Source organism: Glycomyces sp. YM15 (genome assembly GCF_016918015.1).
GTDB lineage: Bacteria > Actinomycetota > Actinomycetes > Mycobacteriales > Micromonosporaceae > Glycomyces.
Window position 1 is genome coordinate 133,465 of the sequence record NZ_JAERMK010000003.1, and the last position, 55,244, is coordinate 188,708.

General features: G+C 69.7%; 54 protein-coding genes, 2 pseudogenes and 1 riboswitch (1 of these 57 running past the window's edge). Of the genes and pseudogenes, 35 read left to right on the top strand and 21 right to left on the bottom strand.

The window, feature by feature from the left end:
* The first annotated feature begins 87 nt into the window (after positions 1-87).
* The 3 genes and pseudogenes from JHY01_RS04960 to JHY01_RS28005 form a co-directional block, all read left to right on the top strand.
* Positions 88-636: a GNAT family N-acetyltransferase gene (locus JHY01_RS04960; RefSeq protein WP_205324499.1), complete on the top strand. Its 549-nt coding sequence runs from the start codon at positions 88-90 to the stop codon at positions 634-636.
* Between the two features lie 138 nt (positions 637-774).
* On the top strand, positions 775-2,070 hold the full coding sequence (locus JHY01_RS04965; protein ID WP_205324500.1) for a DUF418 domain-containing protein: 1,296 nt from the start codon (positions 775-777) through the stop codon (positions 2,068-2,070).
* Between the two features lie 142 nt (positions 2,071-2,212).
* Positions 2,213-2,422: pseudogene (locus JHY01_RS28005) on the top strand (hypothetical protein); the annotation flags it as partial.
* 63 nt (positions 2,423-2,485) lie between these two features.
* Here the strand turns inward: JHY01_RS28005 and JHY01_RS26375 are convergent.
* The gene (locus tag JHY01_RS26375) at positions 2,486-4,468 is read right to left on the bottom strand and encodes a sialidase family protein (RefSeq protein WP_240192410.1); all 1,983 of its coding nucleotides are present in this window, start codon (positions 4,466-4,468) and stop codon (positions 2,486-2,488) included.
* Between the two features lie 239 nt (positions 4,469-4,707).
* Complete coding sequence (locus tag JHY01_RS04975) at positions 4,708-5,277, bottom strand: TetR/AcrR family transcriptional regulator (protein ID WP_205324501.1); 570 nt, start codon at positions 5,275-5,277, stop codon at positions 4,708-4,710.
* Positions 5,278-5,405: 128 nt separating this feature from the next.
* Here JHY01_RS04975 and JHY01_RS04980 point away from each other — a divergent pair, with 128 nt between their 5' ends.
* Entirely contained in the window at positions 5,406-6,293 is an 888-nt protein-coding gene (locus JHY01_RS04980) for an alpha/beta fold hydrolase (RefSeq protein ID WP_205324502.1), read from the top strand.
* A 309-nt stretch (positions 6,294-6,602) separates the two neighbouring features.
* Positions 6,603-6,893: a hypothetical protein gene (locus JHY01_RS04985; RefSeq protein ID WP_205324503.1), complete on the top strand. Its 291-nt coding sequence runs from the start codon at positions 6,603-6,605 to the stop codon at positions 6,891-6,893.
* Between the two features lie 47 nt (positions 6,894-6,940).
* On the opposite strand, the gene JHY01_RS04990 is transcribed toward JHY01_RS04985, so the two are convergent.
* Entirely contained in the window at positions 6,941-7,324 is a 384-nt protein-coding gene (locus tag JHY01_RS04990; RefSeq protein WP_205324504.1) for a DoxX family protein, read from the bottom strand.
* 147 nt (positions 7,325-7,471) lie between these two features.
* Here JHY01_RS04990 and JHY01_RS04995 point away from each other — a divergent pair, with 147 nt between their 5' ends.
* The 3 genes from JHY01_RS04995 (at position 7,472) to JHY01_RS05005 (ending at position 10,367) form a co-directional block, all read left to right on the top strand.
* Complete coding sequence (locus JHY01_RS04995) at positions 7,472-8,341, top strand: sigma-70 family RNA polymerase sigma factor (RefSeq protein WP_205324505.1); 870 nt, start codon at positions 7,472-7,474, stop codon at positions 8,339-8,341.
* A 260-nt stretch (positions 8,342-8,601) separates the two neighbouring features.
* Positions 8,602-9,759 carry a serine protease gene (locus tag JHY01_RS05000; protein WP_205324506.1) on the top strand — a complete coding sequence of 386 codons (1,158 nt, stop codon included), beginning with the start codon at positions 8,602-8,604 and terminating at the stop codon, positions 9,757-9,759.
* Between the two features lie 203 nt (positions 9,760-9,962).
* Complete coding sequence (locus JHY01_RS05005) at positions 9,963-10,367, top strand: helix-turn-helix domain-containing protein (RefSeq protein ID WP_205324507.1); 405 nt, start codon at positions 9,963-9,965, stop codon at positions 10,365-10,367.
* Here the strand turns inward: JHY01_RS05005 and JHY01_RS05010 are convergent.
* Both JHY01_RS05010 and JHY01_RS05015 read right to left on the bottom strand, forming a co-directional pair.
* Positions 10,364-10,951: a ClpP family protease gene (locus JHY01_RS05010; protein ID WP_205324508.1), complete on the bottom strand. Its 588-nt coding sequence runs from the start codon at positions 10,949-10,951 to the stop codon at positions 10,364-10,366. The two genes, JHY01_RS05005 and JHY01_RS05010, sit on opposite strands and share 4 nt — an antisense overlap.
* Positions 10,948-11,577 carry a ClpP family protease gene (locus tag JHY01_RS05015; RefSeq protein ID WP_205324509.1) on the bottom strand — a complete coding sequence of 210 codons (630 nt, stop codon included), beginning with the start codon at positions 11,575-11,577 and terminating at the stop codon, positions 10,948-10,950. The genes JHY01_RS05010 and JHY01_RS05015 overlap by 4 nt, the downstream gene beginning before the upstream one ends.
* 116 nt (positions 11,578-11,693) lie before the next feature.
* On the opposite strand from JHY01_RS05015, the gene JHY01_RS05020 reads away from it, so the two are divergent.
* Entirely contained in the window at positions 11,694-12,221 is a 528-nt protein-coding gene (locus tag JHY01_RS05020; RefSeq protein WP_205324510.1) for a hypothetical protein, read from the top strand.
* Here the strand turns inward: JHY01_RS05020 and JHY01_RS05025 are convergent.
* Both JHY01_RS05025 and JHY01_RS05030 read right to left on the bottom strand, forming a co-directional pair.
* Positions 12,218-12,907, bottom strand: a complete 690-nt coding sequence (locus tag JHY01_RS05025; RefSeq protein WP_205324511.1) for a response regulator — start codon at positions 12,905-12,907, stop codon at positions 12,218-12,220. The genes JHY01_RS05020 and JHY01_RS05025 overlap by 4 nt on opposite strands.
* On the bottom strand, positions 12,904-14,592 hold the full coding sequence (locus JHY01_RS05030) for a sensor histidine kinase (RefSeq protein WP_205324512.1): 1,689 nt from the start codon (positions 14,590-14,592) through the stop codon (positions 12,904-12,906). Before JHY01_RS05030 ends, JHY01_RS05025 begins: the two co-directional genes overlap by 4 nt.
* A 100-nt stretch (positions 14,593-14,692) precedes the next feature.
* Here JHY01_RS05030 and JHY01_RS05035 point away from each other — a divergent pair, with 100 nt between their 5' ends.
* The 3 genes from JHY01_RS05035 to JHY01_RS05045 are packed head-to-tail and all read left to right on the top strand — an operon-like array spanning position 14,693 to position 17,744.
* Positions 14,693-15,694 carry a tripartite tricarboxylate transporter substrate binding protein gene (locus JHY01_RS05035; RefSeq protein ID WP_205324652.1) on the top strand — a complete coding sequence of 334 codons (1,002 nt, stop codon included), beginning with the start codon at positions 14,693-14,695 and terminating at the stop codon, positions 15,692-15,694.
* Entirely contained in the window at positions 15,691-16,236 is a 546-nt protein-coding gene (locus JHY01_RS05040; protein WP_205324513.1) for a tripartite tricarboxylate transporter TctB family protein, read from the top strand. Before JHY01_RS05035 ends, JHY01_RS05040 begins: the two co-directional genes overlap by 4 nt.
* Positions 16,236-17,744 (top strand): tripartite tricarboxylate transporter permease, encoded by a 1,509-nt coding sequence (locus JHY01_RS05045; RefSeq protein ID WP_205324514.1) that lies wholly within the window; start codon positions 16,236-16,238, stop codon positions 17,742-17,744. The genes JHY01_RS05040 and JHY01_RS05045 overlap by 1 nt, the downstream gene beginning before the upstream one ends.
* Before the next feature lie 63 nt (positions 17,745-17,807).
* Here the strand turns inward: JHY01_RS05045 and JHY01_RS05050 are convergent, their stop codons facing one another.
* Positions 17,808-18,965, bottom strand: coding sequence for a DUF418 domain-containing protein (locus tag JHY01_RS05050; protein ID WP_205324515.1), 1,158 nt, complete (start codon positions 18,963-18,965; stop codon positions 17,808-17,810).
* Between the two features lie 111 nt (positions 18,966-19,076).
* A complete protein-coding gene (locus JHY01_RS05055) occupies positions 19,077-19,817 on the bottom strand; it encodes a DUF2306 domain-containing protein (protein ID WP_205324516.1) in 741 nt (246 codons plus the stop codon).
* 144 nt (positions 19,818-19,961) lie between these two features.
* Between JHY01_RS05055 and JHY01_RS05060 the strand changes: the two genes are divergently transcribed.
* Positions 19,962-20,651 (top strand): TetR/AcrR family transcriptional regulator, encoded by a 690-nt coding sequence (locus JHY01_RS05060; protein ID WP_205324517.1) that lies wholly within the window; start codon positions 19,962-19,964, stop codon positions 20,649-20,651.
* 7 nt (positions 20,652-20,658) lie between these two features.
* Here JHY01_RS05060 and JHY01_RS05065 read toward each other — a convergent pair whose 3' ends face one another.
* Together JHY01_RS05065 and JHY01_RS05070 are read right to left on the bottom strand one after the other, a co-directional pair.
* Positions 20,659-21,480 carry a hypothetical protein gene (locus JHY01_RS05065; protein ID WP_205324518.1) on the bottom strand — a complete coding sequence of 274 codons (822 nt, stop codon included), beginning with the start codon at positions 21,478-21,480 and terminating at the stop codon, positions 20,659-20,661.
* 750 nt (positions 21,481-22,230) lie between these two features.
* Positions 22,231-23,592, bottom strand: coding sequence for a dicarboxylate/amino acid:cation symporter (locus tag JHY01_RS05070; RefSeq protein ID WP_205324519.1), 1,362 nt, complete (start codon positions 23,590-23,592; stop codon positions 22,231-22,233).
* A 474-nt stretch (positions 23,593-24,066) separates the two neighbouring features.
* Here JHY01_RS05070 and JHY01_RS05075 point away from each other — a divergent pair, with 474 nt between their 5' ends.
* The 3 genes from JHY01_RS05075 (at position 24,067) to JHY01_RS05085 (ending at position 27,551) form a co-directional block, all read left to right on the top strand.
* Positions 24,067-24,507, top strand: a complete 441-nt coding sequence (locus JHY01_RS05075) for a CrcB family protein (protein WP_307814250.1) — start codon at positions 24,067-24,069, stop codon at positions 24,505-24,507.
* The gene (locus JHY01_RS05080) at positions 24,504-24,866 is read left to right on the top strand and encodes a CrcB family protein (protein ID WP_205324520.1); all 363 of its coding nucleotides are present in this window, start codon (positions 24,504-24,506) and stop codon (positions 24,864-24,866) included. The genes JHY01_RS05075 and JHY01_RS05080 overlap by 4 nt, the downstream gene beginning before the upstream one ends.
* A gap of 201 nt (positions 24,867-25,067) precedes the next feature.
* The gene (locus JHY01_RS05085) at positions 25,068-27,551 is read left to right on the top strand and encodes a S8 family serine peptidase (RefSeq protein WP_205324521.1); all 2,484 of its coding nucleotides are present in this window, start codon (positions 25,068-25,070) and stop codon (positions 27,549-27,551) included.
* A 66-nt stretch (positions 27,552-27,617) separates the two neighbouring features.
* On the opposite strand, the gene JHY01_RS05090 is transcribed toward JHY01_RS05085, so the two are convergent.
* From JHY01_RS05090 to JHY01_RS05105, 4 genes are all read right to left on the bottom strand, one after another.
* Positions 27,618-28,172 (bottom strand): hypothetical protein, encoded by a 555-nt coding sequence (locus tag JHY01_RS05090; RefSeq protein ID WP_205324522.1) that lies wholly within the window; start codon positions 28,170-28,172, stop codon positions 27,618-27,620.
* Positions 28,173-29,177: 1,005 nt separating this feature from the next.
* The gene (locus JHY01_RS28010) at positions 29,178-29,642 is read right to left on the bottom strand and encodes an alpha/beta hydrolase (RefSeq protein WP_374199492.1); all 465 of its coding nucleotides are present in this window, start codon (positions 29,640-29,642) and stop codon (positions 29,178-29,180) included.
* A complete protein-coding gene (locus tag JHY01_RS05100) occupies positions 29,524-29,898 on the bottom strand; it encodes a hypothetical protein (protein WP_205324524.1) in 375 nt (124 codons plus the stop codon). The genes JHY01_RS28010 and JHY01_RS05100 overlap by 119 nt, the downstream gene beginning before the upstream one ends.
* A gap of 2,237 nt (positions 29,899-32,135) precedes the next feature.
* Positions 32,136-32,873 (bottom strand): SDR family NAD(P)-dependent oxidoreductase, encoded by a 738-nt coding sequence (locus JHY01_RS05105; RefSeq protein WP_205324525.1) that lies wholly within the window; start codon positions 32,871-32,873, stop codon positions 32,136-32,138.
* Between the two features lie 91 nt (positions 32,874-32,964).
* A riboswitch (cobalamin riboswitch) is annotated at positions 32,965-33,172 on the top strand.
* A 40-nt stretch (positions 33,173-33,212) separates the two neighbouring features.
* Here JHY01_RS05105 and metE point away from each other — a divergent pair.
* The 9 genes from metE (at position 33,213) to JHY01_RS05150 (ending at position 41,879) form a co-directional block, all read left to right on the top strand.
* Positions 33,213-35,468 carry a 5-methyltetrahydropteroyltriglutamate--homocysteine S-methyltransferase gene (gene metE / locus JHY01_RS05110; protein WP_205324526.1) on the top strand — a complete coding sequence of 752 codons (2,256 nt, stop codon included), beginning with the start codon at positions 33,213-33,215 and terminating at the stop codon, positions 35,466-35,468.
* A 76-nt stretch (positions 35,469-35,544) separates the two neighbouring features.
* The gene (gene alr / locus JHY01_RS05115) at positions 35,545-36,732 is read left to right on the top strand and encodes an alanine racemase (RefSeq protein ID WP_205324527.1); all 1,188 of its coding nucleotides are present in this window, start codon (positions 35,545-35,547) and stop codon (positions 36,730-36,732) included.
* Between the two features lie 76 nt (positions 36,733-36,808).
* Entirely contained in the window at positions 36,809-38,044 is a 1,236-nt protein-coding gene (locus JHY01_RS05120) for an alpha/beta fold hydrolase (protein ID WP_205324528.1), read from the top strand.
* A 92-nt stretch (positions 38,045-38,136) separates the two neighbouring features.
* Positions 38,137-38,613, top strand: coding sequence for a tRNA (adenosine(37)-N6)-threonylcarbamoyltransferase complex ATPase subunit type 1 TsaE (gene tsaE, locus JHY01_RS05125; protein ID WP_307814251.1), 477 nt, complete (start codon positions 38,137-38,139; stop codon positions 38,611-38,613).
* Complete coding sequence (gene tsaB / locus JHY01_RS05130) at positions 38,610-39,281, top strand: tRNA (adenosine(37)-N6)-threonylcarbamoyltransferase complex dimerization subunit type 1 TsaB (protein ID WP_205324529.1); 672 nt, start codon at positions 38,610-38,612, stop codon at positions 39,279-39,281. The genes tsaE and tsaB overlap by 4 nt, the downstream gene beginning before the upstream one ends.
* 26 nt (positions 39,282-39,307) lie before the next feature.
* Positions 39,308-39,754, top strand: a complete 447-nt coding sequence (gene rimI, locus JHY01_RS05135) for a ribosomal protein S18-alanine N-acetyltransferase (protein WP_205324530.1) — start codon at positions 39,308-39,310, stop codon at positions 39,752-39,754.
* Positions 39,751-40,809, top strand: coding sequence for a tRNA (adenosine(37)-N6)-threonylcarbamoyltransferase complex transferase subunit TsaD (tsaD, locus tag JHY01_RS05140; RefSeq protein ID WP_307814254.1), 1,059 nt, complete (start codon positions 39,751-39,753; stop codon positions 40,807-40,809). The genes rimI and tsaD overlap by 4 nt, the downstream gene beginning before the upstream one ends.
* 109 nt (positions 40,810-40,918) lie before the next feature.
* Positions 40,919-41,134, top strand: coding sequence for a hypothetical protein (locus JHY01_RS05145; protein WP_205324531.1), 216 nt, complete (start codon positions 40,919-40,921; stop codon positions 41,132-41,134).
* Positions 41,135-41,273: 139 nt separating this feature from the next.
* Positions 41,274-41,879, top strand: a complete 606-nt coding sequence (locus tag JHY01_RS05150; protein WP_205324532.1) for a TetR/AcrR family transcriptional regulator — start codon at positions 41,274-41,276, stop codon at positions 41,877-41,879.
* Here the strand turns inward: JHY01_RS05150 and JHY01_RS05155 are convergent.
* Positions 41,872-42,681 (bottom strand): annotated as a pseudogene (locus JHY01_RS05155) (MFS transporter); the annotation flags it as partial. The gene JHY01_RS05150 and the pseudogene JHY01_RS05155 sit on opposite strands and share 8 nt — an antisense overlap.
* Positions 42,682-42,886: 205 nt before the next feature.
* On the opposite strand from JHY01_RS05155, the gene JHY01_RS05160 reads away from it, so the two are divergent.
* From JHY01_RS05160 to JHY01_RS05195, 8 genes are all read left to right on the top strand, one after another.
* Entirely contained in the window at positions 42,887-43,465 is a 579-nt protein-coding gene (locus tag JHY01_RS05160) for a DUF664 domain-containing protein (RefSeq protein ID WP_205324534.1), read from the top strand.
* A gap of 71 nt (positions 43,466-43,536) precedes the next feature.
* Positions 43,537-44,484: a phosphotransferase gene (locus JHY01_RS05165; protein WP_205324535.1), complete on the top strand. Its 948-nt coding sequence runs from the start codon at positions 43,537-43,539 to the stop codon at positions 44,482-44,484.
* Positions 44,485-44,562: 78 nt separating this feature from the next.
* Positions 44,563-46,026, top strand: a complete 1,464-nt coding sequence (locus JHY01_RS05170; RefSeq protein ID WP_205324536.1) for a serine hydrolase — start codon at positions 44,563-44,565, stop codon at positions 46,024-46,026.
* Positions 46,023-47,009 (top strand): sensor histidine kinase, encoded by a 987-nt coding sequence (locus JHY01_RS05175; RefSeq protein ID WP_205324537.1) that lies wholly within the window; start codon positions 46,023-46,025, stop codon positions 47,007-47,009. The genes JHY01_RS05170 and JHY01_RS05175 overlap by 4 nt, the downstream gene beginning before the upstream one ends.
* The gene (locus JHY01_RS05180) at positions 47,006-47,659 is read left to right on the top strand and encodes a response regulator transcription factor (protein ID WP_205324656.1); all 654 of its coding nucleotides are present in this window, start codon (positions 47,006-47,008) and stop codon (positions 47,657-47,659) included. The genes JHY01_RS05175 and JHY01_RS05180 overlap by 4 nt, the downstream gene beginning before the upstream one ends.
* A 56-nt stretch (positions 47,660-47,715) precedes the next feature.
* The gene (locus JHY01_RS05185; RefSeq protein ID WP_205324538.1) at positions 47,716-48,024 is read left to right on the top strand and encodes a hypothetical protein; all 309 of its coding nucleotides are present in this window, start codon (positions 47,716-47,718) and stop codon (positions 48,022-48,024) included.
* A gap of 133 nt (positions 48,025-48,157) precedes the next feature.
* Entirely contained in the window at positions 48,158-48,841 is a 684-nt protein-coding gene (locus JHY01_RS05190) for a hypothetical protein (RefSeq protein WP_205324539.1), read from the top strand.
* Positions 48,838-49,008: a hypothetical protein gene (locus tag JHY01_RS05195; protein WP_205324540.1), complete on the top strand. Its 171-nt coding sequence runs from the start codon at positions 48,838-48,840 to the stop codon at positions 49,006-49,008. Before JHY01_RS05190 ends, JHY01_RS05195 begins: the two co-directional genes overlap by 4 nt.
* Here the strand turns inward: JHY01_RS05195 and JHY01_RS05200 are convergent.
* From JHY01_RS05200 to JHY01_RS05220, 5 genes are all read right to left on the bottom strand, one after another.
* Positions 49,005-49,358, bottom strand: a complete 354-nt coding sequence (locus tag JHY01_RS05200) for a hypothetical protein (protein ID WP_205324541.1) — start codon at positions 49,356-49,358, stop codon at positions 49,005-49,007. The genes JHY01_RS05195 and JHY01_RS05200 overlap by 4 nt on opposite strands.
* A 46-nt stretch (positions 49,359-49,404) precedes the next feature.
* Positions 49,405-50,142, bottom strand: coding sequence for a class I SAM-dependent methyltransferase (locus JHY01_RS05205; protein ID WP_205324542.1), 738 nt, complete (start codon positions 50,140-50,142; stop codon positions 49,405-49,407).
* 55 nt (positions 50,143-50,197) lie between these two features.
* Entirely contained in the window at positions 50,198-50,857 is a 660-nt protein-coding gene (locus tag JHY01_RS05210) for a DUF402 domain-containing protein (protein WP_205324543.1), read from the bottom strand.
* A gap of 129 nt (positions 50,858-50,986) precedes the next feature.
* Positions 50,987-51,778 (bottom strand): phosphotransferase, encoded by a 792-nt coding sequence (locus tag JHY01_RS05215; RefSeq protein WP_205324544.1) that lies wholly within the window; start codon positions 51,776-51,778, stop codon positions 50,987-50,989.
* Complete coding sequence (locus tag JHY01_RS05220; RefSeq protein ID WP_205324545.1) at positions 51,771-52,259, bottom strand: 8-oxo-dGTP diphosphatase; 489 nt, start codon at positions 52,257-52,259, stop codon at positions 51,771-51,773. Before JHY01_RS05220 ends, JHY01_RS05215 begins: the two co-directional genes overlap by 8 nt.
* Positions 52,260-52,325: 66 nt before the next feature.
* Between JHY01_RS05220 and JHY01_RS05225 the strand changes: the two genes are divergently transcribed.
* Both JHY01_RS05225 and JHY01_RS05230 read left to right on the top strand, forming a co-directional pair.
* Complete coding sequence (locus tag JHY01_RS05225; RefSeq protein ID WP_205324546.1) at positions 52,326-53,252, top strand: aminoglycoside phosphotransferase family protein; 927 nt, start codon at positions 52,326-52,328, stop codon at positions 53,250-53,252.
* A 1,879-nt stretch (positions 53,253-55,131) separates the two neighbouring features.
* On the top strand, positions 55,132-55,244 hold the start of the coding sequence (locus JHY01_RS05230) for an endonuclease/exonuclease/phosphatase family protein (RefSeq protein ID WP_205324547.1). The gene runs 919 nt beyond the window's last position; only the first 113 of its 1,032 coding nucleotides appear in the window; the start codon lies at positions 55,132-55,134; the stop codon falls past the right edge of the window.

Sequence of the window (55,244 nt, forward strand, 5' to 3'; positions counted from 1 at the left end):
CGGGGGGTGCGGTCTGGGGGGGGCGGGGCGGGGGGCCCCCCCCCCCGCCCCCCCCCCCCTCCCGCCACTTGACACAAGGAGAACGACATGACCGCTCACGGCGTGACGCTCGAGCGTGCGGCCGACACCGACCTCCCCCTCTTCCGGAGGGAACTGCAGCGGGCGTTCACCGAAGCGGCCGCCGCATACGGCATCGGCGGCGCAGAGGTCCCGATCCCTCCCGACGAGGACGTCCGAGCCTCATGCCGTGCGCCCGGAGCGGCCGTGTACCACGTGCTGCTCGAGGGAGCGAAGATCGGCGGCGCGGTGCTGAGGATCGATGACCGGACGCGCCGCAACTCGCTGGATTTCTTCTACATCGCCCCGGAGCATCACGGCCGCGGGATCGGCCTGGCGGCGTGGAGGGCGATCGAAGCCGCGTACCCGCAGACCGAGGTGTGGGAGACCGGGACGCCCTCCTTCGAGCAGCGCAACATCCACTTCTACGTCAACAAATGCGGATTCCACATCGTCGAGTTCTTCAACGAACACCATCCCGACCCCCACGACCCGCATGGAGAGGAAGCGGACGAGGACCATGCCGAACCTCCGGACGGCGAGGGGTTCTTCAGGTTCGAAAAGATCATGCGGCCGTAGGACCGCGGGGAAGCCGGGCCCGACCCGGTCGACTGCCGGCTTCCCCGCCGATCGGGGTCCCGGTTCCCGCCGATCGGCGAGCCGGAAACCGCGTACTGCCGGGTGGTTCACGCCTTCCCGTCACCACAGAGTGAAGACATGACGCATTCGCAACCACCGCAAGAGAAAGCGGCTCCGCATGAGCACGCATCTCCCTCGCTTCGAACTCCGGGCGAGCCCGACGACTCCGCCTTGACCGCTCCCCCTTCGAAGGGCGAGGCGTCGATGGGACGCCTCGTCGGCGTGGACCTGGCCCGCGCGCTGGCCGTGTTCGGCATGTATATCGTGCACGTCGGCCCGATGCTCTCGACCACGAGCGGTGTCGGCAGCTGGGTCCGCTACATGGCCGACGGGCACTCGTCGGTCCTGTTCGCCACCCTCGCCGGCTTCTCGCTGATGCTCATCGCCGGACGCAAGGAGCCCAAGACCGGCCTCGCCGGACGAAAAGCGAAGGCGCGCATCGCGATCCGTGCGGTCGTCCTGCTCGCCTTCGGCACCCTGCTCGCGAAGTTCTACGGCGACGTGATCATCATCGGCTTCTACGGGGTCTACTTCCTCGTCGCCATGATGTTCCTCAAGCTGAGCGCGAAGACACTGGCGATCACCGCGGCGGCGCTCGCGGTCGTCGGGCCGCAGTCGGCGTTCCTCATGCGCCCGCTGCTGAGCGGCTCCTTCCAGCAGGCCGTCGACGCGTACGACCCGTTGGAGAAGCTCAGCGGCGTCGGCGTGATCGATCTGCTGTTCACCGGCTTCTACCCGACGATCCCCTGGATCGCGTTCGTGGTGGCGGGCATGGCCCTGGGACGAGTCGACCTGTCCGCCCCCGCCAACCAGCGCCGCCTCGCCGTCCTCGGCGCCGGACTCACGGCGACGGCCTACGGCCTGTCGCTGCTGCTGGCCGGCAAGGGCGCTCTGCGGAGCATGGCCGAGGACGGGTCCTCCGGCTCCTGGTCGGGTTCGGGTTCCGGCTCGTGGTCGGGTTCTTCGAAGCCGCCGATGGACAGCGGGTCGCTCGACTACCAGCCCTCGGTCAGGGAGCTGTTCGTCGCCGGGCCGCACAGCGGCACCACGTTCGACATCGTCGGCAGCGTCGGCATCGCGATCCTGGTGATCGTGGGCGCGACCTTCCTGATGGACCGCCTGCCGCGCCTTCGCCGCCTGATGACGCCGATCGTCGCGGTGGGCACGATGTCCCTGACGGCCTATGTCGGGCATTTCGTCGTCATGTCCTCGCTGTCCCTGCCGGGCGGCGGTGTCCGCGGATCCTGGATCCCGGTCCTCACCCTCATCCTCGGAGCGATCGTCTTCGCCGCCATATGGTCCCGGTTCTTCAAGCGCGGGCCGCTCGAGTACCTGCTCAATCTCACCACCAAGCCGGCGAACCACCTTAAGTGAAGCCAGGGCCGGGGCGCGGCGATCGCACCCCGGCCCCTGCGGGCCTCGCACCACCGCTTGCCCGAACGGCCTGGGGCGCCGAACCTGTACGGTTCGGCGCCCCTTGCCGCTTGCCGCAGGCTAGCGGAGGCTCCAGGACTGGTTGGCGCGCCCGATCGGCTCCTACGTCACCGACGTCAACCTCGGCGGCCAGAACTGGGCCCTCTACCAGGGCACCAACGGCGCGAACGCCGTCTACAGCTTCCTGGCCCGCAACCACACCACCGACACATGGGTGGACATCACCGCGCACGCCCAGTGGCTGGTGGCCAACGGCCGCATGCCGCGGGTTCGCATCGACGAGATCGCGTTCGGCTTCGAGATCACCTCGTCCGCCGGAGGCCGCAACTTCACCTGCAAACTACTCACTGTGGACCTAGCGAGCGATTCGCCGCCGCCGTCCAACCGCGCATGCGCTCGGCGCATCACAGCTAGAAATTCGATCGTGGCGCTTTTCCTGCCGTTGATCCGGCACCGGAAAAGCGCCACCGGCCTGATGCGCGAGCCGGAGTCCCTCGACGGGAGTCCAGGTCTGGCCGAGGTCGGTGCTGCACACCGGCGTGGTCGTCCCGTCCCCTGGAGACCAGACGATCACCGCCCCGTCGGCGCTTACCGCGACGGTGCCCGCGTTGCCCCCGCCCGCGACGCCGTCCAGTCGCTTCGTGGTCAACCAGGTCGCACCGCGATCGAGGGAAACCCCCACGTGCCCGTCGACCTCGCCTTCCACATCGCCGGTGCCGACGACGACGTCGGGGTTCAGACCGGCGAAGTCGAGGCTGCGGCCGGACGTCCAGTTCGGGCGGCGGATCATGGCACCGGGCTGATCGAGGTCGGTCTGGACGAATCCGCCGAGGTCGCCCATAGCCGAGACGAGGGTCCCGCCGAGCGCGGCGATGTCCTGTACCGCGGTCTCCTCGATGCCTTGGACGCGGATGCCCACTTCGAACGGCTCGACCGGCAGCGGCACCTGGTGCCCGGCCGCGTCGTCCCAGCCGACCAGCGGGCCCTGCGCGTCCCAGGCCGTCAACTGCTCGGTGCCCCAGACGGTCCCGCCGATCCACATGATCCGGTCGGAGTCGTGCGGGTCGATCGAGAGGGCGTCGATCATCCAGCCGTGCTTGATCGCATAGGCCGGGCCGTCGTCGACCTTGCCGAAGGTCAGCCACTCGTTTCCGGTGGGGTCCAGGGTGAACCGGTCGGTGCGCTCCGGAGGCCACGACCAGTTCGCGTCCCACGCGTAGTCCCAGCTGGTCTGCCAGGTGGCGCCGGAGTCCGTGGAACGGAACAGGATCTCGTCGGGGTACCAGTGGTTCTCGGTCGCGGCCATCAGTGTCCCGGGGCGCTGCCGGTCGACGGTGATGCCGCCGAATCCGGGGATGGTGCCGAGGGGGTCGTACGCGGGGGTGATGTCGGTCCACTCGCCGGTGGCCAGCGCTAGACGCTGGATCGAGCCGCCTCGGCCGGTGGCGGGCGGGCCGTTGTAGGGTCCGGGGTTCCAGCTGGTGACGATGAACAGGTGGCCGTTCTCGTGGTCGATTGCGGCCTGCTTGGGGATGGTGCGGTTGCCGTCGGCGGTGCCGAGGGCTTCGGCCGCGCCAGGGACGGGCTGCCAGGTCCGGCCGCGGTCGGCGGAGACGTACAGCGGGTCGGCCGGGTCGGCGACGCCGACGAGGATCCGGCCGTCATCGGCGAACTCGACCCAGATGACGCCCTGGTTGTCGCCGGAGTAGGGGTCGCCGGGGGTGACGACGAAGTTCCCGGGGTTCGGAAAGTCGGTGACCTCGGCCCAGCTGCGGCCATGGTCGTGGGAGCGCCACAGGCCGTTGCCGTTCGGGGCTCCCAAGTAGACGACCGCGTTGTCGTGCGGGTCGACGGCCAGACGCTCGCCCATGCCGCGGCCGGGCATGTTGCCGCCCTGCTTGAACGGCAACTCGGCCGCTCCCCAGGTCTCCCCGTAGTCGTCGGAGTAGAGGACCGCGCCGGAGGTCGGGTCCCAGTCGTTCGTGTAAGTCCCGACCGCCGCGTACACGCGGCCCGGCTCCACGGGGTCGGTGGCGACCGAGACGACGCCGGTCCAGCCCCAGTGGTCCCACCCGATCCAGTCCAGCAGCGGCTTCCAGGTCTGGGTCGGTTCCTGCCAGCGGTAGAGGCCGCCGATATCGGTGCGGGCGTATATGAGGTCGGCTTCGGTCTCGTTGAAGACGATGCCGGGGACCCAGCCCCCGCCGTTCACGATCGCGTTGCGCCAGGTGTAGACGTCCTCGCAGCGGCCGGAGGCTTTGGCTTGGACGGCGGTGGGAACGGCGGCGGCTGCGAGCGCGGCGGTGCCGAGCGAAGCGGCGAGAGTGCGTCGTCGCACGAGTGCTCCAAAGGGGAGGGGGTGGTCGGGTTGGTAGGGAAACGTAAGCGTTTGGTTAGTTTTGAGCCTCAACATAACAAGCCGGTCCCTTTTGGGCAAGGGACTGGGCGAGGTTTTGTTCAGCGGGTTGACAATTGGAGCCGACGCCTCGCAACGTGCCGAGTCGTGTTCGGTGCGTCGCGGAGCCGGGAGACGACGACGGCGATGCGGACCGTGGTCGGGGAGCGGACCGGTCGGGGTCAGCGCACGCCGGCCGCGTCGAGCAGGACGGCCACGGTGGGGGTGAGGAAGCCGTCAAGGTGCTCGGCGCCGATCCCGGCGCGCGCGCTGGCGCCGTCGAAGACCAGGGTGAGCTGCCGGGCGAGGAAGTCCGGATCAGCCGCCCCGCCCTGCTCGGCCTCGGCCCGGAAGAATGAGGTCAGGTCCGCTTTGACCTGCCGTGCCACCCGGCTCGCGGGGTGGTCGGGGTCCTTGAGTTCGATCTCCGCCGACAGGTAGGGGCAGCCGCGGAACTCCGGGTCGGCCGACTGGGATGCCACCTGCTCGAAGACGTGGAGGATCCGATCGCGGGCCGTTCGGCCGTCGTCCGCGGTGGGCAGGAGCCCCGCGACGTACGCCGAGGCGCGCCGGTCCAGACTGGCGGCCAGGAGCTCGTCCTTGCCGGCGAACAGCTGGTACATGGAGCGCTTGGACACACCGGCCGCCTTGCACAGCGCCTCGATGCCGATGTTGACGCCTTCGCGGTAGGTGAGCGCAGCCGCCGCCTCCAGCAGCCGCTCTCGGGAACTGGGCTTCACGTCCGTGGTCATCGTGCCAGGCTAGCGCGATTCCGGCCAAACGAAAACTGATCGGTGTACCTCACTTGCATCGCGAAAACCGATCGGTTTACAATTGCTGAAACCGATCGGTTTACAATCGAGCCTGAGGAGCACCGACAATGTCGAACGAAGCCCCGCGTCCCACCATCCGCATCCCCGGGACGACCAGCCACACCGTCCCCCCGCGCCACGCCCGCGAGGGGGCGCTGCGCTACCTCAAGGCGGGCCGCGGCGCTCCCTTGGTCCTGCTGCACACCGTGCGCACCCAGGCCGAGCACTTCCGCGCCCTCATCCCACTGGTCGCGGACCGGTACACGGTGTACGCCCTCGACCTGCCCGGCATGGGCTACTCCGAGATCGTGCCCGGCGCCTCCTACGAAGAGCCCGCGATGCGCGCCGGAGTCGAACGGCTCCTGGCCGAGCTCGACCTCCACGACGTGACACTGCTCGGCGAGTCCATGGGCGCCACGCTCGCCCTGACCGCCGCCGCCGACCTGCCCGAGCGGGTCCGCCGCGTCATCGCGGTCAACACCTACGACTTCCGCGGCGGCATCGCCCGCTCAAGCCTCCTCGCCCGCGCCGTGATCAGCGGCGTCCGCGCCCCGCTGGTCGGCCCGGTAGTCGCCGGAGTCGAGCCCAAACCGGCCCTCCGCGCCATCCTCCAGGGCGGGCTCGGCGACAAGACCGCCCTCCACGAGGACTACGTGGACGAACTCCTCCACGTCGGCACCCGCCCGGGCTACCCGACCGTCGCCCGCGGCGTCTACCTCAACCTCCCGAGCCTCATCGCGGCCCGCTCCCGCTACCGCGAGGTCAAAGCGCCCGTCCACTTCGTCTACGGCGAGCAGGACTGGTCCCGACCCTCGGACCGGGAGGCCAACCGGGCGCTGCTGCCCGACGCCGAGTTCACACAGGTCCCGGGCGTCGGCCACTTCATCGCTCTGGAACGGCCCGACCTGCTGGCCGAACTCTTGAACGCCCACGAAGGGACCGCGTCCGCGAACTGACGAACGAGGGTTGCGTGCGACACAAATCCTTCGAAGAAAAACCGGTCACGAACCCCGGCGCCGTCCCGCTCGCGCTCGAGGTCACCGACCCGGCGTCGATAGCGGCCGCGGCCGAGCAGGCCCAGGACGTCACCATATCCGCAGGCTCAAGGACGTCCGCTCGGCCACCTCGCCGATCTGCATGAACCCGCCGTCGTCCATCGTCACCCCACCGTGGACTGCGGGCAGTGGCTCCCCTGGCGCGGGCGGCGCAACGCGAGCGGAACGAAGCTGATGCGATGCCGCTGCGGATGGTCGCGCCGCCTCGACATGACGATCCTGCCCAACGGGGCGCTGGACCGGGGCCAGGAGCCGCGCACCGGTTTGCCGCTGTGGTTGCAGACCGAGTTCCGCGGGCGTCTCCTGTGGGCGGTGAACGAGCCCGATCTCGACTTCCTGGAGCGATTCGTGGCCGCCGGTGTGCGCGAGCAGAGCCGGGGCAACTCGACCTTGGCGAGCCGGCTCCCCGCCTGGATCAAGTCGGCCAAGCACCACCCCGCATTGGTCAAGGCGCTGGCCGGGATGCGGGCGACACTCCCGGAGTCGTTCAGCGCGACGTGAACGAGCCGGCCGGTCGGCGGATCGGGCGGGCCGAAGCGGCCCTGCCGTCAGCTCGCGAACGCCCACGGGCCGAAGCGTCCGATGGCGATGACGACGGCGATCATCAGGTAGACGAGATCGGCGATGGCCGTCTTCCGCTCGCCGCGGCGCAAGCGCATGGTCGTCGCCCCCACGAACAGGAAGGCCACGCAGGTGGCGGTCACGGGGACCAGGATCGGGGCGATGTCGAGCGCGGCGGGGAGGATCAGGCCGATCGCGGCCAGGAATTCGAGGGCCGCGATGATCCGCAGCGAGGTCGGGCTGAAGTCGAGGACCCATTCGGCGGCAGGGCTGGTCGCGGCCATCCTCTCCCGCGGCACGAACGCCTTGGAGGTGCTGACGAGCAGGGCCGCGGCGAGCAGTCCCGTGAGGATCCAGAGGAAGAGGTTCATGATCGGTTCCTTTGCGGTGTAGGCGGCCCGTTCGGGCCGTGGGCGGGGGAACGGGGCCCGTCGCGTGAGGCGGTCGTCGCAACGCTCGCCCGGCGTAGGATTTCGTTCCTTACTGCTCTGACGAACGGCGATGGGAAAACCAGACCGATGGACGAATCAAGCTTGTCGGCCGAGCGTTTCGAGGAGCACCGAGGCCATCTGCGTGCGGTGGCGTACCGGATGCTCGGTTCGCTGAGCGAGGCCGACGATGCCGTGCAGGAGACCTGGATCAAGGCCGCTCGCGCCGATGTCGGCGAGGTCGAGAACCTCGCGGGCTGGCTGACGAGGGTGGTCAGCCGGGTGTGCCTGGACCAGTTGCGTTCGCGCAAGTCTCGGCGTGAGGATTCGCTCGACGAGCGGCCCGCCGAGCCCGCGGTGCGGTTGTTCCGGCGGACCGATCCCGAGGCGGAGCTGGTGATGGCCGATTCGGTCGGGTTGGCGCTCTTGGTGGTCATGGAGGCGCTGTCCCCGGTCGAGCGGTTGGCGTTCGTACTGCACGACCTGTTCTCGGTGCCGTTCGCGGAGATCGCGCCGATCGTGGACCGGAGCCCGGAGACGACGCAGCGGATCGCGAGTCGCGCGCGGCGGCGCGTGCGGGACCAGGGTGGGGCCGCCACCGGCGACCGGTTGCGGCGCTTCCGCGCGGTCGAGGCGTTCATGCGGGCCGCTCGGGACGGGGAGTTCGAGTCCCTGCTGTCGATGCTGGACCCGGAGGCCACCTACCGTCCGGACGAGGCCGCGCGGCGACTCGGCGCCGGCACCGAGATGTTCGGTGCCCGGACCATCGCGGAGCAGTTCGCCGGTGCGGGCCATTGGACGCGGGCGGTGCTGCTGGACGGCGAGGTCGGCGTGGTCCTGGCGCCGAAGGGAAGGCTGAAGCTGGTGCTGACGGTGTCGTTCAAGGACGACCGGATCGCCGCGATCGAGGCGATCGCCGAACCGGAACGCCTGGAGGCGGTGGAGTTGCGCGTCCCCTGAGTTCGCTCAGACGGCGAGATGTCGCCAGGAATCGGTCGCCGCGCAGGAACTTCTCGAGCGTCCACGGGCGATGCCCGGTGACGTGCTCGACGATGTGGCCGGTCACCGCGGCCTAGACGGTTTTGCAAGGACCGCAACCAATTCCGCCAACCTCCGGAATTGCGCCCCGGGCTCATTTACATTCAGGGCCGCATGTCCACCTGCCCCGCGGCCCGGAAACCCCGGGCCGCGGTCGGTATGCACCGAGAGGAACCGGGAACTTGCACACGAGTCGAATCCTGGTCGCGGCGGCCTTCGGGGCCGTCGCGACCGTGACCTGGGCGCCCGCCGCCATCGCCGAACCCGACACCGAGCCGCGGTACGCGGCCGACCAGATCGCGCAGGTCGAGCCCGCCGACGTGTACCTGGAGGCGGGCGAGGCCCACCTCGTGCGCCACGAGGACGCGGCGTTCATCAAGGCCCGCTTCGACGAAGTGGTGCTCGGCTCCGGCGACACGCTCACCGTCGCGAGCCCCGACGGGGCCGAGTCCTACGTGTACGGAGCCGCCGATGTGGAGGACGGGGAGCTGCGGGCCCTCTCGATCGAGGGCGACACCGCGGAGGTCCTGCTCCGCGACGTCGAGGACGGCGTCCCCGCGAAGGCCCGCCTCGTCGCGTACTCGCGCGGGCTCAACGAGACCGAGCTGGCCTCGCGGCCCTCCGAATGGGAGGCCGGGCCCGAGAGCATCTGCGGGAACGACGACACGCAGAACGCCGCCTGCTACAGGGGGAACGACGTCGAGGCGTGGGAGGCCAGCCGCTCGGTGGCGCGGCTCATCATCGACGACCGGTCGTACTGCACCGCCTGGCTCGCCGACCACGGGAACCGGCTCCTGACCAACAACCACTGCTTCACCACCAGCCGGGAAGCGCGGGTCACCGAGGTCCAGTTCAAGTACAAGTGCCGCAAGTGCGCGGGCGGGGCGATCAGCACGCCGCTCAAGGTGCGGGGTGCCAAGGTGCTGACCACGAACGCCAGGTACGACTTCACGCTGTTCACCGTGGACGACTACGCCAAGATCGACCACCTGCCTCACCTGGAGCTCGACTCCGGGCACGCCGACAAGGGCGAGGAGGTCTTCATCCCCGAGCACCCGGGCGGCAGGCCGCTGCGGATCGCCTCGGCCAGCGACGAGGGCAAGCCCTCGCAGGGCATCGAGACCTGCCGGATCCTCGACAACCGGGCCGTCGGCTACGTCAGGGGCTCTGACCTCTCCTATTACTGCGACACCGAGGGCGGCTCCTCCGGATCGCCCGTGATCAGCCGCTCGTCCGGAGCGGTCGTGGGCCTGCACCACCTGGGCGGCTGCCCGAACAGCGCGGTGCGGATGGACCTGATCTACCCGATGATCAAGCCGTACTTGAAGTACGACTTCTAGTCGGGGCGAACGGCACGGGCGGCCGGATGACCCGCCGCCCGTGCGCTCTTGCCCGAGGGGGCGCAGTTCCCGGGCCACCCCGACCTCGACCTCGGGGAAGCAGTGCTGCTCGCGGGAGCGGCGAGCGCAAGGGTTCGCGGTTCCCGATCTGCTCACAGCGAAACGTCCTGGTCCGCGGGCCGCCTCCGGACCTACGATGAGGCATGGCCGAGACTGCACCCGCGTTGCCGGAGCACATCGATCCGAAGCCGGACCGCGCGCCCCGCGACCACGCCTCCCACGACGACACCGCTCACGAGGGCGCCGCTCACGACAGTGAGCCGCTGTGGCGCGACGCCCTCGGCGAATGCCTCCGCGACCTGCGCCACGACCGCGGCGAGAAACTCACCGACACCGCCGGTCGCGCCGGGATCTCCCCGCAGTACCTCTCCGAGATCGAACGCGGCATGAAGGACCCCTCCAGCGAGATGATCGCCGCCGTCGCCGGGGCCCTCGAACTCACCCTCACCGATCTCACCGTGGCCGTCGCCGAACGCCTGCAGTCGTTCCAGTTCTCGGCCTCCGTCGCCGCCTACGTCCACAATTCGGCGTACGCGCTGGCGGCCTAACGTTCCTGCATGACGACGTCGATGAGGCCGTATTCCTTCGCGGCCTCGGCGGTGAACACGCGGTCCCGGTCGGTGTCGGCACGCAGCGTCTCGGCCGTCTGACCGGTGTGGCGCGAGAGGATCGACTCGATGTCGGCCCGCACCCGCACGAGCTCGTCGGCGGCGAGGATCAGGTCCGGGATCGTCCCGCGCCCCTGCGCGGCGGGCTGGTGGAGCACCATGCGGGCGTGCGGCAGGGCCGCCCGCATCCCCTCGGCCCCGGCCGCGAGCAGCACCGCGCCGACCGCGACGGCCTGGCCGACGCACGTGGTCGCCACCTTCGCCTTGATGTACCGCATCGTGTCGTAGATGCCGAGCATCGCGCTCGGGTCGCCGCCCTCGCAGTTGATGAACAGGTTGATGGTGCGCTCGGAGTTCTCCGCGTCCAGATGGAGCAGCTGCGCGACGAGCGCGTTCGCGACCCCGGCGTCGATGCCGGTGCCCAGGTAGATGATGCGCTCCGAGAGCAGGTACGAGTAGACGTCCATGATCCGCTCGCCGCGGTCGTTCTTGGTGATGACGTTGGGGATCGAGTAGGTGCTCATGCGGAGGCTCCTTCGCGGGTGAGGCCGAGCCCGACGCTGCGGCGCGTTTGCGGGGCGATCTCGTCGAACGCGGCCACCACGCCGTCGACGAAGCCGTAATCGAGGGCTTCGGCGGCGGTGTACCAGCGGTCGTGGAGGGAGTCCTCGAAGATCCGCTCGATGGGCTGGCCGGTGTCCTCGGCGATGAGGCCGAGCACCGTGTCGCGGGTGTGGCGCAGGTCGTTGGCCTGCAGTTCGATGTCGACGGCGGCACCGGCGATCCCGGCCGAGCCCTGGTGCATCAGGACGCGGGCATGCGGCAGCGCGCGGCGCTTGCCCTTCGTGCCGGCCGAGAGCAGGAACTGGCCCGCGCTGCACGCCAAGCCGAGCACCAATGTGGAGACATCACAGGGGATGAGCCGCATGACGTCGCGGATCGCGAGCATCGAGGGGACCGATCCGCCCGGGGAGTGGATCCACAGTGCGATGTCGGCGGAGGCGTTCTCGCCCGCGAGGGAGAGCATCTGCGTGGCCAGCAGCGTCCCGTTGTCGTCGTCCAGCGCGCCGTCGAGGACGAGCACGCGCTGCTGGTACAGCTCGCGCCTGGCCCGGTCGTCGAACAGCGGCGGTTTCCCGTTTTCACTCATGCCTCCACGATGCGGCCCCGCGAGCCGCGGCGGCAACCGGTTCCGCCTGCAGCGGATCTGCTCTGAGCAGCGCGAAACTCCCGCGAGCCGGCCCCTTCGCTGCTTAGGCTCCACGCATGACCAGATGGATACGACACCAGCGCGCCTGCGCGCTCGCCGCTGCCGCGTTCGCCCTGTTCGGAGCCGCCGCGTGCGGTGACTCCGATTCGGACGACGGAGGCTCGCCCTACGGCGCGCCCACCACGACCGCATCGCCCACCGACGAGGGCACCGCCGAGGTCGCGGCCTCGCTCGCCACGGACACCGACGATGAGCTCGGGGAGTTCCTGGTCGACAACGACGGGATGGCGCTCTACCTGTTCACGCCCGACACGACCAGCGAGTCGACCTGCTACGACGAGTGCGCGACGAAGTGGCCGCCGCTGCTGACCGACACCGAGGACGTCACCGTCGGCGACGGTGTGGACGCGGGGCTCATCGGCACGACCGAGCGTACGGACGGGACGATGCAGGTCACCTACAACGACCACCCGCTGTACTACTACGCGGACGACAAGGAGCCGGGTGATACGGAGGGGCAGGGTGTGCAGGACATCTGGTGGGTGGTGAACCCGGCCGGCGAGGGCGTCACCACCAAGAACTAGGGATGGGGGCCGTCCGCGCGGCGCCAGCGGTAGCGGCGCTCCGGGCGGCCCCGCCCCGCGTACTTCAGCGCCACCTCGGCGCGGCCGGTGTCGGCCAGCTGCTCCAGGTAGCGGCGGGCGCTCACCCGTGAGACGCCGATCTGCTCGGCGCATTCGGCGGCCGACAGGGTCCCTTCGGCCTCGCGCAGCGCCGTCTCCACGAGTTTCGCGGTCTCGCTGCTGAGCCCCTTGGGCAGCATCGCGATCGGCCCGGTGGCGGGCCGGTCGAAGGCCCGGTCCACGTCGGCCTGGTCGCGCACGGCGGCCGCGGCGAGGCCGGCCCGCCGGTTGGCGTACTGCTCGAGGCGTTCGGTGAAGTCGTCGAAGCTGAAGGGCTTGAGCAGGTAGGAGACGACGCCGAGGCGCACGGCCGCGCGCACCGCCTCCGCTTCGCGGGCCGCCGAGATCACCAGGACGTCGCATTCGTGGCCTTCGGCCCGCATCCGCCTCAGCAGGTCGAGACCGAACGCGTCGGGCAGGTACAGGTCGAGGAGCACCAGGTCGGGCTTGTGCTCGGCGAGGGCCGCGAGGGTCTCCTCGCCCGTGCGGGCGCAGGCGACGACCCGGAAGCCGGGAGTGCGTTCGACGAAGCCCCGGTGGATGTTGACCAGCCGGAAGTCGTCGTCGACGACCAGCACATCGATCATGTCGGTTCCTTCACCGGGCGGGCGGATTCGAGCGGGGCGGCGTCGTTCCTCAGGGCGGAGTCGTGGAGGAGCGGCAGGACCGCGGTGAAGCGGGCGCCCTGTTCGGTGTGCTCCAGGGTCACGGAGCCGCCGTGATGCTCGCACACGAGCCTGGTCAGCGCAAGTCCGATGCCGTGCTCCCCGGCCGCGGCCTTGGTGGTGTAGCCGTGCGCGAAGACCTCCTCGGCGGTCTCGGGCGGCACGCCGGGACCGGAGTCGTCGACGGTGATGTGCACGGTCCCTTCGTGTTCGCGGATCGAGACGGCCACCCACGCGTCCGTGTCGCTGCGGCGCGGGAGGGGCGCGTCGCGCGCGTGGGAGGCGGCGGCCTCGACGGCGTTGTCGACGAGGTTGCCGAGGACGGTGCCGACGTCGGCCGAGTCCTCGTGTGCCAGCGGCGCGAGCGCGCTCTCCGCGACGATGTCGAGACGCACCCGCCGCTCGGAGGCCTGCGCGGACTTCGCCATGAGCAGCGCGGCGATCGCCTTGTCGCGGATGGGTTCGGCGATGTGCAGGTCGAGGGACTGGCGGTGCCGGTTGAGGGCGTCGATATAGGCCACGACCTCCTCCTGCTCGCCGATCTGGATGAGCCCGGAGATGGTGTGGAGCTTGTTGTCGAACTCGTGCGCCTGGGCCCGCAACGCCTCGGCGGTCGAGCGGAAGGACCCGAGGTCGCGTTCGAGCTGGACGAGCTCGGTGCGGTCGCGGAGGGTGGCGACCGAGCCGAGCGGGCGGCCGTCCTTCGCGACGGGCATCCGGTTGACGACCAGCACCCGATTGCCCTGCAGCACGACCTGGTCGGGGCCTTCGGCCGCGCCGGTGAGGACGTCGCGCAGGCGCGCGGTGAGGTCGAGCTCGTCGACCGTGGCGCCGACGGCGGTGTCGGGCAGGTCGAGGAGGCGGCGGGCCACGGCGTTGACGAGGGTGACGCGGTGCTGCTCGTCGAGGGCGACGACGCCTTCGGCGATCCCGTAGAGCATCGCCTCGCGGTGCTCGGCGAGCCCGGCGATCTCGCGCGGCTCCATGCCGAAGGTCTGGCGTTTGATGCGGCGGGCCAGCAGCCAGGACCCGGCGACGCCGAGCGCCGAGGCGATCCCCAGGTAGAGCAGCAGGTTCGGGCTGTCCCCGGCGAGCAGCGCGGCCGCCGAGGGCACTTCCTGGCCGACGACGGCGACGCCGAGGAGGTCGTAGTCCGCGTCGTCGATCACCGGCGCCTGCCCGACGAGTTCGGTGCGGCCGCCCAGCTCGATCTCGCCCCGCCAGCCGCGACCGTCGAGCACGCCCGGACCGAGCGGCAGTTCGGTGCCGATGAGCAGCGGGTTCGTGGACGCGACGACCTCGCCGTCGGCGTCGGCGATCGTCACCGAGGACACCTGCCAGCGCTCGAGGCTCGACTGGATCTCGGGCGCGAGGGTCTGCGCGGGTACCGGCTCGGGCAGGCGGCCGCGCACGAGGTCCGCAGCGGCGAGGCTCTCGGCGAGCTGGGTGACGCGGCGGCCCTGCTCGATGGTGAACAGCGCCTGCGATTGCGCGATCGAGACGCCGGCGACGGCGGCGAGCACGAGGAGGATCACCGTCAGCTGGAAGACGAGGAGCTGACCGGCGAGGGTCGGGCGGCGCGAGAGGCGCAGTCGGGGCCTGAACACAATGAACTCAATGATCGTTACGGACACAAGGCTGACGTCGGGGCCGCGCCAGGGTGACCATCGTCTCTCACACCACCCTCGAAATGAAAGAGCAATGACGATGAAATTTCACCGGAGGGCCTTCCTCAGCGCTGCGGCGGCCGTCCCCGCCCTTGCGGCGGCCTCGGCCTGCGGCGTCACCGCCGACGACGCCGGCGGCGACGGCGGCGGCCCGCTCACGGGCCTGCGCATCATGGTTCCCAACAGCCCCGGCGGCGGCTACGACACGACCGCCCGCTCGATCGCGCGGATCATGGAGGACGAAGCGATCGCCAAGGGCATCGAGGTGTTCAACCTCGAAGGCGCCGGCGGGACCGTCGGCCTCCAGCGCACCGTGAGCGAGTCCGGCAACGGCGAGCTCGCCATGCAGATGGGTCTGGGCGTCGTGGGCGCCTCCTACACGCAGAACTCCGAGGCGAAGCTGACCGGGACCACCCCGCTCGCCAAGCTCGTGGAGGAGTCCGGCGCCATCGTCGTGCCCGTCAATTCCCCGTACCAGTCGATCGACGACCTGGTCGCGGCCTGGTCGGCGGACCTCGCCGGCGTCACCGTCGGCGGCGGCTCCTCTCCCGGCGGGCCCGACCACCTGCTGCCGATGCAGCTCGCGGGGGCCGTCGGCATCGACCCGACCAAGGTCAACTACGTGTCCTACGACGGCGGCGGCGAGCTGCTGCCCGCGCTGCTGGGCGAGAAGATCAGCTTCGGCGCGAGCGGCGTGGGCGAGTTCATCGACCAGATCGACGCCGGGCAGCTGCGGGTCCTCGCCGTCTCCGGGGCCGAGCGGGTGTCGCTCGTGCCCGACGCGCCGACGCTCGTCGAGTCCGGCATCGACCTGGAGTTCACGAACTGGCGCGGCTGGGTCGCGCCTCCGGAGATCGAGGACGCCGACCGCGACAAGTGGATCGACGCGCTCACCGCCATGCACGACTCCGCCGCGTGGCAGGAGGAGCTCGAGAAGCAGGGCTGGACCGACGCGTTCGTCACCGGCGACGACTTCGCCCAGTTCCTGGAGGAGCAGGACCAGCGCGTCGCCGACGTCCTCACCGAACTGGGCCTGGCATGACCGTGCCCGACGAGGCCGCCGCGCCCTCTGAACGGGAGGGCGCGGTGGCGACCGCCGAACCGCCGCCGCGGCGCGACCTCGCGCAGCTGTGGGTGTGCGGCTTCCTCGCCGTGCTCGGCGTCCTCGTGATCGTCGACGCCTCCCGCCTGGCCGGCTTCACCGCCTCGAACGACCCGATCGGTCCCAAGCCGGTCCCGGTCATCCTCGGGATCCTGCTGTTCGCCGTGGCCGCGTTCTACACGCTCGACGTGCTGCGCGGCGGCCGGGGCGAGGCCGAGAACGGCGAGGACGACGGGAACTTCGACTGGCGGACGATCGGCCTGCTGTGCGCCGTGTTCATCGCGAACGCGCTGCTCATCGACTGGCTGGGCTGGGTGATCTCCGGGTCGCTCCTGTTCTGGGGCGCAGGCGTAGTGCTCGGCTCGCGCCGGTACCTCCTGACACTGGCCGCGGCCGTGGCGCTCGGCCTGGCGACGTTCTACGGCTTCGCGATCGGGCTCGGCGTGGGCCTGCCCGCGGGCATCCTGCAGGGGATTCTCTGATGGACAACCTCAATGCGCTGATGGACGGCTTCGCCGCCATCCTCACCCCGGGCAATCTGCTCATCGCGCTCATCGGCGTCACGATCGGCACGGCCGTCGGGGTCCTCCCCGGCCTGGGCACCGCGATGGCGGTGGCGCTGCTGCTGCCGGTCACGTACGGGATGGAGCCGACGCAGGCGTTCATCATGTTCGGCGGGATCTTCTACGGCGGCATGTACGGCGGCTCGACCACGTCGATCCTGCTCAACACGCCCGGCCAGTCGTCCTCGGTGGTCACTGTCCTCGAGGGCTTCAAGATGGCGAAGAACGGCCGCGGCGGGCAGGCGCTCGCGACGGCTGCGATCGGCAGTTTCGTGGCCGGGACCATCGCGACCCTGGCGCTCGTGTTCGTCACGCCGGTCACGGTGCAGTTCGCGATCACGCTCGGTGCGCCCGACTACTTCGCGATCATGGTGCTCGCGCTCGTCGCCACCGCCTCGGTGCTCGGCTCCTCGCGGGTGCGGGGCTTCGCGTCACTCCTCGTCGGCCTCGTCATCGGGACGATCGGCATCGACGCGGTGACGGGCCAGCAGCGGCTCACGTACGGCGTGGCCGAGCTCGCCAGCGGCGTCGACGTCATCATCGTGGCCGTCGGCATCTTCGCCGTGGGCGAGGCGCTGTGGACGGCCGCGCGGCTGAAGACCGACGCGGGGAGCGTCATCCCGGTCGGCAAGGTGTGGATGGGCAAGTCGGACTGGAAGCGGTCGTGGGGGCCGTGGCTGCGCGGTTCGGCGCTCGGGTTCCCGTTCGGGGCGGTGCCGGCCGGGGGCGCGGAGCTGCCGACGTTCCTGTCGTACATCACCGAGCGGCGCTTCTCGAAGCACAAGGAGGAGTTCGGGAACGGCGCGATCGAGGGCGTCGCGGGCCCGGAGGCGGCGAACAACGCGTCGGCGGCGGGCACGATGGTGCCGATGCTGGCGCTGGGTCTGCCGGTGAACGCGACGGCCGCGGTGATGCTCGCGGCGTTCCAGAACTACGGGATCCAGCCGGGCCCGCTGCTGTTCGAGAAGCAGTCGGCGCTGGTGTGGACGCTCATCGCGAGCCTGTTCGTGGGCAACCTGCTGCTGCTGGTGCTGAACCTGCCGCTGATCCCGGTGTGGGTGAAGCTGCTGCGGATCCCCAAGCCGTACCTGTACGCGGGGATCCTGTTCTTCGCCTCGATGGGCGCCTACGCGGTGAACGCGCAGCCGTTCGACCTGTTCCTGCTGCTCACGCTCGGTCTCGTGGGTCTGGCGATGCGGCGGTTCGGTCTGCCGGTGCTGCCGTTGATCGTGGGGCTGATCCTCGGGCCGATGGCCGAGCGGCAGGGGCGGATGTCGCTGCAGCTCTCGGGCGGGGACCTGACGGGCCTGATCGGCGGCCCGACCTCGTGGACGATCTACGCGATCATCGCCCTGATCGCCTTGTGGCCCTTGGTGGGGCTCATCAAACGTCGCGCTGCTCGCGACAGGGTCGCGGTCGCCGCATAGCGGCCGGGACCCGAGAGGGGGAGGTGCGGGCCGGAGGGGGCTTCCCGGCCCGCACCTTTATGTCTAGCGGAGTACTGCCTTCTGCAGCATCTCGGCGGGCCCGGTGGTGAAGCGCCGCAGCCACAGGCTCGATCCGACGAGCAGCACGGCGCTGATCGCGGCCCAGAGGCCGAGGACGAACCACGGGTTAGCGCCGAACCTCGCGGCGAGACCGAGGCCCCAGCCGTAGCAGACCGCCGAGGCGAGCAGGTTCTGCAGGATGTAGCCGCTGAGGGCGGTGCGGCCGAGGCTTTCGAAGGCGGCCATGGCGGTCCCGCGCCGCGCGTGCTCGACGACCAGGCCGACGAGTCCGATGTAGCCGAACATGACCACCGGTGCGGCCACGTACCGTTCCAGGAAGAACAGCCCGTCCGGCCCGGCCATCATCGCGAGGTTCAGCGGCACGCCGATGCCCAGGCCCCACACGAGGAACCGCCTCCGGATCCGGCTGCCGGTCTCGCCGCCTCCGAACGCGCCTGCGCGGAAAAGCTTGACGCCCAGCATGAACAGGAACACCAGGAGCGGGAAGGTGACGACGGGTTCGATGCGGAAGACGAGCGCGTTGTCGAGCCGGAACTGGACCTGGTCGATCCAGGAGCCGGAGGCGTAGAGGGCCTCGATCTCCGGGTCGCGCTGCTGCTCCACGCCCGGGCCGCCGAGCATCGCCGCGGTGATGAGGCCCATGAGCGCGAGGTGCAGGCTGAGCGCGGTCCACATGACCGCGTTTTGCGCGCGCTGCGAGCGCCGCAGCATCCAGGCCACGACGATCGCGGTGACGGCATAGCCCATGAGCACGTCCCACGCGAACACGAGGACGAAGTGGACGGTTCCTTCGGCGAAGAGGAACAGCGCCCGCCAGTGGTAGCGGCCGGGCCAGCGGCGGCCGCGCTTCTCGGCGGAGCGGAACTGGATCGCCAGGCCCACCCCGAAGAGGACGGTGAGCATCGAGAGGAACTTGCCGTTGGTGAGCAGTTCGAAGAGGGCACCGAGCAACGAGTCGTCGTTGGTGGCGCCGGAACTGCCCAGCAGCGGCCCGGCCTCCCCGGCGGGGGAGGCGAAGATCCAGATGTTGGTGCCGAGCGTGCCGAGGATCGCGACGCCGCGGAGCACGTCGAGCAGCGGCAGGCGCTTCGACGCTGGCGTGGCTTCGGCGGCCGGTGCCGCCGCGGTAGAGGTGTGCATGTACTCAGGTTCGCGCGCCGCGGGCCCGAAGGAATCCTTCCGCGGCATGGACTTTCGCCTGCGCCGGGGCGACCGGGGGTGGAGGCCCGGCCGCCCCTAAGGTCGCAGGGCTCAGGCCCCGACTGCGACTTTGGTGGCAGGCGCCCGTCGGCGGGGCTTCCGGTCCAGCCACCACTGGGCGATCATGAGGTTCACGATCCAGCTGGTCCAGATCGAGGCGACGGCCGCGTCCTCGATGAGGGCGTCCATGTCGCCGCCGTAGTAGCCGTCGCGGAACGGGATGAGCGCGACCAGGAACAGCACCAGCCACACTCGGTTGACCACAATGGACGTGCAGAGCGCGAAGCTGCGGATCATCCAGCGCCGGTGCTCCTGGAAGCGGCGGCGCCTGGCGGCGACGAGCCCGGCGAAGGTGACGGCGAACCACAGGAGCGCGAGGAACACGTTCCCGACCTTCCCGGCCGGGCCGATCACCGACGCGATGCTCACGACCAGGGCGAACAGGCCCGAAGGCACGACGCCCGCGAACACGTAGACCCGGCCGGAGATCCGGTGGACCTTCGGGTGGTGCCGGCGCAGCCACGGCCAGACCTGCATCGAGCAGGTGATGATCGCGATCGAGCCGAACAGGATGTGCCCCGAGAGCATCAGGTAGTGCGTCTCGGGGAAGGCCTCCTGCAGCTCGACGAGCGAGTCGCCGGTGTCGAAGCTGAGGTAGGAGGGCAGCCGCGCGGCCACGAACAGGCCCACGATCACGAACAGCGGGACGATCCATGGGCGGCGGTACCACTTCGGTTTCGCCTGTGCGGGAGGGGTTTCGGGGGCTTCGGCGAGGAGTGTCGGCTCGGCCATGGGGGTGCTCCGATCACGGGGTCAGAACGATGCGTATGAGGTACGCTAATTAGCGTACCTCATACGCCAAATTGACGGGTGCCGCGAACATCCGGCCGGGACGTAGGCTGCGGGTCTCGGGACGCGAGCGGAAGGAACGCACCAGTGGGGAAAGTCGACTACAACCTGCTCTGGGGCGAGGCGGCCCGCGCCGGCCGCGGACGCCCCCCAGGTCTCAGCCGCGAACGCATCGTCGCCGAAGCCGTCGCCATAGCCGATGCCGAAGGCCTGCAGAAGGTCTCGATGAAGCACCTCGCCGAACGCCTGGGCAGCGGCGTCATGTCCCTCTACCGCCACGTCCCCGGCAAGGACGAACTCGTCGTCCTCATGTACGACTCCCTCATGGCCGGGCCCTTGCCCCTCCCGGAGGCCGACCACTGGCGGGACGTCCTGCGCCACTGGGGACTCGGCGTGCGCGACCTCTTCATCGCCCACCCGTGGGCGCTCACCGTGGCCACCTCCGAGCGGACCATGGGGCCGGGCGAGGCCGGATGGGTGGACGCCGTGCTCGGCCGCCTCAGCGCCGTCGGCCTGCCCGCCGAACTCGGGCTCATCGCCGTCCTCACCGTCGACTGCTTCGCGCTCGGCGCGGTCCGCCCCGAGATCGGCAGCGCCGGAGGCGACACCGACTTCTTCCAGTTCCTCGCCGACCCGGCCGCACGCGCACGCTTCCCCGACCTCGCCCGCCTCGTCGCACCCGGCTCCGCGTCCGGCGCCTCCATGGAGGACTACTTCGAATTCGGCCTCGACCGCGTCCTCGACGGCCTCGAACGGTTCATCGAGTCGCGGCACTGACCCGGGGTCAGTAGGTCTCGGTCCCGATGCCCTTGCGCATCGTGGCGACGTTGAACGCCTGCCAATGGGACTTCGACGTTCCCAGGTAGCCGCCCTTGCCGATCCGCTCCAGGACCTCGTGCGAGTGCCGCTTGGCCTGGTCGCTCCATACGCCGTCGATGGCGGTCCCCTTGCCCCAGATATAGCGGCAGCTGGCCTGAACATGCAGGATCTGCGACTTGGTCCTGGTGAAGGAAGTGGTGCCGGTGCCGGACGTCATGTTGTCGACGTAGAGGCTGACTCTGCTGCCGTTGAGATAGGTCCGCACCGTTCCGAAGTGGTAGTGGAGGGTCGCCGCAGTCGCCCAGTAGTTATTGCGGGCGTAGGTGAGGCCCGAACCGCTCCCTCTCCCCCAGATCTCGTAGTTGGCCTGGAAGGCGCCCTGCGCGTTGGGGCCGCCGTGATTGACGTAGATGTGGTCGAGGAGGAGCGCCCTGCCCTGCTGCTGCGCCGCATTGCCGCTGTCCTTGTGGACTCCTGAGATCCACACTCTGAGCGGTTTTTCGTACGGCGTGTTCTCGAACCAGAGCTGCAGCCAGGCGTTCAGCTTGTCGTGGAACGCCGGTCGGTACCTGTATGACTTGAGTTGAGCGTTGGACGCGTTGACCGTCTTCTGAGCCCAGATGCCGGAGTAGTACCGGAGTTCGCCGTGCGCCTGCGCCGCGGTCGCGGGGAGGAGGATGCCCGAGGCGGCAGCGGCCCCTCCCGCCGCGAGCGTGAAGAGCCGTCGGCGGTCGAAGCCGCCGACGGAAACGGTAGAACCTTCGGTGGTGTTGCCGTTGTCGACCATGAGGTGATACGCCTTATCTCTGGTGGGAATGTGGTGCCCTGGCTGCTGAATGCCGCCATTTTTCGCGATGCTCGCACGAATGTCGCACGGCTTCCGCACGGCCGAGCCGTGCATCGAACTCCTGGCGCCGTGGCGGGCGAGCTGATGGCGCAGGGCCGTGCAGCTCGCCTGGCTGCCGACCGGTGGCAGGAGCGGGGCGTTGCCCGTTGAAGGGTTGCGCTGCGCTCATCGATGCAGCCGGCTCGCTCAACGCCGAGGGCCGGGACGAACGTGTCAATCGCGGCTCGTCTTTCCCTGCCACTCATGATGGTTCTGCGCACCCTTCAGGTCGGGCGACTTCGATTCTCTCGCCGGAACCGGCTGGGATCAAGGCGGGCCAGCGGCGGGAGACCGGCAGAAATCAGTCCCATACCAGCTGCCTCCTGCCACATGGGCGGGCAGAACTGAGCACCATGGCTGAACCCATCCGTCCCCGATGAAGCACCCTTCTCGTCGCCAACCGAGGATCATGCCTACGCGCGAGGACCGGTCCCGAGGACAACCGTCCAGCTTGAGCTGCATCGGTACCGGTCGGCATCTTGCGTGGACGAATCCGCTCGATGCCTGGCGCCAGACCGGCGGTGGGGCACCACTCATCAAGCGGCCGTCCGTATATGGCGAACAGCGAAACGGGGGCCGGTCCGCATCGGACCGGCCCCCGATCTTTCAGGAGAGAGGGTAAAGCTCAGGGAATCCTATAGGATATATGGTCTAAGCAGGTTGTAGCGCGGGCTCGCCCTTGCGAGGCGGCTCCTCCGAGCCGGCCTCTGCGGCACCGCCGAAGGCGGCCTCGGCGTCCAGCGGCACCGGCTTGGCGTCGTACACCTCGAGGTCGAGGTTCTTCTCCGACCTCGCCACGATCACCGGCACCACCATCTGCCCGGTCACGTTCGTGGCCGTGCGGATCATGTCCATGATCGGGTCGATCGCCAGCAGCAGGCCCACACCCTCCAAGGGCAGGCCCAGCGTCGAGAGCGTCAGGGTCAGCATCACCGTCGCACCGGTCAGGCCCGCCGTCGCCGCCGAGCCGATCACCGACACGAACGCGATGAGCAGGTAGTCCTGCACGCCCAACGGCACCCCGTACACCTGCGCCACGAAGATCGCGGCGATCGCCGGGTAGATCGCGGCGCAACCGTCCATCTTCGTCGTCGCACCGAACGGCGACGCGAACGACGCGTAGTCGCGCGCCACCCCGAGCCGATCCGTCACGATCCGCTGCGCCAGCGGCAGCGTGCCGACCGACGAGCGCGACACGAACGCGAACTGGATCGCCGGCCACGCCTTGCGGAAGAACTGGACCGGCGAGACCTTCGCGACCAGGCGCAGCAGCACCGGGTAGACCACGAGCATCACGATCAGCGCGCCCGCGTAGATGTCGATGCTGAACACCGCGAGCGGCTCCAGCAGGTCCCAGCCGTACGCGAACACCGACTTGCCGATGAGCGCCGCGGTACCGATGGGCGCCAGACGGATCACCCACCACAGAGCCTTCTGGACCAGCGCCAGCGCCGACTCGTTGAACTTCAGGAACGGCTCGGCCCTGTCGCCGAGCTTCGCGGCGGCCGCGCCGACCACGATCGCGAGGAACACGATCTGCAGCACGTTCACGTTCACGAACGCGTCGACCACGTTGGTGGGGATGATGCCGGTGAGGAAGTCGGTCCACGAACCGGTCGTCTCCGGTGCCGCGGCCGAACTGGTCAGGGTCACGCCCTCGCCCGGGTTTGTGGCGAGGCCGATCGCGAGGCCGATCGCCACGGCGATGGCCGAGGTGAGCGCGAACCAGCCGAGGGTCTTGGCGACCAGGCGGCCCGCGTTTGCGAGATTGCGCAGGTTCGCGATCGAGGCGACGATCGCGGTGAACACCAGGAACGGGACGATCAGGAACAGCAGCTGCACGAACAGCGTGCCGACCGTCTCGAGGGTCGTGCCGAGCCAGGCCACGGACCATTCGCGGGCCGCGAACCCGAGCACGAGGCCGAGGACGAGGCCGATCAGGAGCTGCCAGGCGAACGGGATCTTGAAGCGCTTGCGCCGCTTCGCGTCGTTTGACGCCGCGGTTGCGGACATGGTGAACCTCTTGGATTCTGGGCGGACAGCAGGGCACGGCCCGGCTGCGGGATTTCAGGGAGACGCTGGGGTGGGCTCGAGGCCAGCGGAAAGGGGAGTCATCGGCGAGCCCGCCGGTGAAGAGGTTCGGGCTAACGACAGAGCACGGCGGACACGCGGCAGAGGTCGAGGTGACGCCTGCGTGTCAGGTGCTGGTCAGTGATCGTGTAGCGCATCGCGAGCCAACGGTAGCGGCACTCGCATAACAGGCGCAAGCGTCAGTGAGGGACCGCATACGGGGCCGCGAGAGGGAATAACGGCGGCCCCGCCGCTCGGGCCCGGCCGCCCAACCGTTCAGTTGGGGCGGTGGTCGGGTGGTCATGGCCGGTACCGGGTTCGCTCGGCCCCGATCCGACACCCCGACCACCGACCCGGCCGAGACACCGCGGCCAGGGGCCGCTCCCGGTTCGGCCGGACAGGCCCTAGATTCAAGACGTGCCCGAATCCCCGCGCCCGCCGCTGCGCCACATGCTCCGCGCCGTGTCCCGACCCGCGCTCGCCGCGGTCGCGGCCGGCGGCGCGATCGGCGCCCTCGCCCGTTACGGCCTCGGCGTCGCCTTCCCCGCCTCCCCCGGCTCGTTCGACCTGGGCACGTTCATCGCGAACACCGTGGGCGGCCTGCTCATCGGGATCCTCATGATCACGGTCACCGAGGTCGCGCCGGGCCTCAGCATGATCCGCCCGTTCGTCGGCGTCGGCATCCTCGGCGGCTTCACCACCTTCTCCACCTACATCGTCGACATCGGCCGGGCCGCGAACGCCGGGGCCACCGCGCTCGCCGTCGTGTACGCGTTCGCGACCATGGCCGCGGCCCTGCTCGCCGCCGCCGCCGGCATGTACGCGACCCGCCGACTCCTGGTGCGGGGCCGCGCATGACGCTCCTCCTGATCGCGGCCGGCGCCGCCGTCGGCGCGCCCGCGCGCTTCCTCACCGACCTCGTCGTCGCCCACTACGCGGGCCGGTTCCTGCCCTGGGGCACGTTGGTGGTCAACGTCTTCGGCTCAGGCCTCGCCGTGTTCCTCGCGGTCGCCGTCGCCGCCCCCGGCTGGTCGGCGCTGCTCGTCACCGGTTTCTGCGGGGCGCTCACCACGTACTCGACGCTCTCGTACGAGACGCTGCGGCTCGTCGAGGACGGGCGCTGGCACCACGCCCTGTGGAACGTGGCCGCGAACCTCGCGGGTGGCCTCGGCGCCGGCCTGCTCGGGTTCGGCCTCGCGCACCTGCTGACCGCCTGACCAGCTCGCCGATCCCGACACGCGACACGGCCGCGCGGCAAATGCGCGCTTCGCACGCCGCCATGCCCGACGATCGAGGTCCTGCCATAGCTGCCGGTCGGGGCCCGGGCGCCTCCGGTGCGCCCGACCGGCACGACTCGAAGGGGACCCCTGATGCCGGGCTTGCGCCGAAACACACCAGACCTCCGCGGTCGGCCGACCGTGCTCCGCGGTACTTCCCGCACGACCGCATTCGTCGCCGCCGCGGTCGCCCTGCCGCTGCTCGCCGCCTCGGCCCCTGCGGCCCAAGCGAATCCGGACGGCGCGGCCCAGGTCTGGCTGGTCGAACTCGCGCCCGGCGCGGGCGCCTCGATGCTCGAGGCCGCCGCCCACGGCCTCGACTACACGATCCGGCACGACTTCGAACGCGTCTGGAACGGCGTCTCCGTCGCGACCGACCCCGCCACCGCCCGCCGCCTGGAGCGCCTCGACCTCGTCGAAGAGGTCTGGTCCGACGTCCTCTTCATGGGCCCCGCCCGCGTCGGCGACCGGCCCGAGGAGGCGCAACCCGAACTCGCCCAGGCAATCCAGACCACGCATGCGGCGAACGCGCACGATCGTGGCATCACCGGCGAGGGCGTCAAGGTCGGCATCATCGACACCGGCATCGACTACACCCACCCCGACCTCGGCGGCTGCTTCGGCCCCGACTGCCGGGTCGCGTACGGCACCGACTTCGTCGGGGACGAGTTCGACTCCGACGACCCCGAGCACGCCGAGCCCGTCCCCGACGAGGACCCGGCCGACTGCGGCGGACACGGCACGCACGTGGCGGGCATCGTGGGCGCGGACGGGAACGTCACCGGCGTCGCCCCCGACGTCGAGTTCGGGGCCTACAAAGTGTTCGGCTGCGACGGTTCCACCAGCTCCGAGGTCATCTTGCAGGCCTTCGAGGCGGCGCTCGACGACGGCATGGACGTCGTGAACCTCTCGCTCGGCCTGTCCTTCCAGTGGCCGGGCTACCCGACCGCCGAGGCCGCCGGCCGGCTCACGGAGGAGGGCGTCACCGTCGTCGCCTCCATGGGCAACGACGGCGAGACCGGGGTCTACTCCGGTTCGGCGCCGGCCGTCGGCTCCGACGTGATCGCCGTGGCCTCCACCGACAATCCGAAGCAGCGCATGGACGCCGCATTCGTCCCGGCCCTGGACCGCACCATCGGCTACCGCGGCATCGACGACACGCCCGCGCCCGAGCCGGGCGCCGCGACCGACCCGCTCGTGTGGTTCGGCCGCGCCTGCCCCGACGACGAGTCCGAAGGGGACGTCAACGGCAAGGCCGCGCTCATCGTGCGCGGTACCTGCACCTTCAAGGCCAAGTACGAGCGCGCCGTCGCCGAGGGCGCGACGAGCGTCGTCATCTACAACGACCGGTCGGGCCCCTTCGGCGGCACCGGCATCGAGGACGGCCCCGTCCCTGCGCTCGCCGTCACCGACGCCGACGGCGAGGACCTCCACGACCTGGCCGCGATCGGCAGATCGCCGGTCCTGGAGTTCACCGACGAGACGGTCCTGGTCGACCTCCCGCGCGGCGGCTTCGCCTCGTCGTTCACCGCGTACGGGCCCGCCCCGGACCTGTCGTTCAAACCGGACCTGACCGCTCCCGGCGGCGGCATCTGGTCCACCGTGCCGGTGGCCGACGGCTCGTACGAGTCCCTTTCGGGCACTTCGATGTCCTCTCCGCACGTGGCGGGCGCGGCCGCGCTCCTGCTCGACGACGACCCGCGCCTGACACCGCGTGACGTGCGCACGCGACTCGCCAACTCCGCCAAGCCGGTCGCCTGGGGCGAGAACCCGGACCTCGGCGAACTCGAAGCGGCGCACCGGCAGGGGGCCGGCGTCATCGACGTGATCGACGCCCTCGACGCCGAGGCCTGCCTCTACCCGACGGGCGTCAACACCGGCGACGGCACGGGCCCGCGCACCTTCGAACTCCAGCTCACCTCGCGCGACACCGCGACCCGCTCGTACAAGCTCACCCACCGGTCCACGATCGCCACCAGGGGCGACACCCGCGACCCGGGATTCGCTGCGGCCGAACCGAAGGTGACCTTCGAGCCGAAGACCCTCGACCTCTACCCGGGCCAGACCGCCACGGTCCAGGTCACGATCGAACCGAGCGCCGACCTGCCGCTCGGCAGCGTCTTCGGCGGCCGCATCACCGCCCGCCCCGACAATGGAGAGTCGCTGACGGCGGCATACTCGGGCTACCAGGGCGACTACCTGGCGATCCCGGTCCTCGAGCATCCCGAGTTCCCGCGCCTCGCGGCGATCGTCGGCCAGGACCCGGAGACGCACGAGTTCGACTACCGCGACATCGAGGAAGGCGAGACCTTCAGCCTCACCGAAGACCCGGACCTCGCGGCCTTGGTCTACCTGGGACATCAAGTGTCCGCAATGGAGATCAGCGCCGAGAACGCCGACACCGGCGCGATCATCGAATGGGAACCCGAGCACTACCTGCAGCGCTCCCCGGGCCCGAACGACGCCATGGGCATCCACCTCGAAGACCTCGCCGCAGCCCGCCCGAACGCCCTCGAACCCGGCCAATGGACCCTGCACGTCAAGGTCCTGAAAGCCCTCGGCGACGAGGCGAACCCGGCCCACTGGGAGCAATGGGAATCCCCAGCGTTCACGCTGACCGACTAGCAGCGCATACGAAATGAGGCCGGGCCCGTTCGGGCCCGGCCTCATCGGCTTCAATACCGGTTCGGACTACAGGAGCGAGACGCTGGAGATGGCGGCGTCGATCTCGGTGCGCAGCGCGTCGTCATCGGGCTGGACGATGCCCATGAGGAAGACCGAGCGGTTGTCGTCGGTGAGGATGTGGACGATGTGCCCGTACATCGGCTCGTCGTCGGCCTTGCTGACCTGCCAGGTGAAGCGGTAGGCCTCCTGGCCGTCGACTTCGATGGGCTCGGAGATCAGGATCTGGCGGTCCTCGGCGTAGTGGTAGAAGTATTCGGAGTTCTCGCCCGCAATGATCGAAGTGCTCATCGACATCTCCTCATCCGTCATCCCCTCACCGGAGAACGCGAAGACGGATGCGCTGCCGGTCTCGGTGGTGACGCTCGCACTTGAGGTGAAGGCCTCGATGAGGTCTTCGGAGGCGAACTCTTCCCAGCCTTCGGGGAGCGAATATGCGACCCCGGACTCGGAGTCCTCGATGACCAAGCCCTCTGCTTGGGAGCTACCCGGGCCGTCGCCGCCGGGATCGGCCAGGAACCACCACGCCCCAGCTCCACCCCCGACGACAAGCAGCGCGAGCACGACAACGAGCGCAATGACGCCCCCGCGCTGCTTGCGAGCAGGCGGCGGAAGCGGAGGAGGCGGCCCGGGTTGAAGACCTTGCCCGCCAGCCGGATACGGCTGAGGTGGCGGCCCCACCGGCTGATAAGCCCCAGGGCGGGACTGGGGAGGACCGGGCTGCCACTGCTGAGGCTGCCCCTAGGGCGGCTGTTGAGGGTTCGACTGCTGCCCGTAGGGCGGCTGGGGATTCGGCTGCTGGTACATGTTCGGTCTTTCAGTGAGAGGGTCGGGACACGCGAACCAGGTGAGTCGAACGGAACCAGTCCAGCAGAGGCTTGCGTACCCTCGAACGGGTCGATCGCCGCAGCCTGGTCGGTGGGAATACCATCGGGAAAGTAACGACCGACCGCGTCTCCCTCGCTACCCGGCTCAATACCCCCGATAGGAGCAATGTATTCGATCCCGCCTGGATCGCTAACCGGAACACAGCCCGACTGGATCGTGAAGACTACCAAGTCCAGCACCCTGTACCAGAGAGCGATGCCATCATCTCGCTGAGCGACAAGAGCTCGATCCAACCGTTCTCCTCGAGCAGTCTCAGTATCGTCCGTGATTTCGTAGCCCTCGGATATCCAGAATTCGCGCAACTCGTCGACGTAGCTTTCACGAACCATCTCGGATTCCGAGTTCTCGCTCGAGAATTCATAGGTAATCTCGACCATGGTGTAGTCCGGATCGTCCACGCCGTTGCGAGTGCAGGGCATTTGATACCACGTTCGCTTCTCAAACCCTGGGAAGTCCGGTAGCACTGCAACCGCTGCTGCGGCGGCGGCTTCCATGGGCGTATAGGCTTCAGCCTGAGTGAAGTCGGATTCCGGCGGTTGGTTCAAACCTTCTCCAAAGAACGAACAGGAAGCAAGTTTTAGGGAAACGGAAGCGAGGCACACTGCTCCCAGCATCCGTCTCGATGCGGACTTCCAGCGGTAACGCGCAAAGAAACTCATCCTGCTAATCCTGCCTGCCCTGTCACAATGGCCGCCATGGTGTCGCGGCAAGACCAATCGAATCCAGATCATTGCGAGTGGCCCAGACATTCGATTCGTCCACTCCGAGCGAAGCAGCGGATTCAACGCCGGCTCCGGTCGAGGCCACGAAGACGATATTGTCGGCTTCAACTCCTTCAGTTGAGGCAGCGGTCCCGATGACAGTAGTGCCATAGGAACGCCCCTGCAATGACGTTCGTTTCGCAGCCGTTCGGTCTGCTCGGTCATCTTGGGCACATAACCACTCCAGTGCACGCCAATAGTCTGAATCGCGCCGCAATCGAGATCGCGGAGATCCTTCCAAGACATGTCGCTCATGGGGGTGCGTCCTACCAGTCGGGGCGGGCTGAGGCGTTTTCGTTTGCCCGGCCGGGGTAACGGTCGTGGTCGGCGAGGGAGGCGAAGTCGCCGGCGTTGTACTCGTCGACTTCGACGGCTTCCTCGGCACAGACGGCCAGGTACTCACCTGTGTTGCCGCACAGTCGCGAGAATCCTCCAGCTCGGAAGAGCTGCCACCACTCTGCGGCCTCGGCCAGCGCGGGGCCGAGCGCCGTATCGGAGTCTTTGAGTTGTTGCGCGAGTTCGGTCGTGCTGTCGATGAGCGTCACGGTTTGGGCTTCGACCTCGGATTCGACGTCGAAGAGGATTTCCACCGACTTGTGGACTTCCTCGGGCTCCATCGTGAAGACATCAGCGCCGGCCATGTGCGGCCTCCATTGCCTTGCGCGGGAAGGCAATCGCTTGGGGAAGGCACCTGGGGGGGGTGGTGTCATTCGTCGTCTCCGTGGGGATAGGAGCGGGTTCGGGACTCTGGGTCACTGTATCGAGTTGGAGAGTCACGTGGGGTACATGACTCGAATGCCGAGATCACAATGGTTTGCGGTGCAATGTGAGTCGTGTCCGCCCGGGTGAGTTTGCGACGGACCGGGCGGACACGGGTTCAGGGGATCGCGCGGCGGGACGCACTGGGGCACAGGGAAGACGTTCGGGGCGAGTCGGGCTTTTCGGCAGCGAGACTCAGGGTACCGGGGAATCACACACTGTGCGGTACACGGAATCAGGCACAGGTGAGCGATGGCTTCCAGACGTATTTACACGGGGTGCGTCGCGGATTGGAAAGCATCAGACTTGGGCAGCAACAGAAGACGTGGAGGAAACCGTCGAACCCGAGCCCGCGCTCCGAAGCGGGTGGCGACGTGCCGCCATGGCGACCTGTGCAGCGCACCCTCACGCCCGCACCGGAACCCGAGCGCGAGCGCGGCACGAACCCGGTCCGAGACACCACCCCAAGCCGGAGCCGGAGACCCAGCCTGGCAGCTCGATTGAGACGCCGCCGCTCCCACCGTCCCCGAACCAGCCCGCCCTGCGCCGCCGCCCCGCGTTTCTGGAAGGAGGGCAGCGAAGGCGAGCTGTGTGTTGAAGTGACGCAGTAGGAGCTGTTTGAGAAACAGCGCGAAGGCGCCTGGGACCGATCCATCATCGAGTCCTCCGAACTCGCGGCTATCCACTGGGCGAACCGACGAGACCTGGACAACCAGCACCGGTGGCCGATCACCGCAATCCTGCACTTGGTTCAACGGATGATCATGGTCTTCAAGGACCGCATCGAGCCTGCAGCACCCGCGTCCGGCTTGGTAACGGGGTCGGGTCTGGTTCGGTTGGGACGCAACCGATCCGGGCGTGCGTGGGACCTGGAACGTGAATGGTTTCGCATCGTGTGGGTGATGACAGTCGGGGGCTGTATGGGGGATACTTGAGGTACGTACAGGGACAGGGAATTTGTACAGGTGTCGGGGTAGGTGTAAGCAGACTACGACAAGCCTCTGGCCGATCCGACAAACCGACTTATTCCGAGGCGACGACCCCGCAAGCCAGGGTGCTCCTCCTTCTTGGAGGCGTCCGATCTCACCCCCGTGCCATCGCCCGCAGCTGTCCGCGCCCCCGATGGGCCGTGACTGGGTGGACGATTCCCTAGTTGGGATCACCCCAACCAGCAGGCAGTGCCTTGCAAGGAGGCACTCGCGATTCGAGCACGACCCGCCAGCGTGAGGGGCGAAGCCAGGCCAGGCAACAGAGGACCCGGCCCGGGCAGCACCAGCACGTCCATGGCGAGCACCACCCCGTCCCGGCAGCGTCGCGCCCGAAAGCTCCCGCGCGCCTCCAGGACGGACCCGAAGCACAGGAAGCAAGAACCGGGAGGCGAATCCACCTCCGGCGTTCATTCGGGGAGACCGCCGGGAGGCTGAACCACTCCGGCAGGGACGGCAGGCAACTACATCCGCCCCGGCAGGGACGGCGTGTTCAGGCGAAAGCCGAAGGGCCAGAACCGGAAGCCCAAGCAAGGTCGACAAGGCCAGCGAGGAAAGCAAGTAGAGCAGCGGGAAGGAGGCGACAGGCACATGAAGACCACGAACACGAGCACGAGCACGAGCACGATCATGTCCGGGCCGATCCCGTCGACCGGCGGCTCCCTCGTCGCCGACCACCCAGTCGCTGCGGCATCGGGCCGGACCCACCCGTCCCGACCGGAAGCGACCACCGGCCCCGCCCCGGCGGCCCACCCCCAGGCCACCGCAACAGCACCGACAACGACAACGACAACGGCTCGAGTCCGGCCGGAATCCCAGGTGCGGCCGGGTCCCCAAGAACTCCAAGTCCGTCGGGGTCCCACACGCCGCCAGCGCTCCAACTCCAGCTGGGATCCCGAGTCCCCCCAACGACGGCAACACACCCGAATCCCGCCACCCCACCGCCCTGACCGCAACCAGCCCTCACGACAGCACCACACCCCCGGACCCGACCCACACCGCTCTGTCGCTGCCTGATTGAAGGGCGACCCAGCTCCAGTCCTCGAGGCAGCTCCACGCCACGACCGGCTGGGACGCGTCTTCTTCCCCGAGCGGCCTGGCGGTATCCGGGCCTTCGGAGTGCCCCGGAATCGCTATTGGCGGCGGTGAACCTGCTGGGCGCCGGTCTGGTCGCGCGGCATGATCGTGATCTGGTCGACGTTCACGTGCGCGGGTCGCGTTGCGACCCAAGCGATCGTCTCGGCGATGTCATCGGCGGTCAACGGGGTCATGCCCGCGTAGACCGCGTCGGCGCGGTCCTGGTCGCCTTCGAAGCGGACCAGGCTGAACTCGGTCTCGACCATGCCCGGGTCGATCTCACACACGCGCACCGGCCGGCCGAGGAGTTCAAGGCGGAGTACGCGGGTGACCGCCGCTTCGGCGTGCTTCGCCGCGTTGTAGCCGCCCCCGCCCGGGTACGGCTGGTGCGCCGCGATCGAGCCGATGACGACGACTTGGCCGTCACCGGAGTCGACCAGCTTCGGCAGGAGCGCCTTCGTGACTCTGATCGTGCCGAGCACGTTCACGTCGTACATCTTCTGCCACAGTTCGAGATCGGCCGTGGCGATCGAGTCGAGCCCGAGGGCCCCGCCCGCGTTGTTGACCAGCAGGTCGCAGCGCTCCACCTGCTCCACGAACGCGGCCACCGAAGCCTCGTCGGTGACGTCGAGCGCGATCGCCCGCCCGCCGCACTCCGCCGCGACCTCGGCGAGCCGGTCGGCCCGGCGGGCCCCCAGCACCACCTCGAAGCCGGCCTTGGCGAGTGCCTTCGCGGCGGCGGCCCCGATCCCGCTGCTCGCTCCCGTGACTACTGCTACAGGTCTGGTGCTCATGGGCCCCGAGCCTACCCATGCCACCGGAGATCCGCGACGCTCTCGTCCCACTCTGCGGCCTCGTCAGGGGCTCAGGCCGGTGCGCGGCCGTACCATCGGTTCCGACGCTGGTTCCGAGGCGGTGCACACCGCTTCGGCTAAGAGGGAATCTGGTGTGAATCCAGGACTGCCCCGCAGCGGTGAGAGGGAACGAAACCCGCCATGAGCACTGGGCCCGGAACCTGGGAAGCGGTGGGGATTAGGTGCCGGAGACGGCGCGCCCTCGAGTCCGAATACCTGCCCGCGTACCGCGCGCGACCGCGCGCGGTCCCGTTGTCGCACGTTCGAGGGAACTGACACATGAACACGACTACCAGCGTGCCCGCGAAACGACCGCAGGCCACCGCACTCGGCTATCCGCGCATCGGACCGAACCGCGAGCTCAAGCGAGCACTCGAGTCCCACTGGTCCGGTCGGCTCGACGCCGCCGGGCTGGAAGCGGCCGCCGCCGCCGTCCGCTCCGGGATGCTCGACGACCTCTCGGTGCTCGACACGGTCCCGACCGGCACCTTCTCCTACTACGACCACGTGCTCGACACGATCTGCGCCGTTGACGCGCTGGCTCCGCGCCACCGGCGGGAGACCGAGCTCGCCTCCTACTTCGCCGCCGCCCGCGGCGACGAGGCGGCCGTGCCGCTCGAGATGACCAAGTGGTTCGACACCAACTACCACTACCTCGTTCCGGAGATCGGACCCGAGACCGCGTTCGCGGCCAAGCCCGCGAAGGCGATCGCCGAGTTCCTGGAGGCGAAGGAGCGCGGACTCGACGCCCGACCGGTGCTGCTCGGCCCGGTCTCGTTCCTCCTGCTCGCCAAGCCGAGCGAGGACGCGCCCGCCGATTTCATCCCGCTCGACCGGCTCGACGACCTCGTCGAGGTCTACGTCGAACTCCTTGCCGCCCTCGCGGAGGCCGGGGCGGGCCTGATCCAGCTCGACGAGCCCGCGCTGTGCGCCGACCGCACCGAAGTCGAGCTCGCGGCGACCGCCGCGGCCTATCGGCGGCTGGTCGCGGGCGCGGAGATCCTCATCGCGGGCGGTTACGGGCCGTTCGGCGAATCGCTGCCGGTGCTGCTCGAAGCCGGCGTGGAGGGCGTGGCCCTGGACCTCGTGCGTGGCCGCAGTGACCTGGAAACACTTGAGGCACTGAATGTTTCACGTGAAACATTCTTGCTGGCCGGGGCGGTTGACGGCCGCAACATCTGGCGCGCCGACCTCGCCAAGGGCGCGGCCGACCTCGCACGGCTGCAGGGCATCAGCGACCGCGTCGGGGTCTCCTCCTCGTCCTCGCTGCTGCACGTCCCGGTCGACCTCGACGCCGAGCAGGACCTGCCTGAGGCGCTGTTCGAGCGCCTCTCGTTCGCGCGACAGAAACTCCTCGAGATCAAGGCGATCGCCGACCCCGAGGGTTCCCGCGAGGCCCGGCCGCAGACGCCGGCGGACTGGCGCGACGATTCGGTGCGCGAGCGGCTCGCCGCCCTCGGCGCGGACGCCGACCGGCGGCTGCCGTACAGCGAACGCCAAGCGGCCCAGGCCGAGCGCGTCCCGCTCCCGCCGCTGCCGACGACCACCATCGGCTCGTTCCCGCAGACCGCCGAGCTGCGCAACGCCCGCGCCGCGCACCGCCGCGGCCTGATGATCGACGCCGACTACAAGGCCCGCATGAAGGCCGAGGTCGCCGCCGTCATCGCCGAGCAGGAGAAGCTCGGCCTCGACGTGCTCGTCCACGGCGAGCCCGAGCGCAACGACATGGTGCAGTACTTCGCCGAACAGCTCACCGGGTTCGCGACCACCGCCGCCGGCTGGGTGCAGTCCTACGGTTCGCGCTGTGTGCGCCCGCCGATCCTGTTCGCCGACGTCGCGCGGCAGGCGCCGATGACCGTGGAGTGGACCTCGTACGCGCAGTCGCTCACCGAGAAGCCCGTCAAGGGCATGCTGACCGGGCCCGTCACGATCCTGGCCTGGTCGTTCGTGCGCGACGACCAGCCGCTCGCCGACACCGCCGACCAGGTGGCGCTCGCGCTGCGCGACGAGGTCGCCGACCTCGAAGCGGCCGGGACCGCGATCATCCAGGTCGACGAGCCCGCGCTCCGCGAGCTCCTGCCGGTGCGCGCGGCTTCCCGTGCGGCGTACCGGGACTGGGCGACGCGCTCGTTCCGTCTCGCCACGGCGGGCGTGCGTCCGGAGACCTCGATCCACACGCACCTGTGCTACTCGGAGTTCGGCGAGGTCATCGACGCGATCGCGGCCCTGGACGCCGACGTCACCTCGATCGAGGCGTCGCGTTCGAAGATGGAGGTCCTCGCCGACCTCGACCGCGCGAACTACCGCAGCGCGGTCGGCCCCGGCGTGTGGGACATCCACTCGCCGCGCGTCCCCGCGGCCGACGACATGGCCGAGGCCCTGCGCCTCGCGGTGGCCGCGCTCGGCCCCGAGCGGGTCTGGGCGAACCCGGACTGCGGTCTGAAGACCCGCCGTTACGAGGAGGTCCGCCCGTCCCTCGAAGGACTCGTGGCCGCCGCCCGCGCCGTGCGCGAGCAGCTCGCACAGTCCGCGTAGCGCGAGGGTGCGTGCCCGTCGACCCAGGCATCGGCGCTGCCGGAGCCGAACGCGGCGGGCACGTACCCTTGCATATGTGGCGATCGACAACTACCGCGTCCTGACCGAACCCGAATTCGGCACCATGTCCGGCCTGGCGAAGGCCAGCGCCGACTGGCGCCGGCTCGCGCACAACGTCGAGGCGCTCGCGGCCGTGGCCGGGGTGCCGATGATGGCGATGGTGAAGGCCGACGGGTACGGGCACGGCATGGTCCCCGCCGGGCGGGTCGCGGTCGAGGCCGGGGCGGTGAGCCTCGGGGTCGTGACGCTCAGGGAGGCTTGGCGGCTGAAGCGCCTGCCGGATCTGGCGGACACGACGGTGATGGCGTTCTTCTTCTCCCCTGACCAGCCGGGCCTGGCCGAGGTGGTCGGCGCGGGGGTCGAGCTCGGGGTGTCGTCGCTGGCGCAGTTGGACGCGGTGGCGGCGGCCGCCGACAAGGCCGGGCGTCCGGCGCGGATCCATCTCAAGGGCGATACGGGCATGTCGCGCGGGGGTGTGGCCGAGCACGAGTGGGCGGTCGCGGCGGAGGCCGCGGCGAAGCGTCAGGCGGCGGGTTCGCTGGTGGTCGTGGGTGCGTGGAGCCACATGGCGTGCGCCGACGAGATCGGGCATCCGGCGAACGCCGAGCAGAAGGCCGCGTTCGAACGGTTCCTCGGGACGGTGGCCGCGTCGGGCCTGGAGCTCGAGGTGCGGCACCTGGCGAATTCGGCGGCGCTGATCTCGGACCCGGAGACGCGGTACGACATGGTGCGTCCGGGGATCGCGCTGTACGGGTACAACCCGGTGCCGGAGTTCGCGGTCGATCTGCGGCCGGTGATCGAGCTGCGGTCGGTGGTGATGTCGGTGAAGCGGGTCCCGGCGGGTTCGGGGATCTCGTACGGGCACACCGTGCATCTGGAGCGGGACACGAATGTGGCGCTGGTGCCGCTGGGTTACGCGGACGGGGTGCCGCGGGCCGCTTCGGGCAGCGCCGAGGTGTATCTGGCGGGGAAGCGCCGCCGGGTGCTGGGGCGGATCTGCATGGACCAGTTCATGGTCGACTGCGGCGATGACGCGGTGAAGGCGGGCGAGCCGGTGGTGCTCATCGGTGCGGGTGAGCAGCATCCGGATGCGGACGACTGGTCGGCGTGGGCGGAGACGATCCCGAACGACGTGTTGACGGGGCTCGGTTCGCGGGTGCCGCGGTTGTGGAACCGCGGTCTGGTGCCGCGTGAGGATGCCTGAGTACTGATCGCCGCGTCTCGCACGGTGCGGCGGTTCGGGGCGGAGAGCTTGGTGTTCGAGAGCATTGCGAGGCGGCATGGGTGAGCGGCGGTCCCGCCGGAGGCGCGGTTTCGCGATCGCGGGCGGGGTGACCGGTGGTGTGGCACTCGGTGCGGCTTTGGCATGGGGGGTGCCGCGGTATCTGGCGCGGCGCACGAAGGCGGCGTCGAGCGACCCGTACGCGCATGAGCCGTTCGAGCTGCCGCCGCAGCGCTCGGTGATGACGGTGGAGTCGCGCGACGGGGTGCCGATCCATGTGGAGACGGCGGGTCCGGCGGACGCGGACCTCACGGTGGTGTTCGTGCACGGCTATATGCAGGACATGGCGACGTTCTACTTCCAGCGGAAGGCGGTCGCGGAGGCGAACCAGAGCCAATCGATGGCTCGCGAGCTTCACCGGGACCGTGGCGTGTCGCTGCGGGCGGTGCTGTACGACCAGCCGGGGCACGGCCGGTCGGGTCCGCTTCCCCGTACTGAATACGGGATCGAGGATCTGGCCGAGGTGCTGCACGACGTGCTGGCGGCGGTGGCGCCGCGGGGCCCGCTCGTTCTCGTCGGGCATTCGATGGGCGGCATGACGATCCAGGTGTTCGCGCGGCTCTATGAGGCGGATTTCCGGGAGCGTGTGAAGGGCGTGGCGTTCTTCTCGAGCAGTGCGGCGGGGCTCGACACGGTGGAGACGAAGCCGATGCGGGCGCTGCGGCGGCTGCGGCGCACGGTGCTGCCGATGCTGCAGCAGGTGGCGGGTTGGACGCCGGATCTGATCGACCGGTCGCGGCTGCTGGCGGGGGACATCGGGTGGCTGCTGACGCGCAAGGCCGCGTTCGGTCATGTGGATCCGCCTGCGTCGCTGGTCACGCTGGTGGAGCGGATGAACCGGCGGACGTCGATGCAGAGCATCGTCGGTTACGCGCGCGCTATTCTCGATCACGACGAGACGGCGACGTTGCCGCTGTTCGAGGGGCTTCCGGCGCTGGTGGTGGTCGGTGACGAGGATCTGCTGACGCCGCCGGAGCATTCGCGGCGGCTGGCGGCGGCGCTCGGGGGGTCGCGATTCGCGCTCATAGCCGAGGCGGCTCATTCACCGCAGCTGGAGTACCCTGGTGAGATCTCACAACTGTTGTTGGAGATGATCGACAAAGTCGTGGCCGAGATCGGCGAGGGCTCCGCTGTGTCGGCCGCTCCTGAGGCGGCGCCGGAGGAGCGCGACACTTCGCGATATCGCAGGTGGTCGCCGTTCTCGCGTCACCACGGGCATCGTCTCGAGCCGTGACTCGAGGCTTGACCGAGCTTTGCGACCATGCTTTGAAACCCTGCTGCGCCGCGCCGACAGGACGCGGCCCAGAGCACTTGGAGGAGTGAAACGTGAGGCTGACGCTCCAGACGGCCGGAGACACCCACGAGTTCGGGCTGCGCCTCGCCGCGGTCCTTCGCGCGGGTGACCTCCTGATCCTCACCGGGCCGCTCGGCGCCGGGAAGACCGCCCTCACCCAGGGCATCGGCGCCGGTCTCGGCGTCGAGGGGCGGATCACCAGTCCCACCTTCGTGATCGCCCGTTCGCACCGCGCGGGCGAGGCGGGCGTGCCGCTCGTGCACGTCGACGCGTACCGGCTCGAGACCCTGGACGAGCTCGACGACCTCGACCTCGACACTGATGTGGACGCGGCGGTCACGGTCGTCGAATGGGGCGCGGGCCTGGCCGAGCGCCTCGCCGAGTCGCACCTGGAGATCGCGATCGAGCGGCGGGCCGACGAGGTCCGCGAGGTCGTGCTGCACGGCCGCGGCGGCGACTGGGCCGAGCGCCTGGCCTCACTCGAAGCCCCGGTGGGTGCGGCCGCATGAGGGTCCTCGCCATCGACACGTCCACTGCCGCAGTGCAGGCCGCGCTCGTCGACCTCGACGACGACGAGTTGTTCCTGACCTCGTTCCGCCGCGAGGTGGACGCGCGCGGGCATGTGGAGAAGCTGGCGCCGTTCATCGAAGGCTGCCTCGCCGACGCGGGCCGCACCGTCAAGGATGTGGACGCGGTCGTCTCCGGCGTCGGTCCCGGGCCGTTCACGGGCCTGCGCGTGGGCATGGTCACCGCGGCCGCGTTCGCCGACGGCGCGGGGATCCCCGTCTACGGCGTCTGCTCGCTCGACGGCATCGGCGCCAACACGCGGGGCCGCGCCCTCGCGGCCACCGACGCGCGCCGCAAGGAGATCTACTGGGCCGTCTACGAAGACGGTGTGCGCGAAGGCGAACCGCAGGTGTGCAAGCCCTCGGAGCTCCCCGACTGGGTCACCGAGACCGGCGGCGCGGACTACGCGATCGGCGAAGGCGCGAGCAAGTACGCCGACGAGCTCCCGATGGAGGCCGAGGCCACGCCGATCTTCCCCGACCTGGTGAAACTCGTCGAACTCGCCGCCCCGCGCCTGCTCGCGGGCGCGCCGACCGAGCAGCTGACCCCGCTGTACCTGCGCCGCCCGGACGCGCAACCCGCCGCGGGAAGCCCGGCGCCGCAGCCCTGAGCCGCCGCGTGGTACAGCTTGATGCGATGAACGACTTGCGGATCGACCGGTTGCGCTGGTGGCACCTGCCCGCCGTCGCCGAGATGGAGATCGCGATCTTCGAGGCCGAGGCCTGGAGCGAGGGCCTGCTGTGGACCGAGCTCTCGGCCGGGAACGACTACCGCGCGGTCTTCGACGGCGATCGCATCGTCGGCTACGCGGGCACCGCGTTGCACGGCACTGAGCTGTGGATCAACAACATCGCCGTCGCCCCGGACGCCCGCCGCCGGGGCGTGGCGCAGATGCTCATGGACGATCTGATCGAGCGCGCGCGGGCGCATGACGTGAAGTCGGTGTACCTGGAGGTCGCGGTCGACAACGTCCCGGCCCAGCGCCTGTACGACCGGTACGGTTTCTACGGCGTCGGGGTGCGCAAGAACTACTACCAGCACACCGGCACGGATGCCGCCGTGATGAGGATGGACCTGCTGTGAAGAACAACCCTGTGGTGATGGGCATCGAGACCTCGTGCGACGAGACCGGTGTCGGGATCGTGCGCGGCCACGAGCTGCTGGCCGACGCCGTCGCGTCGTCGGTCGACGAGCACGCCCGCTTCGGCGGGGTCGTCCCGGAGGTCGCCAGCCGCGCGCACCTGGAGGCCATGGTGCCGACGGTGCAGCGCGCGCTCGACGACGCCGGGCTCACCTTGAACGACCTCGACGGCATCGCCGTCACCGCCGGTCCGGGCCTCGCCGGGGCGCTCATGGTCGGTGTGGGCGCGGCGAAGGCCTACTCGCTCGCCACCGGCGTCCCGCTCTACGGCGTCAACCATTTGAGCGCGCACATCGCCGTGGACACCTTGGAGAACGGCCCGATCCCGGAGCCGGCGATCGGCCTGCTCGTCTCGGGCGGCCACTCCTCGATCATGATGGTCGAGGACCTCGCCGGGAAGGTGACGCAGCTCGGCGCGAGCATCGACGATGCCGCTGGCGAGGCGTTCGACAAGGTCGCGCGCCTGCTCGGGTTGCCCTTCCCCGGCGGCCCGTACATCGACAAGGCCGCGAAGGAGGGCGACCGCGCGTTCGTGCGGTTCCCGCGCGGGCTCACCGCCGCGAAGGACATGGAGCGCCACCGCTACGACTTCTCCTTCTCGGGCCTGAAGACCGCCGTCGCCCGCTGGATCGAAGCCCAACGGGCCGAAGGCAACAACGTCCCCGTGAACGACGTGGCCGCCGCGTTCCAGGAGGCGGTCTGCGACGTCCTCACGCAGAAGGCGATCCTCGCGGCGAAGGAGCACGGCGTCGGCACGATCCTCCTCGGCGGCGGCGTGGCCGCGAACTCGCGCCTGCGCACCCTCGCGGTGGAGCGCGCCGAGGACGCCGGGATCACGCTGCGCTACCCGCGGCCGAAGCTGTGCACCGACAACGGCGCCATGGTCGCCGCCCTCGGCTCGCACCTGGTCACGGCCGGTGTCGCCCCGTCCGTGATCGACTTCCCCGCGAACTCCTCGATGGACGTCGAGGTCGTGAGCCTCGCCAACCGCCTCTAAGACCGTCGGGGCCGCGACCGGTTCGGCCGCTCTGCTCGCACGGCGGACGCCGACGAGGTAGAGGACCGACCCGACCACCGCGAGGATCCACGGCGAGGGCAGCAGGATCATGGTGTCGACCACGGTCCAGGCGAGGACCGCCCAGCCGAGGAACGCGGGCGGCACGATCCCGCGCCGGTCCATCCACAGCACCGTGAAGCCCAGTGTCAGCAGCGGCACGCCGAAGCCGCCGACGCTGAGCCAGTACGCGGCCATCGCCGGGCTCATCGCGATCACGCCCTCGTCCGGCCGCCACAGGTCACCGCTGAACCACGCGGCGGCGTGATCCGGCGCGACCAGCGCGAGGCTGAGCAGCGTGTGCCCGATGCCGAGGAAGACGAAGATCCATCCGGCCCATTTGACCATGCCGACTCCTAATTACGGAACTGATAGTTTCGATACTCTTGGTTCCGTATCCTAGAGCCATGTCGGAACCGAAGCAACCCGTGGGCCGCCCCCGCGACAGCCAGATCGATCACGCCATCGCCAGCGCCACAAGGGCGATCCTGTCCGAAGACGGCTACGGCAAACTCACGATGGACGCCGTCGCCTCCCGGGCGGGCATCGGGAAGGCCGCGATCTACCGGCGGTTCGCGACCAAGCAGGAGATGATCTTCGCGGCCACCGTGCATGACATGGAGGAGCAGCCGCCGCCCGATTCGGGTTCGCTGCACGGCGATCTGGAGGCGATCTGCGAGGTCATCGCGAGTCAGCTCGCGACGGCGCCTCCCGCTGTGCTGCATGGTCTTCTGGCCGACATCCACCGCGACTCGTCGCTGGGGGCGCGGTTCACGAGCACGTTCATCGAGCGCGAGCGGTTCGTGATCGACACCGTGCTCGCGCGGGCCGTCGAACGCGGGGAGCTGGCGGCGGCGCCCGACACCGGGATCGTGCACGCCCTGCTGCTGGGGCCGATCTTCTACTGGCTGCTGATCCTCATCGGCGAACGTGGCAAGCTGCCCGACCTGGTGCGGACGACGGCCGCCGCGGTCGCCGGCGCGTTGGCCGCTACCGCACCGCCGTCCCGGTGAGCACACGGCGGCCGGGCACCGCCAGCCCCAGTGCCGCCGCGACCAGGACCCCGGCGAACGATCCGGCGCCGAACAGCACGAGGACGACCGGTACCCACAGGTCGCCGAGCCCGGCGGTCTCGGTGACGACGGGCGCGATGTACGTGAACGCGCCGAACGTCGCCGCGTTCACCAACGCACCCAAGGCCATCACCAGGATCAATCGGGGTCGGCGGAGCGCGTTGAGCTCGGTGCGCAGCAGCGGACCCTCCGCGCCGCGGGTCGCCGGGACGCCGCGGCGGACGCCGAGCGCAGCGGGCAGGCACAGCAGTGCGACCGCCCAGAACGTGGCGCGCCAGCCGAGGAACGCACCGAGCAGCGCCCCGCCGGGGACCCCTGCGACGACGGCGATCGTCGTGCCGCCCAGCAGGACCGAGAGCGCGCGGCCCTTCCGGTCGGGCGCGACCAGCGCGGCGGTCGCGGTGAGCGCGACGGCGAGGAACCCGGCGTTCGCGAACGCCGCGACGATCCGGGTCGTGAACAGGACCGCGAAGCTGTGGGTGACCGCGCCGATGACGTGCGCGGTCAGGAACAGGCCGAGGAACGCGATCAGGCTCGAGCGCGCGGGGCGGTTGCGGGCGAGCGCAGCGACGAGCGGGGCGCCGACGGCCATGCCGACGGCGAACGCGGAGGTGAGCAGGCCGGCGGTGGCGACGGTGACGCCGAGGTCGGCCGCCAGGTCCGGCAGGAGGCCGGCGAGCATGAATTCGGAGGTGCCCATGGCGAAGACCGCCAGGGCGAGCAGATATACGGGAAGCGGCATCGGATGGTTCCGTGGTGTCGAACGTTCGGTTGGGACGTCTCGTCACCGCGGCCAGCGGCCTGCCTGGGCTAGGGGGCTGGCGGGTGACCGGCAGCCCCTGCCGTGTCCGATTCCGGATTCACCATGCCGGGACTCTATGCGGGCGGGCCGCGCGGACGCAACGCGTTTCCACCGGAGTGTCGTGAGGTCGGTCTACGGTGTCGGCATGACTGCGAACGACTACTGGTGGGAGCCGCCCCTGGCGGGGACCGACGAGGCGCATCTGGTCGGGGCGCTCGACCGGCTGCGGGCGACCTTCCGTTGGAAGACCGACGGGCTCGACGCGGCGGGGTTGAACACGCGGATCGGGGCGTCGGCGCTGACGTTGGGCGGGTTGCTGAAGCACCTTGCGCGGGTTGAGGACGTGACGTTCAACTGGAAGCTGCGCGGGCGCGCGCCCGGCCCGGACTGGGACGAGAGCCTGCTCGACGACACCGATGAGTGGGAGTTCACGTCGGCGGCCGAGGACTCGCCCGAGTTCCTGTACGACCTGTGGGACGGGGCGGTCGCGCGCTCCCGCGAGCGGCTCGCCGCGGTCCTGGAGGAGGGCGGTCTCGACCAGCCCGCGCATCTGGAGTGGCCCGGGCGGGGTCATCTGAGTGTGCGCCGGGTGGTGTTCGACCTGGTGGAGGAGTACGGCCGCCACACCGGTCACGCCGATCTGATCCGCGAAGCGGTCGACGGGCTTGCAGGCGAGGACCCGCCGGCGGGCTGGCGCCCGGTGAGCGGATCGGGCAGAGCGTAGCCGTCGTCGATCGTCACCGTCCCACCGCTTAACCGCTTGATCACCGGTCACTTCTCCGGAATGCTGACCGGATGAGCGGCAACCCGAACCGGCCGAACGGCGAACTCCGGCTCGACCTCTCCGTCTTCCTGGCCCGCTTCGGCCTTGTGGCCCTCGGCGAAGCGGAGCCGCTGCTCGGCGGCGAGGACAACATCAACGCTCGCGTCGCGACCGACCGCGGCGATGTCGTCGTCCGCGAGTACGTCCGCTCGGCACCCGGCAAGGTCGCGGCGGAACTCGCCCTCGTCACGCATCTCGCGGGCAGCGGCTTCCCGACCCCCGCCCCGTTCACGGCCGACAGCGGCGAACCGTTCGCGCTGGTCGCGGGCAAGCCGATCGCGGTGTTCCCCTTCGCCTCCGGCGAAGTCCCTCCCGCCATGACGCGCGACCTCGCCGAACGGTCCGGCACGCTCCTGGCCCGGATGCACACGGCCGCGACCGGTTGGGCCGACGACCGCATCCCCGTCACCGACCGCCTGGGCATCCTCCGATCCGCGACGACCGCCGACGTCGATCTCGCCGGAGCCGACCGATGGCGCGAGGAGATCCGCGACTTCCTCGACCGCCACGCCGAGGCCCTGGACCTCCTCGCCGAGCAGCCCTCGGGCCCGCTCCACCACGACCTCCACCGCCGGAACCTCCTCGTCGACGACGACCGGATCACCGCCGTGCTCGACTTCGACGAGCTCAACCACGGCCCGCTGATCCTCGACCTCGCCCGGCTCCTCCACTACGCCGCGCTCGAGCAGCCGGACCGCGGGCTCCCGTCCGCCGTCGCCGAGGCCGCGCTCACGGGCTACCAGAAGGTCCGGCCCCTCACGCTCGACGAACTCGAGCTCCTCCCGGTCGCCTTCGACCTCGCGGGCCTCGTCGACGCGACCGGATTCATCGTGTGGGCCGCCCCTCACCTGGAGGTCCGCCACGTCGAGGAGTGCCACAGCTGGCTCGCCTACCTCGCCAACCGCGACGCCTCCCACTGACCACCCCTGACTTTCGTCAGGGGTGATTCCGGAAATTCGGCCGAAGGCAGCGGCCTCGAAAGTCCATAGCCTTCGAACATGCACCCGATCGAACCGAAGCACCCCGCGAGATCCCGACTCACCGAGGCCATCACCGCCGCGGGGATCGCCTTGGCCGCCTTCACCTTCGCCGCTCCGGCCGCCTCCGCCGCGCCAGCGGCCGAGCTGACCCCCGAGTCGATCGACGCCTACATGAGCGACCTCTACGAGGCCTCCCGCGTGCCCGGCCTCGCGGTCGTCGTCACCCGCGACGACGAAGTGCTCCACACCGCCGGATACGGCCACGATTCGAACGGCGACGACATCACCGAGGACACCCCGTTCCGCGTCGCCTCCGTCTCGAAATCGTTCACCGCGATGGCCGTCATGATCCTGGCCGAGGAAGGCCGGATCGCCCTCGACGGGCCCGTCGTCGACCAGCTCCCCGGTTTCGACATGGCCGACGAGCGAGTCGACGAGGTCACCGTCCGGCACCTCCTGAACCAGACCTCCGGGTTCTCGGACACCACGATCGACGTCGTCGAACTCGAAGACGCCGCCTCCCTCGAGGACTACGTCGCCCGCCTCGCGGACGACTCGCTCGCCGCCGACCCCGGCTCCGACTGGGCGTACGCCAACCCCAACTTCAACGTCGCCGCCCGCCTCGTCGAGGTCGCGAGCGGCGAGCCCTTCGGAACGTTCATGGAGGAGCGCGTCTTCGCCCCGCTCGGCATGGAGCACAGCGCCACCCGAGACGAGACCGTCGAACCCGGCCTCGGCTACAACCATCTCTTCGGCCTCTGGATCCCCCGCGGCACCGCGGCGGACGGCATGCTCGACGACTCGGGCTCGGGCGGCGTCATCACCACCGCCGCCGACATGGGCCGCTGGCTCATCACCCAGAACGGCCAAGGCGCCCAACTGGTCTCCGAAGCGGGCCTGGCCGAGATGCACACGCCGTCCGCAGTCCAGGACTACGGCATGGGCTGGGGCGTCGAACCCGACGGCACGCTCGTGCACTCCGGGAACCTCATGTCCTACAACGCGGTCGAATGGATCGACCCCGAGAGCGGCCATGGCATCGCGGTCCTCACCAACGGCGCCGGCATGACCGACGTGGCCTACTCGGCGATGGAAGGACTGGCCGCCATGGCCAAAGGCGAAGCGCCCGACAAGCCGAACGGCGACGGACTGATCCAGATCGCCCTCGCCGCGCTCACCGCCGTCGCGATCGCCCTCGGCGCCGCCGGCGTCATCCGGTCCCGCCGCTGGGCCGAGAAGCACCACGGCCGATCGGTCTGGCGGATGGGCCTCCGCCTCGTCCCCGTCCTCCTCCCCGCGACCCTGTTCCTGTCCTATCCGACCCTGGTCTCGCTCATCTCGAACGGACGCACGGTCACCTGGCCGTCGGTGTGCTACTTCGCGCTGCCGCTCACGCTCATGCTGCTCGTAGCGGCCCTGGCCGGCACGGCGACGGCGATCGCGCGCCTGCTCCGACTCCGATCGGTAGGCTCGGCCGCATGAGAAACGGGGCGCTGCTGGCGGTCATCGCGCTGGCCGGACTGGTCGACGGAGTGGCGACGTTCGCGCTGCCGATGTCGCGTCAGGCGCTCCTGATCCTGGTCGCCGCCGCGGCCTACCTCCACGGTTGGCGACTGACGGTCCGCTACGGCTGGTGGATCCTGGGGGCGGTCGCGGGTCTGGGCGCACTGCTCGGCCTCGCCTCCGCCCGCGACCCGTTCAACACCCTGCTCACGTTCGGTTCGTTCGTGGTGCTGCCCTGGCTGATCGGACGCTTCCGGCGGCAGCAGACGGCACTGGTCGCCGCCGCGGCCGACCGCGTCACGCGACTCGAACGCGAAAAGGAGCTGGTCGCGGCGCGGGCCAGGGCCCAGGAGCGGGCACGGATCGCGACTGACATGCACGACTCGCTCGGCCACGAACTCGCCCTGATCGCCCTTCGAGCCGGAGCCCTCGAACTCGCTCCGGACCTGACCGACGACGACCGCGAGGCGGCCGCCGCCCTGCGGCGCAACGCGGTCGACGCGACCGATCGACTCCGCCAGACCATCGGCATCCTCCGCGACGAGCCGGCCCCGGCGGCACCGCTCGACGAGTCCATCGAAGCCCTGATCGGGCGCGCCGCCGAAGCCGGCATGCGCGTCACGCTGGGATCCGACGCCGTGCCGCTCCCGCCGCTGGCGGCGAGGACCGTGCACCGGGTGGTCCAAGAAGCCCTGACGAACGCGGCGAGATACGCCCCGGGCGCGGAGGTGAAGGTCGGCATCGAAGTCGCCGACTCGATCGCCACCGTGTCGGTCCGCAACAGCGGCAGGCGCATCGAGATCCCTTCGGGCAAAGGCAGCGGCCTGGTCGGCCTGGAGGAACGGGTCCGGCTCCTGGGCGGCGCCTTCAAGGCAGGGCCGATGGAAGGCGGCTTCGAAGTCCGGGCCGAAGTGCCGCTTGAGAACGCGACGATCGACGCGACATGGCAGGGGAACCGATGATCCGCGTGCTGCTCGCCGACGACGAGGCGATGATCCGGGCCGGAGTCGCGGCCATCCTCGCCACCGACCCCGGCATCGAGGTCGTCGCCGAAGCGGGCGACGGCGCCGAAGCCGTGGAACTCGCCCGCGCGCACCGCCCGGACGTCGCGATGCTCGACATCCGCATGCCGAAACTGGACGGCCTGGCCGCCGCGGCCGAACTCCGCCGGGTGATGCCCGAGGTCGCGGTGGTCGTGCTGACCACCTTCGACGAAGACGCGTATGTGGCCCAAGCGCTCTCGCAGGGCGCGAGCGGCTTCATGCTGAAGGCCGCCGACCCGCGCGAACTGATCATCGGCGTGAAGGCGGTCGCCGAGGGCGCCGCCTACCTCTCACCGCGAATCGCCCAGCGGGTGATCTCCCGGCTCGACAACGCCAGGCTCGAACGCGCCGCGCCGGCGCGAAAACGCATCGACTCGCTCACCCCGCGCGAGCGAGACGTACTGGCCCTCATAGGAAAAGGGGAATCGAACCACGACATCGCCAAACAACTGCACGTTTCCGAGGGCACGGTGAAGAACCATGTGACGACCATTCTCACGCGCCTCGAAGCGAAGAACCGCGTCCAAGCCGCGATCACGGCATACGAGGCGGGCCTGGTGGACGGCTGACCCGGCCGTGGCTCGCCCGGGACCGGTCCCGGTCGGACCCGCTTACGGTCGAGCGCATGTCGTTCATCAACGCGCTGCAATGGCGCTCCCCCGCCGCAGCCGCCCTGCTCGCGATGCTCGTCCTGGCCGGCTGCGCCGCCGGTGTCGACGACGACCCGGACGCCGAGAGCAACCCGAGAGCCGACGACTCCAGCGGCGCTGCGACCATCGCCGAACCCGAACCGTCGGCGGAACCGCCGCCAACGGCTCCGGCACGACCTGCCACGGCCCGGTCGAAGGCGACCCTCCCGCGCCGCGACCCGCAGCAGGCGAAGTCGCCCTCGAACTCATGCACGTCACCGACGGCACCGCGATCATCCGGCTGACCGTGGGCTAGTACCGCGGCGTGCGAGCGCCGACTAGCATCACGACACCGGCATTCGCCCACACCCTGACACCCGCCGGTGCCCAGGCGCGAGCACGGGCCGCCTGCACGCCCCCGAACCATGGATTTGCGATATGAGCGCACACTCTCGCAGTGAGACCGCCGTCCACGAGCGGATCCGCCCCTGCGACCTCGCCCTCTTCCTCGTCACGTTCGCGTTCCTCGTCGCCTTGCCGTGGATGCTGGTGAGCGCCGGGAGCGAGCCCGCCGAGTACCGCGACCAGCGGTCGAACACCACGTTCACCGTTCCAGACTGGCTCGGCCTGCTCGCGTTCTTCGTCCCGTTCCTCGTGTGGCCCGGGATGAAGGCCTGGAATCTGCTCGCGAAACCCGCCGCGGCGACGCTCGGACCGGGCGGCATGCGCCTCTACGACGACATCCGCGGGTCGTACGCCCGCGAGGGCAGGAAGACCGTGAATCTCTCCTGGAGTGAAGTCCAGCGGATCGTCCTGTGGCGCAAGCGCGTGCGCTGGCTCGGGTGCATCCCGGGCTGGACCTCGCAGGTCGGGGTCGAGAAGCGGGGCGACCGGCACGAGGTCAGTCGCCGCGAGCCCACCGCCGAGGAGCGGAGCAGCCCCGGCCACCGCCCCGACGGTTCCCCGATCCGCCTGAGCGCCGAACTGCACTCGCGCAGCGTCCGGCTTGGACCGGCCGCGTTCAAGGAAGTCGCGCGGGCCGCCGCGCGGTACGCGCCGCAGGTCGAGGTCGTCGACGAGCGCGTGCACGGCGACCGCCGCATCCTCCGAAGCGGCCCGTGATCTGGTCGACGGACGCGCTCGGGCACCCGGACTGGCATGAGTTCCAAAGACTTCCCCGCGTGCTCCTCGGCGCCCGCCGGAAGGCACTGATCCGTCTGAAGTCTCGGGGCATCCTCTCCTACGGCGACTTCAGGGGCTTCGACAACGCACCCCTCGATGCCGCCTAAGCCTTGGTGGCCCGACTCAAGCAGACGATGTGGTCCTTGCCGTCGGCTTCGACGACGCTGTAGGTCGACCAGCCGTCGACGCGCTCCCGGCAGTAGTCCGCTTCCCAGTCCTCGGAGTCGCTCAGGGACTCCGGGACGGGATTCGACGTGATGACGGCGTACGCGGCGAACATCGAATCGCAGGAGTCGACGGTCAAGTACTTGTCGCCTAGGTACCGGGCCACGCAGGTGCTGGGGCTGGCTTCGGCGATCTGGTTGGCGGCGAACAGGAACGCCGTTCCGACGATTCCTGCGAGTCCGAGCGCGCCGAGGGAGAGGAGGGCGACTCTGCGTTTGCGAGGGGGTTTCACCGCCTGCATGCTACTTTGGCGGCGAACCGCCCCGCCTCGCCGATCCCTAGTCGACGAGCCGATAGACCGACACGTGATAGGGCGAGTCGGCGGTGAACTCGCCGCCCTGCCAATCGGCGTGGCGGGCTTCGAGCTCGAAGCCCGCGAGCCGCGCCATGAGGTCCAGCTCGGACGGCCAGATGTACCGGTGCGGGGTGCGGTCGAGACGGGCCCGCCGGGCCTCGTTGAAGGTGAAGTGGTGGGAGACCACGTGCTGGCTGAGGGTGTCGTACGTGTCGAGCAGGATGTATCCGTCCTCGACGACGCCGACCGTCGCCTTGCGCCCCTCCGGGAGCGCGCGCAGTTCGGGCACCCACAGCTCGATCACGAACCGTCCGCCCGGAACGAGATGCCGGGCCGCGTTCCGGAAGCACTCGACCTGCTGGTCCTGGGTGAGCAGGTTCGATATGGTGTTGAACACCAGATAGACCAGGTGGAAGTCACCGGGGGCCCGGACGCTGGTCATGTCGCCTTCGCTCACCGGGAGCACCGATTCGTCCACTTTGGTGCGAAGCTGCGCGATCATGTCGGGCGACAACTCGATCCCGGTCACCGGCACTCCGCGCTCGGCGAGCGGCACACCCACCCGCCCCGTGCCGATCGCGAACTCGAGGGCGCTGCCGCCTTCGGCGAGCTCGGCAAGCCGATCGACGGTCGGGTCGAGGACCGACGGCGCGAACATGCCCCTGCCGGGGGTGTCGTACCTGCGGGCCGCCTCGGCGTCCCAGATGTCATTGGATTCCATCACCACAGGCTTCCGCAGGCAGCCACCCTTGTCGAGCGGTTTGCAGCGCCGGACGCTACAGCGCGGCCAATGCGGGGGGCGGCATCGAACCGCGCCGGTCCCAATTCGGCGAGAGCAGCGTCGGCTCCCACGCAGGGTCCGGCTTGAAATCGGTCAACGTGCCGTCGAACGGATACTTCCCGGCCTCGACCGACGCGATGGCGCGTTCGCCCTCGGCGCGGATCGCGGCCGCCTCGTCCTCCGTCCAGTAGTCGGGGTGGCCGGTGCGCTCCGCGAACTCGTCCTCGTCCTTCCAGCGCCACTGCCGATCCGGCGTCACCCAGATGTCGAGCACCAGGTCGCTCATGTCGAGCCCGCCCGCCCAACGCTGTGAGGGCGTCTCGAGATTCACGTACCAGCCGAAGAACGCGCCGGCGGCGTCGAAGAACCACCAGACCGAATGCGAGGCCCCGGGCGGCGTCAGGCAGAGGACGTTGGTGCCGGTCCATTGGTGGGGTGCGAGCATCGTCGGCACCTCGGCCAGTTCCGCGACGCTGAACCGGCGCACCCGCTCCCCGGCCAGGGTGGTCCGCCACATGACCTGCGAGCCGGCCGACGTCCACGTCAACACGCCCCGGTCGTCGTCGGCGATCACCCTCACCGCGACCGCCGAGGTAACCCGGCCGTCGGTGTGGATATCCCTGCGGACGACCGTCTGCCCGATCTGAAAGCTCATGGCCCCCAGCGTAGACAGCGATACTCTGGGGCCGAACATGGTCGGGCCCGGTGCCATGAGCACCGACCGACAGCCGGGAGGCTCCTTGACCGCCTTCGATGGGGCGATTCGGCGAAGGACACGACGACCTCAGCGGCCCTTGGGATCCGGGCCCAACAAGGTGTCTCGGTACGCCGCCAGTCTCGCCGCTGCTGCCATGAAGCCTCGATCGTGGCGTTCGTGACGCTGGGCCTCGAATCGGGGGTCGCCGGCCTGGATGCGTTGCCGAAGGAACGTTCCGGTCGAGTGCAGGCGCAGGATGGCGTCGTCCACGACGTCCTCCGGGTCGAGTCCGCCGTAGGACTCGCAGAGAAGGGCGAGTCGGGCGCGGCGGTCCGGTGGGCTGTCCCAGCCCCAGCTGGAGATGTCGTCGCCCAGATGGAACGGAACGAACTGGTGCGCAAGGTAGGCCATGTCCCAGGATCGGGTCATGGGCCCGGCCGCGTCCCAGTCGATGATGCCCGCTACTTCGGTGCCGCCGAAGACGATGTTCCATGGGGCGAGGTCGCCGTGGCCGATGATCTCCGGGTCGCCGACCGGTCGGCAGGTCTCGAGCGGATGCCATTCGTAGGCTTGGTGACCGGCGAAGGACGCCGAGAGGTCGTGAATCGCGCGGGCGGCTCGCGCCACCGAGACGAGCGCGCCCTCGGACCGCAGCTCCTCCGTCAGCGGGGGATAGCCGGTGACGCCCGGGATATAGGAGAGTCGCTCGTGCGCTTCGGAGGCTTCGAGTACTCGAGGCGTCAACGTGCATCCCTTGGCCTCGAAATGCCGGAGCAGCGCACGGGGACCGGAATTGTCGGCGGTGGGGTGTCGCACCACGGTGTCGCCCTCGCGGTGTGCGTTGGCGAACCGGCCTCGCGCCATTGCATCTTCATGCATGAGTTATCCGACTCGTGGCCACGGTCTCGCAGTCGTCGGCGAACACGAACTCCGCTTGAATCCGCTGGCCGGCCAGTGCCTGCGGGAGCCAGTACTGGTTGTCGTCCCACATGTTCTGGACCGGCAGGTCGTCGATCGGGTACCAGCGCGGGGCGATCTCTTCGGTTTCTCGTGCGTCGCCGGAGAACCGGTCGCCGACGAACACCGCGACCTGCATGTCCCAGGCGGGCTTGACTGGGAACCGGAACGTCACGTTCGCGATCTCGCGGAGATCGCCGACGGCCACGATGAGGCCCGATTCTTCGGCGGTCTCACGAGCGGCGGCTTGGACCGGGGTCTCGTCCGGTTCCACGTGTCCGCCGAGTCCGACGACCTTGCCGGTACCGAAGCCAAGCTTCTTTCGACGCCCGAGCAGGACTTCCCGTCGCCCGTCCGGAGCGCGGCGGGTGAGGAGGCACAGGCACATGGGCGTCAAGGTCATACGGCATTCTTGCAGGCCCGCGACAATCCGGTTGCCCGGTAATCGGTTCCGTCCTAGCCTGCGGTGATGTGGAAACCCATGATCGACGCCGGCCTGGTCCGAGAACGCATCGCCGAGGAGATCGGCCCGGTCACCGCTTGGGAGGCCATCACCGAGGGGGAGAACTCGCAGGCCTACAGCGCCGTCGTCGGCGGCCGGGAGGTCGTCGTCCGGGTGAATCTCAGGCGCGAGGGCTTCGATCTGGACGCCTGGGCGGGTGCGCTGCGGCTCGGCGACGGCGTTGCGGTTCCCGAGGTGATCGCCATCGGCGCGATCGATCAGGCGTGGTGCTGCACCAGCACTCGCCTTCCTGGGACGAGGCTCTGCGATCTCGACATGTCGGCGGTCGCCGCGGCGGCGCCCGCCATCGCCGAGGCGCTTCACCGGATCAGTGACATGCCGTTGACCGGTGTCAGCGGTTTCGGGGGCATCGACCCGTCGACGGGCAACGGCCGCAGCCCTTCTTGGGCGGGTGCGGTCGCGTGGGGCGTCCCGCGATCCTGGTCGGCGATCGCCGACCGCGCCGATCGGGCGTTCCTCGAGAGCCTGGCGGCAGGGGTTCTCGCCGAGGTCGAGGCGCTTCCGGACTTCAGTGATCTCGTGCACGGCGATCCCAGTGCCGACAACCTGATCGTCGGAGAGGACGGCACGATCGGCGTGATCGACTGGGAGGGCGCGATGATCGGCGACCCGCTCTGGGACCTGGCCTACCAGTTGTTCTGGAGTCGCGCTTGGCCGGTCATGGCTCCGCAGGCGCGCGCCGCGGCGGCGGCCGATTTCACGTCGGAGGCCTTGAACCGGCTGCGCTGCTACATGCTCGTCGCAGGGCTGCGGTCGGCTTCCTTCTACCTCAGCGGGACTCGCGGACCCGAACTCGACCTGATGATCGACCAGCTCCGAGCCATACCCGAGGCGCCGAAAGCGATTGCGGAGCTTCTGCCGCATGCGAACTGAATCTCCACCGCAGGGTGCGCTCGAGGACTTCCCTGCTATCGGCGAACCTCAACTGCTCGACGGCCCGCAGGGGAGACGTGACAAGTCGACGCCGCGGTGCTGAAGCCGGCGAGCTTCGCTGTGGAGGTCCGATGGCGGGCTTCGACCCTCGACAGGGTTCCTGACACCGATCTGGTTCGGATCGCCCGCCCACTGCATTCCAGGGGTGGGCGCCGGTTTGCCGCCGTGTCCCCCGCGGGGTCGGTTCTTGGTCAGGGTTCGAGCAGTCAGCGACGGAGGGGTGGGTGGCGGGGTCGGCGGGGTGGCGCGCCTCGGGTCGGATTCGTTTGGGACGCAGTCGATCAGGCTGGGCGTGGGGGTGGTGAACATGAGGAGGTTCTCCACCTGTGGGTGATGACAGTCGGGGGCTGTATGAGGGACAATTGAGGTACGTACAGGGACAGGAAACTGGTACAGGTGTCGGGGTAGGTGTAAGCAGACTACGACAAGCCTCTGGCCGATCCGACAAACCGACTTGTTTCGAGGCGACGACCCCGCAAGCCAGGGTGCTCCTCCACTGGAGGCGTCCGATCTCACCCCCGTGCCATCGCCCGCAGCTGTCCGCGCCCCCGACGGGCCGTGACTGGGTGGACGATCCTAGTTGGGATCACCCCAACCAGAAGGCGATGCCGTACCGACGGCATACGCGATCCGAGCACGACCCGCCAGCGTCAGCGGTGAGGCCACACCGAGCGAATAGAGGACTCGGTACGGCGACACCGCAAGCACGTCCATGGCGAGCACCACCCCGTCCCGGCAGCGCCGCGCCCGCAAGCCCGCGCGACTGCAGGACGGATCCCAGGAACGGCAAGCGATCCTCGGGAGGCGAACCCGCCACCGGCATCCACCCGGAAGACCACCGGGAGGCCGCACCACTCCAGCAGGGCCGGCAGGCACCAGCACCCGCCCCCGGCAGGAACGGTGCGCGACCAGGCGAAAGCCGAAGGGCCGGAACCGGAAGCCGAAGCAGGGTCAGCAGGGCCAGCGAGGGAAGCAAGTAGAGCACCGGGAAGGAGGCGACCAGGCGCATGAGGACCACGACCATGCACATGAGCACGAGCACGAGCACGAGCACGAGCACGATCATGTCCGGGCCGATCCCGTCGACCGGCGGCTCCCTCGTCGCCGACCACCCAGTCGCTGCGGCATCGGGGCGGACCCACCCGGCCCGGCCGGAAGCGACCACCGGCCCCGCTTCGGCGACACACCGCCGGAGCCTCGCCTACCCTTCCCTCGCTGCCGGTTTGCGCCTCGCTCCAAAGACGACCCCAGCCCCGGAGACGGAGCCTTAGGTGCTACCTCGCGTTTCCGTCGCTGCCAGTTCGAACCGGGGTTGAATCGCCGCCCGGCCCCGGAGACGGAGCTTTAGGGGTTACCCCGCGTTTCCGTCGCTGCCCGGTTGAACCCGGGTCGAATCACCGCCCGACCCGGACACGGACCCGCATTTTCTTCTCGCTGCATCCGTCGTTGCCGGATTGAAGCTCGCCCCAGACGTCGGCCGATCTCGGTCACGCGCCTCGAGGCGAACTTCATCGTTCCCTAGTAGACACTCGCCACGTCGGGCAGATCAATGCCGATGCGGGGCAGTGCACTCAAGTCAAGGGTCATCAGGTAGTCCTTCGGGATCCCGCAGCCGTCGCGAGCCCACGCGACCTCCTCCGGCGGCAGCGCGGCCCGCGACCGAGGCGACGACCGGTGACGGCCCGTCGGCCCGGCGAAGCCCGATCGAGTCCCGCCAGAGCGCGCGCCACTCTGCGAGTTTGTCCGGTTCCATTGCTGCTCCAACAAGAACGGGGATTCGCGGTCAGGGTATGGCACGGCCGCAGTAGGCTCCCGGCGCATGAGCGATGCCACCGTGATGCTGAAGACCGTCGATCGTGAGGGCGGCTCCTCGAAGCGGCGGCCCTGGTACCGGTGGCGGTGGCTTCGGGTCCTGTCGTGGCTCGGGACGGC

What these genes read in the sequence shown, in the direction of transcription:
- JHY01_RS05015 (WP_205324509.1), bottom strand. Translation starts at nt 11,577, where the DNA reads ATGAGTGAAAACGGGAAACCGCCGCTGTTCGACGACCGGGCCAGGCGC.
- JHY01_RS05005 (WP_205324507.1), top strand. Translation starts at nt 9,963, where the DNA reads ATGGCCGAGACTGCACCCGCGTTGCCGGAGCACATCGATCCGAAGCCG.
- JHY01_RS04980 (WP_205324502.1), top strand. Translation starts at nt 5,406, where the DNA reads ATGTCGAACGAAGCCCCGCGTCCCACCATCCGCATCCCCGGGACGACC.
- JHY01_RS05055 (WP_205324516.1), bottom strand. Translation starts at nt 19,817, where the DNA reads ATGGCCGAGCCGACACTCCTCGCCGAAGCCCCCGAAACCCCTCCCGCA.
- JHY01_RS05070 (WP_205324519.1), bottom strand. Translation starts at nt 23,592, where the DNA reads ATGTCCGCAACCGCGGCGTCAAACGACGCGAAGCGGCGCAAGCGCTTC.
- JHY01_RS05215 (WP_205324544.1), bottom strand. Translation starts at nt 51,778, where the DNA reads ATGCATGAAGATGCAATGGCGCGAGGCCGGTTCGCCAACGCACACCGC.
- JHY01_RS05145 (WP_205324531.1), top strand. Translation starts at nt 40,919, where the DNA reads ATGGTGTCGACCACGGTCCAGGCGAGGACCGCCCAGCCGAGGAACGCG.
- JHY01_RS04990 (WP_205324504.1), bottom strand. Translation starts at nt 7,324, where the DNA reads ATGAACCTCTTCCTCTGGATCCTCACGGGACTGCTCGCCGCGGCCCTG.
- JHY01_RS04960 (WP_205324499.1), top strand. Translation starts at nt 88, where the DNA reads ATGACCGCTCACGGCGTGACGCTCGAGCGTGCGGCCGACACCGACCTC.
- JHY01_RS05045 (WP_205324514.1), top strand. Translation starts at nt 16,236, where the DNA reads ATGGACAACCTCAATGCGCTGATGGACGGCTTCGCCGCCATCCTCACC.
- JHY01_RS04985 (WP_205324503.1), top strand. Translation starts at nt 6,603, where the DNA reads ATGACGATCCTGCCCAACGGGGCGCTGGACCGGGGCCAGGAGCCGCGC.
- JHY01_RS05175 (WP_205324537.1), top strand. Translation starts at nt 46,023, where the DNA reads ATGAGAAACGGGGCGCTGCTGGCGGTCATCGCGCTGGCCGGACTGGTC.
- JHY01_RS05170 (WP_205324536.1), top strand. Translation starts at nt 44,563, where the DNA reads ATGCACCCGATCGAACCGAAGCACCCCGCGAGATCCCGACTCACCGAG.
- JHY01_RS05190 (WP_205324539.1), top strand. Translation starts at nt 48,158, where the DNA reads ATGAGCGCACACTCTCGCAGTGAGACCGCCGTCCACGAGCGGATCCGC.
- JHY01_RS05010 (WP_205324508.1), bottom strand. Translation starts at nt 10,951, where the DNA reads ATGAGCACCTACTCGATCCCCAACGTCATCACCAAGAACGACCGCGGC.
- JHY01_RS05020 (WP_205324510.1), top strand. Translation starts at nt 11,694, where the DNA reads ATGACCAGATGGATACGACACCAGCGCGCCTGCGCGCTCGCCGCTGCC.
- JHY01_RS05205 (WP_205324542.1), bottom strand. Translation starts at nt 50,142, where the DNA reads ATGGAATCCAATGACATCTGGGACGCCGAGGCGGCCCGCAGGTACGAC.
- JHY01_RS05120 (WP_205324528.1), top strand. Translation starts at nt 36,809, where the DNA reads ATGGGTGAGCGGCGGTCCCGCCGGAGGCGCGGTTTCGCGATCGCGGGC.
- JHY01_RS05220 (WP_205324545.1), bottom strand. Translation starts at nt 52,259, where the DNA reads ATGACCTTGACGCCCATGTGCCTGTGCCTCCTCACCCGCCGCGCTCCG.
- rimI (WP_205324530.1), top strand. Translation starts at nt 39,308, where the DNA reads ATGAACGACTTGCGGATCGACCGGTTGCGCTGGTGGCACCTGCCCGCC.
- metE (WP_205324526.1), top strand. Translation starts at nt 33,213, where the DNA reads ATGAACACGACTACCAGCGTGCCCGCGAAACGACCGCAGGCCACCGCA.
- JHY01_RS05025 (WP_205324511.1), bottom strand. Translation starts at nt 12,907, where the DNA reads ATGATCGATGTGCTGGTCGTCGACGACGACTTCCGGCTGGTCAACATC.
- JHY01_RS05040 (WP_205324513.1), top strand. Translation starts at nt 15,691, where the DNA reads ATGACCGTGCCCGACGAGGCCGCCGCGCCCTCTGAACGGGAGGGCGCG.
- JHY01_RS05065 (WP_205324518.1), bottom strand. Translation starts at nt 21,480, where the DNA reads ATGGTCGACAACGGCAACACCACCGAAGGTTCTACCGTTTCCGTCGGC.
- JHY01_RS05150 (WP_205324532.1), top strand. Translation starts at nt 41,274, where the DNA reads ATGTCGGAACCGAAGCAACCCGTGGGCCGCCCCCGCGACAGCCAGATC.
- JHY01_RS05080 (WP_205324520.1), top strand. Translation starts at nt 24,504, where the DNA reads ATGACGCTCCTCCTGATCGCGGCCGGCGCCGCCGTCGGCGCGCCCGCG.
- JHY01_RS05165 (WP_205324535.1), top strand. Translation starts at nt 43,537, where the DNA reads ATGAGCGGCAACCCGAACCGGCCGAACGGCGAACTCCGGCTCGACCTC.
- JHY01_RS05225 (WP_205324546.1), top strand. Translation starts at nt 52,326, where the DNA reads ATGTGGAAACCCATGATCGACGCCGGCCTGGTCCGAGAACGCATCGCC.
- JHY01_RS04975 (WP_205324501.1), bottom strand. Translation starts at nt 5,277, where the DNA reads ATGACCACGGACGTGAAGCCCAGTTCCCGAGAGCGGCTGCTGGAGGCG.
- JHY01_RS05105 (WP_205324525.1), bottom strand. Translation starts at nt 32,873, where the DNA reads ATGAGCACCAGACCTGTAGCAGTAGTCACGGGAGCGAGCAGCGGGATC.
- JHY01_RS05210 (WP_205324543.1), bottom strand. Translation starts at nt 50,857, where the DNA reads ATGAGCTTTCAGATCGGGCAGACGGTCGTCCGCAGGGATATCCACACC.
- JHY01_RS05100 (WP_205324524.1), bottom strand. Translation starts at nt 29,898, where the DNA reads ATGGCCGGCGCTGATGTCTTCACGATGGAGCCCGAGGAAGTCCACAAG.
- JHY01_RS05185 (WP_205324538.1), top strand. Translation starts at nt 47,716, where the DNA reads ATGTCGTTCATCAACGCGCTGCAATGGCGCTCCCCCGCCGCAGCCGCC.
- JHY01_RS05050 (WP_205324515.1), bottom strand. Translation starts at nt 18,965, where the DNA reads ATGCACACCTCTACCGCGGCGGCACCGGCCGCCGAAGCCACGCCAGCG.
- JHY01_RS04995 (WP_205324505.1), top strand. Translation starts at nt 7,472, where the DNA reads ATGGACGAATCAAGCTTGTCGGCCGAGCGTTTCGAGGAGCACCGAGGC.
- JHY01_RS04965 (WP_205324500.1), top strand. Translation starts at nt 775, where the DNA reads ATGACGCATTCGCAACCACCGCAAGAGAAAGCGGCTCCGCATGAGCAC.
- JHY01_RS05160 (WP_205324534.1), top strand. Translation starts at nt 42,887, where the DNA reads ATGACTGCGAACGACTACTGGTGGGAGCCGCCCCTGGCGGGGACCGAC.
- JHY01_RS05035 (WP_205324652.1), top strand. Translation starts at nt 14,693, where the DNA reads ATGAAATTTCACCGGAGGGCCTTCCTCAGCGCTGCGGCGGCCGTCCCC.
- JHY01_RS05180 (WP_205324656.1), top strand. Translation starts at nt 47,006, where the DNA reads ATGATCCGCGTGCTGCTCGCCGACGACGAGGCGATGATCCGGGCCGGA.
- tsaB (WP_205324529.1), top strand. Translation starts at nt 38,610, where the DNA reads ATGAGGGTCCTCGCCATCGACACGTCCACTGCCGCAGTGCAGGCCGCG.